We start from the raw sequence: 57,441 nt of genomic DNA, 5'->3' as shown, positions 1-57,441 counted from the left end.
TCGTCCGACGCGGCCTCGGCAGCGACGCCGTGCGCGTCGCCGGCATGCCACTCCTCGGCCGGCGCCTCCTCTTCATGCGAGGGATGCCAGTATGTTTCGGCAGGAGCGGGTGTCTCCGTCTCCAGGGGAGACGCAGCCTCGGCCGCAACCGCCGCCTCAGGAAGGCCCGGCGCGTCCTCGGAGAGATGCTCCTCGGCCGTAAGCTCTTTTTGAGCTTCCTGCGGCGCGGCAGCTTCTACATGATCGGGCTCGGCGGCAGCCTTCACCGCCTGCGGTTCCGGATCGGCTTCGTAGGCAGGCTCTTCGACAGCAGGCGCAGGCGTCGGTTCGCTTTCCGCGCGAACCGCCTGTTCCTCCGAAGATTCCGGTTCCGTGACGGCGGCAACCGGCTCGTCGAGCGGCAACGCCTCGGAATGTTCGCCTTCCACTTCGCGGATGGCGGCCTCGAGCTTTTCAAGCTGGCGTTGCAGCATGGCTTCCGGCGGACGCGGCTTCATGTTCTCGAGCTGCCGCTGCACTGCGCCGCGGGCACGATCGTACACTTTCACCCGCATCTCTGGGGTGTTTTCAGCCAGGCCGTCGACGGCCCGCCGAATAACTGCAATAAAATCCGCCATCAGTACTTTCTCAAGAAGTCCGGAACTCTCCCGAACTATCCCCTATAGTGACCCGTGAGCTTAATCCTCAAACGGATCGGTCACAAGTATCGTGTCATCCCGCTCCGGGCTGGTGGAAAGGAGTGCGACAGGCGCCCCGATCAGTTCTTCGACCTGGCGAACATACTTGATCGCCTGTGCCGGAAGATCCGCCCAGCTGCGGGCGCCCACGGTCGATTCCTTCCATCCCTCCAGCGTGATGTAGATCGGTTCGACCCTAGCTTGCGCTCCCTGGCTTGCGGGAAGATGATCAATCTGTTCGCCGTCGAGCATATAACCGACGCAAATCTTCAATTCTTCGAGGCCGTCGAGCACGTCGAGCTTCGTCAGCGCGATGCCGGTGATGCCGTTGGTGGCGATCGACTGGCGCACCAGTGCTGCGTCGAACCAGCCGCAGCGCCGCTTGCGACCCGTCACCACGCCGAATTCATGACCTTTTTCGCCGAGGAACTCACCGATCGCGTCCTTCAACTCGGTCGGGAACGGGCCTTCGCCGACGCGTGTCGTATAGGCCTTGGTGATGCCGAGGATATAGCCGAGCGAGCCCGGCCCCATGCCCGAACCGGCGGCAGCCTGACCGGCCACCGTGTTCGAGGAAGTCACGAAAGGATAGGTGCCGTGATCGATGTCGAGCAGGCTGCCCTGCGCTCCTTCGAACAGGATGCGGGCGCCCTTCCGGCGCTCCCTGTCGAGCAGCAGCCAAACGGTATCGCGGAAGGGCAGCACCCGATCGGCGATCGAGGTCAGCTCGTCCATGATCGTCTGGTGGCTGACTTCGGCGACGCCGAGGCCGCGGCGAAGTGCGTTGTGATGGGTCAGGATACGGTCGACCTTGCCGGAAAGGCTGTCGAGATCGGCAAGATCCATGACGCGGATGGCGCGGCGGCCGACCTTGTCTTCATAGGCCGGGCCGATGCCGCGGCGCGTCGTGCCTATCTTGGTGCCGCTGTTCGATGCCGCATCCTCACGCATCGCGTCGAGCTCGCGATGCAAGGAAAGGATGAGCGTCGCATTGTCTGCAATGCGCAGATTGTCAGGCGTAACCGTCACGCCTTGCGCCTCCAATCGGCCGATCTCGGCGATCAGGGCATGCGGATCAACGACGACGCCGTTGCCGATAACGGCCATCTTGCCCGGGCGTACCACGCCGGACGGCAGCAGCGAGAGCTTATAGCTCGTGCCGTCGATGACGAGCGTATGGCCGGCATTGTGTCCGCCCTGATAGCGCACAACGATATCCGCGCGTTCCGAAAGCCAGTCGACAATCTTGCCCTTGCCTTCGTCACCCCATTGCGAACCGACCACGACTACGTTCGTCATCTAACTCTTCCTGTTACCGGCGCGGAACCGCGCACCTGCTCAAACCCGCGCATCTATAAAGCTTTGTTTTTGGGAAAGCGACCCTGTTGTCACAGCCGATTGGGCTTTTTACGTGACAAATCAGCAGCCGGCAGGCTATTTCCCCTGAGAAAACGCCGCCTGGCGACCGCCGAAAGACGAGGAAGAAACGCTCTTGCAAGCCACGGCCTATATCTGCCTCGTCATCGCCACCCTCTGCTGGGGCGGCAACTCGGTCGCCGGCAAGCTCGCGGTCGGTCATGTCAGCCCGATGATGCTGACCTTCCTGCGCTGGTTCCTCGCCGTCTCGCTGATCGCCCTGATCTCGGTGCCGCAGCTGAAGAAGGACTGGCCGGTGGCGAGGAAGAACCTGCCGCTGCTCCTCTGCTACGGCGCCATTGGCTACACCCTCTTCAACGCCATGCTTTACTCGGCCGTGCAATATACGACGGCCATCAACGTCGCCATTGAGCAGGCCGGCATTCCCATGCTGATCTTCCTGCTGAATCTCTTCTTTTTCCGCACCGGCATCTCGCTGGCGCAATGTCTCGGCTTCGGCATGACGCTGGTGGGTGTCGCACTCACGGCGGCCCATGGCGACCTCGCCACGCTGCTACAGCTGCAGCTCAACCGTGGCGATGGGCTGATGCTGATCGCCATCGCCGCCTATTCGCTCTACACGATCTTTCTGCGCTGGAAACCGCCGGTCGACTGGCGCACGCTGATGGCATTCCCGGCCTTCGCCGCCATGCTGACCTCGGTGCCGTTGCTTCTCTGGGAGATCGACCGGGGCAGCGCGCTGTGGCCGGACCAGGCCGGCTGGAGCATCACCCTCTATACCGCGATTTTCCCGTCGCTGCTGGCGCAGATCCTTTATATCAAGGGCGTCGAGGCAATCGGCGCCAACCGGGCCGGCCTTTTCATCAATCTGGTCCCGGTATTCGGCACGCTGCTTTCCGTTGCCCTGATCGGCGAGCGGCTCCAGTCTTTCCACATGATCGCGCTGGTATTGACGCTCGGCGGCATCGCGATCGCCGAAAAGGGCCGGCCGAAAGCTTCCGCGCCGACCGTACCCGCCTCTCCGGTGGACTAGAGCCTAACCGAGCTCCAGCGTCGTCACGCCGAAGACATGCTTCAGCGGGATCGCCGGCGCCGGCCCGCGATACATGCGCATGGTCTCGAACACCGGTTGAAGGCCGAGGCCTTCGGCAAGCGCGACCGCCTCGCGGTTTTCCGTGGGAATGTCGATAAAGATCGCAGCCCCCTTCGCTTCGGGGATCAATTCGGCAAGCAGCGCAGCGGCGCTGTCGGTATCGTTGGCAAAAAGCGGACCGATCTTGTAGCCCTCGTAACAGCGGCGGATCGTGCCGTAACCACGGATCTTGTGGCTCTTGCGCACCACCGCCGAACGGCGTCCCTTGCGGCCCGTGCACCAGGCGGCGAGGAAGGCGTCCCGCGGCTGCGGAAAGATCGCCGAATCATAGCGTTGCAGTCCCTCCAGGCGGGAATCCAGCACCGGCTGCGCGGCGAGCGTCGAGGTGGGCGAGGAGGTGGCGACGCCGCCGTAGCGAATGGTGGTATAGGCGGGCTCGAAGCCGGCTTTGCGGTAGTTGTCCTGTTGCGCGGCGACGCCGTCGAGGCCGATCGTCCGGCCTTTCGCCGTGGCGATGCCCGCCTCCCAGATCGCCTTGCCGTAACCCTTGCCGCGAAAATCGGGATGGACGATGTAGAGGCCGAGAAAAGCGAAACTGTCGCCATATTTGACGACCGAGATAGAGCCGACAGGAACCTCACCGATGGAGCCGACGAAAAATCCGGACGGATCGGCTTCGATGAATGCGAGCGAATCATCGAGCCCCGGATTCCAATCCTCCTGACGCGCCCATTCGAGCACGAGCTCCAGTTCGCCGGGCCGCATTGAACGAACGGCAAATTCCGAATTCATGCGATCTTCCCAGATTGAATGCCCCGCAAGTCCATCCCGGCAACAGCAAAGCAGTTGTCAGGCCCCGACTCTCCGATTGCACCTGCGAATGATGGAGAAAACCCGCGCTCATGGTCTTGACGACGCGTATAATCATTTTTCGTTGCAATGCAGAAAGCTTCGTTTCCGCATTACCATGAAACAATGCCGTTGCAAGCTCAAGAAAATTACTTGCGCGCCAATTATCTTCCAGCCGATGTGAACAAAACGTCGCACCGAAAAGATGCCGTCTCATCCGGTTTGAACGGCGGGAAAAGCATTTCAGCCGCCCATCGCGGTCTTCTGCTTTTCGATCCCGCCCGTCATCGATGAATAGAGCCGGTCTATATCGGCCGCCGGTGCCGGATAACCGAAGGCATAACCCTGCAGACCATCGCAGCCGAGCTGTGCCAGCACGACAGCATGCGCCTCGGTCTCGACACCCTCGGCGATCACCTCGACATCAAGCGCCTTGGCGATTTCCACGATCGATCCCACTACGCGCCGCTGCTCGGCGGAGCTGACGACCTCGGTGACGAGCTGCCGGTCGATCTTCAGCCGCTTCGGCCGCAGCTTGACGAGGCCGATCAGCGAGGCATGGCCCGATCCGAAATCGTCGATCTCGATGTCGATGCCCATCTGCTTGATGTCGCCGATATGATCGAGCAGCTTCTCGTCGCTGTCGTCGAGAAAGATCGTCTCGACCAGTTCGAAGGCGACTGCGCCGGGCGGAATGTCAAGTTTCCTCAGCTTGCCGAGCAGCGCCGGGTCGGCAAGACGCGACGCCGAGATATTGACGGCGATGCGGGGAACCGTAACGCCGCGCAGCAGCCAGAACAGCCGGTCTTGGAGAACATTTTTCAGGATCGCCGCATCGATATCAGCCGAAAGCCCATGCTCATCGGCGATCTTCAGGAATATACCGGGGGCGAGCACGCCCTTCTCGGGATGTTTCCAGCGCGCCAGCGCTTCGAAACCGATGACCTCCCGTGTGCGGGCATCGAGCTGCACCTGATAATAGGGAACGATCTCGCCGCGCTCCAGCCCGTGCTTCAGCTCCTCGGCAAGGCGGCGCTTGGCGCGCAGGTTCTCCTGCAATTGTCGGGTGAAGAATTCGACGCGATTTCGTCCGAGCTTCTTGGCCTGGTAGAGCGCGAGATCGGATTCGGCAAGCAGGTTGCGCGCCCGCCGATCGCCGCTCCAGGAAACGCCGATCGAGGCGCCGGATTGCAGCATCTCCTCGCCGAAGCGGATCTTCTTCCGCAGCCGGCGCTGGAGGTCCTCCGTGATCAGCTTCAATTCGGCCAGATCGGTGAAATTGACCAGCACGATGACGAATTCGTCGCCGCCGACGCGGGCGACCAAGCCATTCGCGGGAATGGCGGCGGTGATGCGCAGAGCTGCCGCCTTCAGCACCGCGTCGCCCGCCGCATGGCCGTGGCTATCGTTGATCTGCTTGAACTGGTCGAGGTCGAGATGCAGCACGGCAAGCGTCGTGATGCCCCTGTCGGACGGCAGCTCCGCCAGCCGCTTGTCGAGAAGGCGCCTGTTCGGCAAGCCGGTGAGATAGTCGTGATCGGCGACATGCTCGATGCGCGCATTGCTTTCCTCGAGCGCCAGCGCCCGCGCCTCGGCCACCATCTTCTGCCGCGCAAGTTCGGCATTGAGCTGCACGTCGGCGGTCACATCCCATTCGGCGCCGATGAAGGAGGGCAGGCCCTCCGCATCCACGTAGAAATGCGCACGCGAGCGCAGATGACGGATTTCGCCGCTCGGCAGCACGATACGGAATTGCGAATTGTAAGCGCCGCGCGCCGCGATCGCCTGCTCGAAGTCGCGCTCGGCCCGCTCGCGATCATCGGGATGGATCGCTTTCGACCAGAACCATGCCGGCACATTCCGGCATGTCTCGCCGGTCTCGTAGAGCCGGTGCATCTGCGCATCCCACAAGATCCCGTCCCTGGCGATGCTGTGCTCCCAGACACCGATCCGGGATGCATCTAGGGCGAGTTCGAGCCGGCGCAGAAGATCCTGAAACTCTTGTTCGGATCGTGTGGACTTATTTTCTGGCAACGCGGTCTCAACCTTGGCAACTTGCATACTGGCAATATGGTCTCAAGCCGGCATTAAAGAAGCCTTGTCTCAAGGGCCGAACTAGTTACTAGGTGAACTGTTCGTTACGGCTTTCCCCTTTTGGATCAAGGGGGTTGCAGTCTGAGCCCTTGAAGCCGCCAACCTCCAGATCAGTGGTTGTGCCGCGGCGGAGTTTTGGCGATCTGTCGGAAATCCGCTGCTCCTTCCAGCACCGCGCCGTCCGACAGCTGCGTGACCGAGCGCCGGTACATTCGCTGCCAGGGTGTCGCATCTGCCGGCACCGGCGGAATGCCGTCGCCCTTGCGCCGCTCGATCTCGGCGTCGTCAACCAGCATGTCGCAGCGCCCTTCATTGAAGTCGATGCGGATCACGTCGCCGCTACGAAGCCAGGCGAGGCCTCCGCCGGCAGCACTCTCCGGCGAGGCGTTGAGGATCGAGGGGCTGTCGGCGGTGCCCGACTGGCGGCCGTCGCCGATAGTTGGCAGGCTGAGGATGCCCTTCCTGAGAAGGTGGTCCGGCGGCTGCATGTTGACGACCTCGGCCGAACCCGGCCAGCCGATCGGCCCCGCGCCGCGAATGACGAGGATGGTGTTCTCGTCGATGCCGAGTTCAGGATCGTTGATGCGTTTGTGATAGTCTTCCGAACCGTCGAAAACCACCGCCCTGCCCTCGAAGACGCCTTCTCGCCCCGGCTCCTGGAGATAGCGCCGGCGGAAATCCTCCGAGACGACGCTCATTTTCATGATGGCGAAATCGAAGAGATTGCCCTTGAGAACAAGGAAGCCCGCCCGCTCCTTCAGCGGCTCGCCGAACGGCCGGATGACCTCTCGGTCGCTGGCCTCGCGTCCTTCGAGGTTCTCGGCCATTGTCCTTCCCGTCACCGTGCGGCAGTTGCCGTCGAGCTTTCCGGCCTGCAGCAGCTCCCACATAATCGCCGGCGTGCCGCCGGCGCGATGATAGCGCTCGCCGAGATAGGCGCCCGCCGGCTGGACATTCGCAAGCAGCGGGATATCGAAGCCGTGGACCTGCCAGTCGTCGGGATGGAGTTCGACGCCGGCATGCTTCGCCAGGGCGGCGAGATGCGGTTGCGCATTGGTCGAGCCGCCGATCGCCGAATTGGTGCGGATCGCATTGAGGAAAGCCTCGCGCGTCAGGATATCCGACGGCTTCAGGTCCTCGAACACGATCTCGACGGCGCGCCGCCCGGTGCGATAGGCCATCTGGCCGCGCTCGCGATAAGCGGCCGGAATGGCGCCGCACCCGGTCAGCGAAAGGCCGAGCGCCTCGGCAAGCGCGTTCATCGTCGAGGCGGTTCCCATTGTGTTGCAGTGGCCGACCGAAGGTGCTGAATCAAGCGCTGCCTGCAGGAACTCTTCTCGATCGATCTCGCCTGCCGCATATTTGCGCCGCATCCGCCAGATCACCGTGCCGGAGCCCACAAGTTCTCCCTCGTGCCAGCCGTCGAGCATCGGTCCGCCGGAGAGCACGATCGCCGGGATATCGACCGTCGAAGCCGCCATGATCGCAGAAGGCGTGGTCTTGTCGCAGCCGGTCGTCAGCACGACGCCGTCGAGCGGATAGCCATAAAGGATTTCGACGAGGCCGAGATAGGCGAGATTGCGGTCGAGTGCCGCCGTCGGGCGCTTGCAGTTTTCGAACATCGGATGCGTCGGAAACTCGATCGGAATGCCGCCCGCATCGCGGATGCCGTCGCGCACGCGCTTGGCGAGCTCGACATGCACCCTGTTGCAGGGGGTAAGGTCGCTACCGCTCTGGGCGATGCCGATGATCGGCTTGCCGGAGCGCAGTTCTTCCGGCGTGATGCCGTAATTCATGAAACGCTCGAGATAGAGCGCCGCCAGGTCGATGTGATCGGGATTGTCGAACCAGTCCTGCGAACGAAGGCGCCGTTTCATCGATTGGCTGTCCGTCACTGCTTTCCTCCCGGCCGGCCGTTCTTCTCTTCGAGATGAAGAAGCAGGCCGCTATGATCCTTCTCGCCATGGCCATTGGCGACGAATGCACCGAATTCTGTGTGCACTGCCGCCGTCAATGGCAGCGTCAGCGACAAAGCTTTCGCCGTCTCCATGGCGGCGTTCAGATCCTTCAGCTGGTTGCTGGAGGAGCCGCCGGGCGCAAACTGCCGCTCGACCATGCGCTTGCCGTGGAGCTCAAGGATCCGGCTCTCAGCAAAGCCGCCGCGAATGGCGTCCCGGAAGGCCGCCGGCGAGCCGCCGCCCGCTTCGATCAGCACCATCGCTTCGGCCACGGCGCCGATCGTCACCGCAACGATCTGCTGGTTGGCAAGCTTGGCAAGCTGGCCTGCCCCGCTTGGGCCGACCCGGATCACGCGCCCCATCGGCGCAAAGATATCCTGAAGTCCGTCGATCACGTCCTTGTCGCCGCCCGCCATGATCGCGAGCGTACCGGCTTCCGCCCCGACGACGCCGCCGGAAACCGGCGCATCGACATGATGGATGCCGCGTTCGGCAAGCCTCGCCGCATGGTCGCGGGCAAAATGCGGGGCGATCGAACTCATGTCGATCACGGTGGCGCCGGACGCCATCGCATCGACCGTCCCCCGCTCGAACAGCACGTTCCCCACCGCCTCGGCATTGGTCAGCATGGTAATGACGACATCGGCGCCCGAAACGGCATCTCTGGGTGTTTCCGCGCAGACCGCACCGTCTGCCGCAAGTGGTGCGGCCTTGCCGGGGTCGCGGTTCCAGACGGTAACGGCAAAACCCGCACCGATCAGCCGGCGAGCCATCGGCGCGCCCATCAGACCGGTACCGAGAAAGGCGATCCGCCTGCGGTCCTGGCCCTTACCCGAAGCTGTCATTCAGTCCTCCAACTGTTGTCCGTCTTTGATAGCCCCCTCGCCTACCGTTGCAAACCGTTTTGACGGACGTGGCGCATTTTTGTCCAATGCTTTGAAAACGATACGGGCGAGAACCGAAGTTCCCGCCCGATTTACTCGACAAAGGAAGGTTGAATTCCGTTTACTCAGCCGCGAGCCGGATGACCTCCGCCTCTTCCTCCTTGTGTTCGTCCGGCTTGTGCTGAACGAGCGGACGGTTGCCCGCCAGCCGCCGCAGCAGCACGTAGAACACAGGCGTCATGAAGATGCCGAAGAAGGTCACGCCTATCATGCCCGAGAAGACCGCGACGCCCATGGCCGCGCGCATTTCCGCGCCGGCGCCTGTGGAGACGACAAGCGGTACGACGCCCATGATAAAGGCCATGGAGGTCATGAGGATCGGGCGAAGACGCAGGCGGCTGGCCTCGATCGCGGCCTCGCGTGGCGTCCTGCCCTCGAACTCCAGTTCGCGGGCAAATTCCACGATGAGGATCGCGTTCTTCGCCGATAGACCGACAAGCACCACGAGGCCGATCTGGGTGAAGATGTTGTTGTCTCCACCGGTGAGCCAGACGCCTGTCAGCGCAGCCAGCACACCCATCGGCACGATCATGATGATCGCAAGCGGCAGCGTCAGGCTTTCATACTGGGCGGCAAGCACCAGGAAGACCAGCAGCAGCGCGAGGGGGAAGACGACGATGCTCGAATTGCCGGCGAGGATCTGCTGATAGGTCAGATCCGTCCATTCGAAGTCGACGCCCGCAGGCAGGGTCTCGTGAAGGATCTTCTCGATGGCCGCCTGTGCCTGACCGGAGGAGAAGCCCGGCGCCGGACCGCCGTTGATATCGGCGGCGAGGAAGCCGTTATAGCGGTTCGCGCGCTCCGGACCGGTGCTCGGCTCCACCTTCAGGAGGGCCGAAAGCGGGATCATCTGGCCCGATGCCGAGCGGACCTTCAACTGGCCGATGTCTTCCGGCTGGGCGCGGAATTTCGCATCGGCCTGCACGCGGACGCTATAGGTGCGGCCGAAGGCGTTGAAGTCGTTCACATAGAGCGAACCGAGATAGATCTGCAGCGTCTGGAAGACGTCGGTGACCGAAACTCCGAGCTGCTCGGCCTTGGCGCGGTCGAGATCGGCATAGAGCTGCGGCACGTTGATCTGGAAGCTGGAGAATAGCCCGGCAAGCTCAGGCGTCTGGTAGGCCTTGGCAAGCACTGCCTTGGTCGCTTCGTCGAGGGCCTGGTTGCCCAAGCCGGCGCGATCCTCGATCTGCAGCTTGAAACCGCCCGTCGTGCCGAGACCGTTGACCGGCGGCGGCGGGAACATGGCGATGAAGGCATCCTGGATCACGCCGAACTTCTGGTTCAACGCCATGGCGATGGCGCCGCCCGAAAGATCAGGCGTCTTGCGCTCATCGAAGTCCTTCAGCGTCACGAAGACGATGCCGGCATTGGACGAGTTGGTGAAGCCGTTGATCGACAGGCCCGGAAAAGCGATCGCATTGGCGACACCCGGCTGGGCCAGCGCAATGTCGGTCATGCGCTTGATGACGTCTTCCGTGCGGTCGAGGCTTGCGGCATCCGGCAACTGGGCGAAGCCGATCAGATACTGCTTGTCCTGCGACGGCACGAAGCCGCCGGGGACCGTTGTGAACAGGCTGTAGGTCGCGCCAACCAGTGCCAGATAGATCACCATGACGATGCTCTTGCGCGACAACAAGCCACCCACGCCCTTGCCGTAGGCATTTGAGCCCGCGCCGAAGACGCGGTTGAAGCCACGGAAGAACCAGCCGAAGATGGCGTCCATGAACCGCGTCAGCCAGTCCTTCGGCTGATGATGGCCCTTCAGCAGAAGGGCCGCCAGCGCCGGAGAGAGCGTCAGCGAATTGAAGGCCGAAATCACGGTCGAGATTGCGATTGTCAGCGCGAACTGGCGATAGAACTGGCCCGACAAGCCGGAGATGAAGGCGAGCGGCACGAAGACCGCGACGAGCACCAGCGCGATCGCAACGATCGGACCGGAGACTTCCTTCATGGCCTTATAGGTGGCAGCCCGCGGCGACAGGCCTTGCTCGATATTGCGCTCGACGTTTTCGACCACCACGATCGCGTCGTCCACGACGATACCGATCGCAAGCACCAGGCCGAACAGGCTGAGTGCGTTGATCGAGAAGCCGAAGACATACATGACCGCGAAGGTGCCGATGATCGAGACCGGAACCGCGATCAGCGGGATGATCGAGGCGCGCCACGTCTGCAGGAACACGATGACGACGAGGACGACGAGCGCGATGGCTTCAAGCAGCGTATCGATGACCTTCTCGATCGAGGCGCGTACGAATTTCGTCGTATCGTAGACGATCTCGTATTTGACACCCTGGGGCATGGCGAGCTGCAGCTGATCCATGGTCGCGCGCACATTGTCGGCGATCTCGATGGCGTTCGAACCAGGCGCCTGGAGGACGGCAACGGCAACGGCCGGCTTGCCGTCGAGCAGCGAACGCAGCGTATAATCGGCAGCACCAAGCTCGATGCGGGCGACATCGCGCAGGCGGGTGATCTCGCCATTGGCGCCCGTCTTGACGATGATGCTGCCGAATTCCTCGGGCGTGCGCAGGCGACCCTGGGCATTCACGTTGAGCTGCAGATCGACGCCCGGCTGGCTCGGCGAGGCGCCGATGATACCGGCGGCGGCCTGGACGTTCTGGGAGCTGATCGCGTTGCTGATATCACTGGCGGCAAGATTATGCTCGGCAGCCTTCTGAGGGTCGATCCAGACACGCATGGAGTAATCGCCGGCGCCGAAGACCTGCACCTGACCGACGCCTGCGATGCGGGCGAGCCGATCCTTGATGTTCAGCGTCGCGTAGTTGCGAAGATAGGTGATGTCGTGACTGTCCCCGTCGGAGACGAGGTTGACGACCATGATAAAGTTGGGCGAGCTCTTGACCGTCGTAATGCCGAGGGCCCGAACTTCGGCCGGCAGGCGCGGTTCGGCCTGCGAAACGCGGTTCTGGACGAGCTGCTGCGCCTTATCAGGGTCGGTGCCGAGCGTGAAGGTGACGGTCACATTGAGCACGCCGTCCGATGTCGCCTGGCTGGACATGTAGAGCATGCCCTCGACGCCGTTGATCTGCTCTTCGAGCGGCGTCGCCACCGTTTCGGCGATGACGGACGGGTTGGCGCCGGGATAGGTGGCGCGCACGACGATCGACGGCGGCACGACTTCCGGATATTCGGAAATCGGCAGCGCGCGCAGGCCAATCAGGCCGGCAACCACGATGAGGACCGAAAGAACGCCGGCAAAAACCGGGCGGTCCACAAAGAATCTGGAGATGTTCATATCAAAGCCCTCTCCGGGGTGAACATGGATGCAACGTCCCTCTCCGGCGGTTTGTCAGCCGCCGGCGGGTCATGTCATTTCGGATATCGGCCCTCCCCGAGAGGGGGAAGGCGAAGTCTTTACTGCGCGGTCGCGACCTTCTCTTCCATCTGAGGTGCGACGACGGCACCGGGACGGATGCGCTGCAGGCCGTTGACGACGATCTTCTCGCCGGCGTTCAGGCCGCTTTCGACCACCCGCTGCCCGTCGGTCAGTGTGCCGAGCTGGACCTGCCGGTAGGCGACCTTGTTCTCGGCGTCGACGACGAAGACGAACCTCTTGTCCTGGTCGGTACCGACGGCACGGTCGCTGATGACGATCTTGTTCTCGGCCTTCGGCTGGCCCATGCGCACCCGCACGAACTGGCCGGGGATGAGACGCCCGCCGGGATTGTCGAAGACGGCGCGCACGCCGATCGTGCCGCTTGATGCATCGACCTCGTTGCCGATCAGTTGCAGCTTGCCCTTGATCGGCGTGCCGCTGTCGGTCAGCGTGCCGACCTCGACCGGGATCTGCTCGACGGGAGGCAAGGCGCTGTCCGTCTGCGGAAGCTGGGCAAGTGCACGCGTCACCATCTCTTCGCTGGCATTGAAGCTCGCATAGATCGGATCGACCGAAACGAGCGTCGTCAGCGCCGGTGAGGCAGAACCTGCTGCGACGAGGTTACCGGCAGTCACCTCGATCCTGCCGATGCGGCCGGAAACCGGGGCCCGCACCTGCGTATAATCGAGATCGAGCTGAGCGGACTGCAAAGCAGCCTGCGCCGAACGCAGCCCGGCCTGCGCCTCGGCCAGCGCGCTCTGGCGCTGATCGAGATCGCTCTGGGAGATGGTGCGGTTGTCGGAAAGCCTATGACCACGGTCGAGTTCGGTCTGCGCCAGGCTGACTTTGGCTTCGGCCGAACCGACCTGGCCTTGGGCCTGCGCGACGCTCGCCTGGTAGGGAGCGGGGTCGATGGTGAAGAGCAGGTCGCCCTGCTTCACCAGCGCGCCTTCACGGAAAGCCACCGACTGGATGGCGCCGGCAACGCGGGAACGCACCTGCACACGGTCGACCGCTTCGAGACGGCCGGAGAAACTCTCCCAGGCCGTCACGTCGCGCGCCGCAACGACAGCGACCGTCACCGGCACAGCGGGAGCCTGTGCGGGGGCGGAAGCGGCCGTAGCAGTCGCGCTCATCGGCAGTTCGAAAAACAATGCGGCGCCGGAAACGGACGCAACAAGTCCTAAGCCGGCGCCCACAAGGGCCCAGCGTTTACTTCTGGACGTCATCAGTACTCTCCTTGCGGCTCAAGGCCGCCGAAATATCAGGTCTTCTTCAATGCAATTGCGGTTGGACGCTTACGTCCTGAAGGAAGCTTCCGAAATGACGGCTAACGTGTTCCTGCCAGTCGGGCGCTTCCCCGGATTTCCCACCATAAATCGAGGGCCAGCCCGTCCCGGCGGGAAGGACATGCTGGCGCACACCGACGCCAGCCTTTTTCAGGCGGGCACCGTAACCGAGTGTTTCGTCGTGCAGAGGATCGTCCTCCGCTGTAAATATCAGCGCGGGGGCAACGCCTGAAATGCGCGAGCAGAGGCAGGGCGCCGCATAAGGGTGGCAGCCGCCACCGCTCAGATAATGGCTCCAGCCTTCCGTCCAGCGCTGGCGCATGCCGATCGCTTCGGCCTTGCGGATGGAAGAGGTGCCCATGAATGGATCGAGCAGCGGCGAAATCAGGATTTGACCATCAAGCGCATCCGGCATCTGGTCACGCGCCTTCAGTGCCACCCCGGCTGCAATGTTGCCGCCTGCCTCTTCGCCTGCAACGAAGAGCAGGGATTTGCGATCGCCGAGACCGGCGCGCTGCTTGTTGGCGAGATAGGTGAAAACCGAGAAGGAAACTTCCAGCGCCTTCGGAAACATATTGCCGGAGAGCGTGCTGTAATCGACGGCGGCGACGATGGCGCCGGCCTTGGCGAGACTCATCGCCACCGGCCGGTCGACGTTCTTCTCGCTGTCTAGAAATGCACCGCCGTGCAGGTAAAGCACGATCGGCGGACCCTTGCCGTAATCGGCGCCCTGGTAGATGCGTGCGGAAACGGGGCCGATGGCCACCTTGTCCAGCATCACGTCTTTCCATTCCACCGTCATGGTCCCGGTCTCTTTTGCGTGCAAGCCATATGCGGACAACGCCTGACACTTGCATTTTGTACAAAAAAGATATTGTTATTCAGATCAGGGAATAAGAAGCGATATCGCGATAACACTGTTCCAATTCTCGAATAATAGTGCAACGCAAACTGCGGATTTGAAAACCGATGGATCAGCTTTCGGCAATGCGCGTCTTCATCCGCGTCGTGGAGACGGGCAATTTCACCCGCGCCGCCGACATGCTCGCCATGCCCAAGGCGACGGTAACCAATCTTATCCAGGGCCTGGAGGCGCATCTGCGCACCAAGCTTTTGAACCGTACCACGCGCCGGGTCATGGTGACCACGGACGGCGCGCTTTATTACGAGCGCGCTGCTCAGATCATCTCGGAACTGGAGGAACTCGACGGCAGTCTCTCCAACTCGCAGAGCCTGCCGAGCGGGCGGCTACGCGTCGAAATGGCCGGCGCCTTTGCCGATTCGATCATTGTTCCGGCCCTTTGCGATTTCTATCAGCGCTATCCCGATATCCGCATCGACCTCGGTGTCAGTGACCGCACGGTCGATTACCTCGCGGAAAATGTCGATTGCGCGCTGCGCGCCGGCACACCGGCCGACCAGTCGCTGATCGCGCGCCGCGTCTCCGAGGTCGAACTGATCACCTGCGCCTCGCCGATCTACATCGAGCGCTTCGGCATGCCGGAGCGGCCGGAGGATCTGGAGGCCGATCACCATTCGGTCAATTATTTCCGCGCCCAGAACAACCGCACGGTGCCTTTGGAATTCCGCCGGCACAATGAGGTGATCGAGATCACCCCCCGCTACATCGCCGCGGTGAACGACAGCCGCACCTACCTTACCGCGACGCTGGCAGGGCTCGGCATTGCGCAGGTGCCGATCTTCATGGCGCGCGAGCCGATCGCCAGGGGTGAACTCGTCGAGGTCCTGCCGGACTGGCGCCGCGATCCATTGCCGCTCTACGTCGTCTACCCTCCGAACCGCCACCTCAGCAACAAGGTGCGCGTCTTCGTCGACTGGCTGGTCAAACTTCTGGCAGAGACCAGACTGAACGACCGTTAAGGGCAAAACAGAAACGGCCCGGAAGGCAGGGGAAACCTTCGACGGGCCGCGATGCATCGGGCCTGTCGCACCCGCAGAAGGGTACGGCAGGCTCTGGAGGTTCGAAAGAGAGCAGCAGGGATTCCACTCTCTCGCGATAATCTTTTATAAGCACTCTCCGAAAGATTGTAAAATGGAAACGCCGCAATCATCGTTCACATAATTGCGATGGCAGTTTGCGCTTCGTCTTCCCACGTTTGGCGGCGACCTGCCGTCCACCTTCGTCAGATCATGCCGCCATTGGCGCGCAGCGTCTGGCCGTTGATCCAACCGCCGTCCGGGCCGGCAAGGAAGGCGACCGTCGATGCGATATCCTCCGGCGTGCCCAGGCGCTCCATCGGGTTCATCTTCGCCATGCGGGCGACGAGTTCCTCCGACTTGCCGTTGAGGAAAAGCTCGGTCGCGACAGGGCCGGGCGCGACGGCGTTGACGGTGATGTTGCGCCCGCGCATCTCCTTGGCCATGATCGCCGTCAGCGTTTCGACGGCAGCCTTGGTAGCGGCGTAGACGCCATAGGTTTCGAGCTTCAGCCCAACGACCGAGGTCGAGAAGTTGATGATCCGGCCGCCGTCGCGCAGACGCTTGGCTGCTTCCCGCAGCGTATTGAAGGTGCCCTTGAGGTTGACGGCGACCTGGCGGTCGAAGTTGGCATCGTCAGCCTCGGCGAGCGGGGAGAGCATCATGATGCCGGCATTGTTGACCAGCACGTCGACACCACCGAAGGCGGTCTCCGCCGCATCGAACATGCGGCGGACCGCTTGCGCATCGCTGACATCGGCCTTCGCCGTCAGCGCCGTGCCGCCGGCCTGCTCGATCTCCTGCGCCAGTTCCTCGGCCTGAGCGGCACTCCCGGAATAATTGATGACGACGGTGAAGCCGTCCCGGGCAAGGCGCCGGGCGACCGCTGCGCCGATACCGCGTGAAGCGCCGGTCACCAATGCGACCTTGTTTTCGTTGCTGGCCATTTTCTTTCTCCTTCAGGGGTGCGCCGCAGCGCGTTTTCGATGAGGAGAAGATGCCGCTTTTCCTGGGGCGGATAATCTGGCATTCTTCGACATCACTATCCGGGAATGGCGAACAAAGAATATGGACAGATTCGATGCCATGCGGGTATTTTGCCGCATCGTGGAACGCCGCAGCTTTACCCTTGCCGCGGAAGACACCGGCTTGCCGCGCTCGACTGTTACCGACGCGGTCAAGCAGCTCGAAGCCCGCCTCGGCGTACGCCTGCTCCAGCGCACGACGCGCCACGTCAGCCCGACGCTCGACGGCGAGGCCTATTACCGGCGTTGCCTGTCGATCCTTGCCGATATCGAGGATGCCGAGGGCGCCTTTGCCGGCGCCAGGCCAAAGGGTCTGCTGCGCGTCGATGTACACGGTACGCTCGCACGCCATTTCGTGCTGCCGAGCCTGCCGTCCTTCCTCGAGGCCTATCCCGAGATCGAATTCTACATGAGCGAAGGCGACCGGCTGGTCGATCTGGTGCGCGAAGGCATCGACTGCGTGCTGCGCGCCGGCACGCCCGAGGATAGCGATATGATCATCAGGCGTGTCGCCATGCTGGACGAGATCACGCTCGCCTCCCCCGCCTATATCGCGGCCCATGGCCTGCCGCAGCATCCTGACGGGCTTGCCGGCCATCGCATGGTCGGCTTTCATTCCAGCAGCACCGGCAGCCTGCTGCCGCTCGAATTCATCGTCGACGGCACGCTGCGCAACGTCGCCATTCCCGTAACCGTCGCCGTCAACGCCGCCGAAAGCTATGTCACAGCCGCGAGGCTGGGCCTCGGTCTCATCCAGATCCCGCGCTATCATGCCGAAACGGACCTTGCCGAGGGCACCCTGGTCCATGTTCTGCCGGATTTTCCGCCGACGCAGACGCCGGTCTCCCTGCTCTATCCCCGCAACCGCCAGCTTTCGCCGCGTGTGCGCGTCTTCGTCGACTGGCTGGTGAAGGTCTTCGCTCGACAAAATTCCGAAAAGGCGCTTCACTAAAATGCGCCTTGCTAATATGAGCGCCCTCGGAGAACGGCCATGGCACTCAACGATATCACCGTCTACCAGACGGAAGACGGCTTCGTCGTCGAATTCGGCTGGGAAGGTGAAGACAGCATCGCCGTGAGGCTGCGAAGCACGCCTGAGCTGACCTCGGAGAACGCCATCTCGCGGGCCAAGGCCCTGCTTGCCGCGGCAATCGAACCCCTGCATGGCGACGGCGCGCGCAGTAAGGATCCCGCCCTGCTCGAAGAGGAACTGGAGGAGGGTCTGGAAGATTCCTTCCCGGCAAGCGACCCCGTCTCGGTCACCTCATCCTCGATCCCGATGCGCGATCCGCATGCCGGCCGCTAATCCCGCTGCCCAATGGCTTGAAACGGTTTTGGGATGACGACGGGCGCGGCGAATGTTATCTGCCTCGGCCATGACCGACGGTGGAACGACATCAGGTGCAATCGGCGTTGGCGCACTTGCCGGCGAAGGCCTCAGAGCGTTTTTCGAACGCGACGCGATCGCCGTCTCTCGCGACCTGCTCGGCTGCCACCTGACCGTCAATGGCGTCGGCGGTCGCATCACCGAGACCGAAGCCTATTACCCCGATGACGAGGCCTCGCACAGTTTCCGCGGCCCGACAAAACGCAACGGCGCGATGTACGGCAAGCCGGGCAACGTCTACATCTACCGAATCTATGGCATGTACTGGTGCCTGAACTTCGTCTGTCATCCGGGCTCGGCGGCACTCATTCGCGCGCTGGAGCCGGAAACAGGAATCCCCGCAATGATGGAGCGGCGCGGCACCGACATACTGACGGCGCTGTGCAGCGGTCCCGGCAAGCTCTGCCAGGCGCTCGGCATCGATATCGCCATCAACGACAGGCTGCTCGACCGTCCGCCCTATGCGATCACGCCGTCGGCGCCGGTGCCGATTGTCTCGGGAAAACGCGTCGGCATCACGAAAAATGCCGAGGCACCATGGCGCTTCGGCATTCAGGGATCGCGTTATCTCAGCAAACCATTTCGCTAGTAAAGCTTAGAGTTCATTCCATGACCGCGCTATGGTCAACGGCGGGCGCTGCCTTCGGCTTGCGCAGCAGCAGCACAAGCGGAATGACCGCAAGCGACATCAGCATCAGCAGCTTGAAATCGTCCATATAGGCGATGATCGTCGATTGCAGCGTGATGACCTCGTTGAGCGATGCGCGGCCGGCCGCCGTCAGCGGGCTGAGGCCCTGCGCCGCCACCGCGTTGAAGGCGTGGTTGAACGGCGTGACATAGGCGGCGATCGATTCATGATTGCTCTGCGTGTTCTCGACGATCAGTGCCGAGACGATCGAGATGCCGACCGCCGAACCGATGTTGCGCGACAGATTGTAGAGGCCGGTGCCGTCGCCGCGCATATGGGCCGGCAGCGTCGCGAAAGCGATCGTCGTCAGCGGCACGAAGAGAAAGCCGAGCCCGGCGCCCTGGATGAAACCGACCGAGACGATCGTCCATTGCGAAACATCGGGCGTCCAACCTGTCATGTCGTACATCGCCCAGGCGGTCAGGCCGAGGCCGAGCACTAGCAGCAAGCGCGTATCGACCTTGCCGATCAGCCGCCCGACAATGAACATGCAGAGCATGGTGCCGAGCCCGCGCGGTCCCATGACGATGCCGGCGGTGATGACGGGATAGCCCATCAGCGTCTGCAGATAGGGGGTCATCAGCGCCAGCGAGGCAAGGTAGGTGACGCCAACCACGAAGATGAAGATCATGCTGACCGTGAAGTTCTGGTCGAGAAACAGCTTCGGATTGACGAAGGATTTCTCCGCCGTCAGCGTATGGACGATCAGCAGGTAGAAGGCGGAAGCGCAGATCAGCGCCTCGAGCATGATTTCGCCTGAGGAAAACCAGTCGAGCTGCTCGCCGCGGTCGAGGAAGAGCTGCAGCGCGCCGATGCCGAGGCTCATCATCCCGAAGCCGAACCAGTCGAGCTTGGCGAGCAGATCCCTCTTGGTTTCGGTGACAAAGACGACAATGCCCATGAAGGCGAGCGCGCCGATCGGCACGTTGATGTAGAACACCCACCGCCAGCTGATATTGTCGGTCAGCCAGCCACCGATGACCGGCCCGAGGACCGGCCCGACCATGACCGAGACGCCGAAAAGGGCCATGGCCGAGCCGCGCTCCTCGACCGTATAGATGTCGAGGAGGATGCCCTGGGAAAGCGGCACCAGCGATGCGCCGAACAGGCCCTGCAACAGGCGGAAGGCGACGATCTGGTTCAGCGATTGCGCAAGGCCGCAGAGAACGGAGGCGGCCACGAAGCCGGCGATAGCGACGAGCAGCACCCGCTTGCGGCCGAACTTGGCGGCGAGAAAGCCGGAGGGCGGGGTCATGATTGCCGCCGCGACGATATAGGAGGTCAGCACCCAGTTGATCTGGTCGGCGGAGGCCGACACGCTGCCCTGGATATAGGGCAACGCCACGTTGGCGATCGTCGTATCCAGCGCCTGCATGATGACGGCGAGAATGACGCAGGCCGTGATCGCACCGCGATTGGCGACGGGGCTCGCCGGAGATGCGGGAGCGTTACTCATGATCCTTGCCGCCGGACTGGCCGAGAAGCTTGTTGACGAAATCGGGCAGGCCTCTGATATGGCCGGTATCGACATCGACCACGGTGCTCATGCCGACGCGAAGCGGCGGCTTGCCATCGGCATCCTCGATGCTGACACGCATCGGAATGCGCTGGACGACCTTCACCCAATTGCCCGTGGTGTTCTGCGCCGGCAGCAGCGAGAAGCTGGAGCCGGAGGCCGGGCTGATGCTCTCGACTTTGCCCTTCCAGACCACGCCCGGATAGGTGTCGACGTAGATCTCCACCGTCTGGCCGGGCTTGACATAGGTCAGCTCGGTTTCCTTCGGGCTGGCGGCGATCCACAGATGGTTGGTCGAAACCAGCGAAAAGGCCTGCTGCGAAGCCTGCAGGTAGGAGCCGACCTGCAGCGCGTTGACATTGGTGACGATGCCGTCGAACTGCGCCTTGACGACGCTGTGGTCGAGTTCACGCTGGGCATTGTCGACCTGCGACTTGGCCTGAAGGTAGAGCGGATTTTCCTCGACCGGCTGGTCGGCATTGCCGCCGAGCTGGGCGAGCGTCGTTGCGGCTTCCGCCTTGGCAACAGTAACCTTCTGCTGCGCGGCTTCGAGATTGTGCTTGGCTTCGTCATAGGCCGACTGCGTCGCGCTGCCGTTGTTGACGAGGTTTTGCTGCCGGTCGAACTGATCCTGATAATAGGGCAGATCGGCTTGCGCCTGCGTGATCTCGGCAAGCGACTGCTGATAGCTGGCCTTGAGGTTCATGATCTGGTTGCGCTGCGCGCCGAGCTGCGCCTTGGCGCCATCGAGCGCGATCTTGAAGGAATCGGCCCGCAGGCTGAAGAGCACCTGCCCCGCCTTCACCGCCTCGTTCTCATGCACGTCGATCTGTTCGACGATGCCCGAGACATCGGTGGTGAGCCCGACCATGTCGGCCTGGATATAGGCGTTATCGGTCGACATGACCTGGCCGCCATTGACATAGTAATAACCGCCGACGACGAGCGCCACCGGCAGCAGGGCAAACAGGATCGGCCGCGTGAGACTGCGCCGGCGGCGGACCTTGATGCCGCCAGGCGCAGCCACGGCGGCAGCCGGCGCTGAATTGGATGAAGGCGCTTCGGCTACCGTTTCCTGCTGTTTCGCTTCGTTTTTTTCGACAGGGGACTTGGCGTCGGCAACGACGCGGAAGGGGGGTTGATCAGCCATCGTTCAGCTCGTTCTCGTCAACCGGGGTCCGGCATGCCTGGACCAGGTTCGTCTTCATTGCGGATAGAATCTGGAAAAGCTGTTCGCGCTGCTCTGCCGAAACGCCTTCCAGCGCTTCTCCACGGGTAACATCGCCGAGCTTACGCATTTCGGCGAGCAGCGGATGCGCCTCCTCGCGCATATAGAGCAGCCAGACGCGCCGGTCGGTCGGATGCTGGCGGCGCTCGATCAGCCCGCGCTCTGCCAGCTTGTCGAGGATACGCACCAGCGTGATCGGCTCGACTTCGAGGATGTCGGCAAGGCCGCCCTGATGAATGCCTTCATTGTTCGAGAGATACGCAAGCGTCTGCCATTGCGACCGGGTCAGCCCAAGGCACTTCGCCCGTTGCTCGAACCGCTTGCGCAGCAGCCGTGCGACATCGTGGAGAAGGAAACCGAGGGTGGGTGTCGCGTTCATGAAAACCTGTGCTGGCTATTTATAAGCATACTTATGATATCGGTAGATATAGTGAGCATGTGCAGCGCACAAGAGCGCACATGACAGATTCAGCAGCCGCGGCCAAAATGCCGCAGCCGTGGTCGAGGTCGCCTTGCAGCCTTCCCGTCCCCGGATCGGAGGGCTTCAGGCGTTCTTCGAAAGCATGCAGAAGCTGCTAGCGCGATCGTCTGCTCGATAAGCATTGCCGCAACGCCGCCGACGCAAAACACCTCAGATTGGCGGCCATGCGCCACCCGATGAGATCGACGATCATGCCTTCCGCAGGCTGGAACGGGAGTTCGATTGGGCTGGGCCCGCGGTCCCGCCGCCGGCCGCGACGAGATCGTCGAGGGCTGACGCCGCCCGGTGACGTTTGCATGGATTCAAAAACGGCAGCCAATTGGCATTTGCTATTTTTCGCCGCTGCCGTTTATAACCAATTTGATAGCGTTACGATTTTTCCGATGTGCATTGCGTGCCGGCCTTCCTTTCCAAGGATTGGACGCCGGGGGAAATCACGGGGGCAAAGGCCTTCGTTCAAAGCAGCAAGATAAGAATAGCATCACTTCATCTTAGGTTCGGCGGCGTTCGATCGGCCGTCGAGATTGGAGGGACCGGTATGACTTACGCGCTTCGACGGATATTGGTGCTTGGCTGTGTTGCAACCTTCATGCCTCTCGCCGCAATGGCGCAGGGCGCACCGCCCGCCCCTCCTCCCGTCACTGTCGCCAAGCCGGTGGTGCGCGATGTCATCGACAGCGACGAGTTCATTGGCCGTTTCGAGCCGGTCGACGAGGTCTCCGTTCGCTCACGCGTCGGCGGTTACCTGCAGGAGATCCATTTTCAGGATGGCGCCTTGGTCAAGCAGGGCGACCTGCTCTTCGTTATCGATCAGCGGCCGTTCGTAACCGCGCTCAATCAGGCAAAGGCCGCGCTCGAATCGGCGCAATCCACCCTAGTCTATGCCGATGCGCAGTATAAGCGCACGCAATCGCTCGCTTCGAGCGGCAGCCAGTCGGCCCAGACGTTGGACGATCGCCGCCGCGAATTCGATTCAGCCGAGGCCAATGTCCGCGGTGCGCAGGCCGCAGCCGATCGCGCGTCTCTCGACATGGAATATACCGAGATCAAGGCCCCGCTCAGCGGCCGCATCGACCGCCGCCTGGTTTCGGCGGGCAACCTCGTACAGACCGACCAGACCGTGCTCACCACGATCGTTTCTCTCGACCCGATCGATTTCTATTTCGACGTTGATGAGCGCCGCCTGCTGAATTTCGCCGACACGGCGCGCAAGCTCGGCAAGGAGCTCCAGCAGGGCGGCGGCGGACTGGATGTATCCGTCACGATCTCGGATCCCAATGCCAAGCCGTTCAAGGGAAAGCTCGATTTCGCCGAGAACCGGGTCGACAATCAAAGCGGCACCATTCGTCTCCGTGCCCGCTTCCCCAACCCCGATCTCGTCCTTCAGCCCGGCCTCTTCGGCCGCATACAGGTCGAAGCCTCCAACACATACCAGGCCATTCTCGTCCCCGACGAGGCGATCGGCGCGGACCAGAATGAGCGCGTCGTCTATGTCGTTGACGCCGAGGGCAAGGTTTCGACCAAGCCTGTGAGACCGGGACCGCGTCTCTACGGCTACCGCGTCATCCGCGAAGGCCTCGACGGCACCGAGACGATCATCGTCAATGGCCTGATCCGCGCTCGGCCGGGTTCAAAGATCACACCTCAAATGACCGAACTGCCGAAAGAGCGGCAGGATACTGCGCCCGAAACTGCCGGCGCGGAGAGCGGACAATGAGATTTGCGCACTTCTTCGTCGACCGGCCGATCTTTGCGGCCGTCATTTCGATCCTGTTTCTGGTCGTCGGCGGCATCGCCTATACGCAATTGCCGGTCTCCCAATATCCGGAGATCGCACCGCCCACCATTGTCGTGCGCACCTCCTATCCGGGCGCCGATCCGCAGACCATCGCCGACACCGTTTCGACCCCGCTCGAACAGCAGATCAACGGCGTGGAAGACATGCTTTACATGTCCTCCTACTCCAGCGCCGACGGTGCCATGTCGCTGACGATCACCTTCAAGCTCGGCACCGATCTCGACAAGGTCCAGGTGCTCGTCCAGAACCGCGTTTCCATCGCGCTTCCGCGCCTTCCCGAGGAGGTCCAGCGGCTCGGCGTGACCACCGACAAGAGTTCGCCCGATCTGATGATGGTGGTGCACCTGCTGTCGCCGTCCCATCGTTATGACCAGCTTTACGTCTCCAACTACGCCCGCAACCGTATCCGCGACGTGCTCGTGCGCCTCGACGGCGTCGGCGACGTGCAGATCTTCGGCGAGCGCCAATATTCGATGCGCATCTGGCTGGATCCTGAAAAGCTCTCAGCCTACGGCATGACGTCAGACGACGTGGTCTCCTCCTTGAGGGACCAGAACGTCCAGGTATCGGGCGGCAAGATCGGCGCGCCGCCCGTAACGGGCAAGAACGCGTTCGAATATACGGTGCGAACGGAGGGACGCTTCTCCGACGCGCGCGAATTCCGATATGTCATCGTCAAATCGACGGCATCGGGCCGGCTCGTGCAGCTGCAGGATGTCGCCCGCATCGAACTCGGTGCGCAGGATTACGTCACCAACAGCTATCTCAACAACGACCCCGCCGTCGCCCTCGGCATTTTCGCCCGTCCGGGAACCAATGCGCTGGATACGGCGCACCAGGTCCAGACCCTCATGAAGGAGGTTTCGCAGGACTTCCCGGAGGGTCTGGAATACCGCATCGTCTACGATACGACCGAATTCATCTCGGATTCGATCAACGAGGTCTACAGAACCATTGCTGAAGCGGCGATCCTGGTGGCGATCGTCGTTCTCGTCTTCCTGCAATCCTGGCGGACGGCGATCATACCGATCGTCGCCATCCCTGTTTCGCTGATCGGGACCTTCGCCATCCTGCTGGCGTTCGGCTTTTCGCTCAACATGCTGACACTCTTCGGCCTCGTGCTCGCAATCGGCATCGTCGTCGACGATGCGATCGTCGTGGTGGAAAACGTCGAGCGCAATCTGGCGCACGGCATGACGCCGAAACAGGCGTCCCATGTCACCATGGACGAAGTCGGGACCGCCGTCGTCGCCATCTCCCTGGTGCTGATCGCAGTGTTCGTGCCGACGGCCTTCATTCCCGGCATTTCAGGCCAGTTCTACCGGCAGTTCGCCGTTACCATCTCGGTCACGACAGCGATATCGGCTTTGAACTCCCTGACGCTCTCGCCCGCGCTCGCAGGCATATTGCTGAAAGCCCATGATCACGAAACGCGGCGCAAGAGTATTGCGTCACGCTTGGGAACAGGTCTTGCAAACGGCTTCAATCGCGGCTTCGATCGGATGAGTTCCGGCTATTCGTGGATCGTCCGGCATCTGGTCAGCAGTTGGATAGGTTTGACCTGCTCGATGGTCGCTTTCGCCTGCCTGCTTGGAGCCACCTGGTACATGGGCACCAGAGTTCCCTCGGGCTTCATCCCGACCATGGACCAGGGTTACGCGATCATCGTCGTGCAGCTTCCCGACGGCGCCTCGCTTGCGCGCACCGATGCCGTCGTCAAGAAGGTGGGCGATATAGCCCGCACCGTGCCCGGCGTCGGCAATGCCGTGCAATTTGCCGGCTTCAGCGGGGCAACGTTCACCAATGCCTCGAATGCGGGCGTCGTTTTCGTGCCGTTCAAATCCTTTGCCGAACGAGAAGAAGGCGGCGAGAACGCCAACAAGATCATCGGCGAGCTCTTCGGCAAGCTGCAGAGCATCCAGGAAGCCTTCATCATCGCCATCCCGCCGCCATCGGTGCGCGGCGTCGGCAATTCCGGCGGCTTCAAGATGCAGATCTCCGACCTTGAAAATGCCGACATGACGCGCGTGCTCGGCCTCGCGCGCCAGATGATGGGGGCTGCGGCAACGACGGAGGGGCTGACTGGCGTCTTCACGACATTCTCGGATGCGAGCCCGCAATATTTCCTGTCGATCGACCGTGACAAGGCGCGCTTCCTGAATGTGCCGATCCCCAATATCTTCAATGCGCTTCCCATCAATCTCGGCGTTTCCTACGTCAACGATTTCAATGCGTTCGGTCGCGTCTACCAGGTTCGCGCCCAGGCCGACCGGCAGTATCGCATGGACAAGGAGGACATTCTCGCCTTGAAGGTTCGCTCGGCGACGGGCGCTCTGGTGCCTCTCGGGACCCTGATGGACATCCAGGATTCGAGCGGCCCGGCGCTCGTCCAGCGCTACAACATGTATGTCTCGGTGCCGCTTCAGGGCAATCCGACCCCCGGCACATCCACGGGCGACGCGATCAAGAAGATGGAAGCGCTCGCGGCCAAGATCCTGCCGCAAGGGACGACCTTCGAATGGACGGAACTTGCCTATCAGGAGACCCACACCGGCAACACGGCCATCTACATCTTCGCCCTGTCCGTCGTTTTCGTCTTCCTGGCGCTGGCGGCGCAGTATGAAAGCTGGGTTCTGCCGCTGGCGATCATTCTCATCGTGCCGCTTGCCGTGCTTGCTGCACTGATCGGCGTCTCGCTGAGGGGAATGGACAACAACGTCCTGACGCAGATCGGCCTCATCGTCCTGATCGGCCTTGCCGCCAAGAACGCCATTCTGATCGTCGAGTTCGCGAGACAGGCGGAAGAGGAAGGCAAGACGCCGGTGGAGGCCGCCATCGAGGCCAGCCACCTTCGCCTGCGACCGATCCTGATGACGGCATTCGCCTTCATCTTCGGCGTTCTGCCGCTTGCCATCGCCACCGGCCCCGGCGCGGAGATGCGCCAGTCGCTCGGCACCGCGGTCTTCTCGGGCATGCTCGGCGTGACGCTCTTCGGTCTGTTCCTGACACCGGTCTTCTACGTCGTGCTGCGCGGCTGGCGCCGCAGCCAGCCGGCTGAAAGGCCGGTCGAGGCCGTGCCGATCGAGAGGGAAACGGTTTAGAGCAATTCCAGCAAAAGTGCATAGCGGTTTTGCCAGGCAAAGCGTGAAACGCTTTTGCCGGGAATTGCGTGAAAACAAAGAGATAGAGCATTTCCGTGATTCGGAGAAAAACGGAAATGGTCTAGGTCGGCGACATCAGGTGGAAAAAAGATGCACCCGGCCCTGCCAGAAGCGGGCGACGGTGAGCTTGCCGCTGCGGAAGGCTCGGGTGTCGAGATTGAGCCGCCTCGAGCGTATGTCGGGCTCGTCGTTCGGCGTGTGACCGTGAACGACGAGTTTCGGCAAGGGCACCCTGCTTTCCAGAAAACGATGGCGGATGAAGACCAGATCTTCATCCGTCTGCGCGGCGAGCGGCTGTGCCGGATCTATGCCGGCATGCACGAACAGCACGTGGGGCGTGTCCAGCATGATCGGCATCGCCCGCATGAAATCGATATGCGTCCGCGGCAGCGAGTGGCGGATAAAGGAGTCGAGCTGCGCGCCGGAGGGAAAGACCAGCGGCAGATGCTCCGGATCGAGGCCATAGGATTTGAGCAGCTCCGCCGATCCCATGCGCATCCAGTCGTCATAGGAGACCCAGCCGTCGATATAGTCGAGCATGGTGTTTTCATGATTGCCGGCGAGGCAGATGCGATCGAAGCCCTCCGGCGGCGGCTCCATGAGATGGGAAATGACCTGCGCCGATTCCGGGCCGCGGTCGACATAATCGCCGAGCGTCACGATCAGCTTGCGCCCGGGCAGTTGCGCGCCGTCGCGCAGGATCGCCTCCTCGGCTTTCACGAGCAGGTCGTACCGGCCGTGAATATCGCCGATCGCATAGGTCGGGGTCTCGGCAATATCCAGCGTCAGACGCGGCCTCGGCTGGCGTGCCATTTTCCAAACCTCGCTTTTGCGAGCAAGAGTGTCGCTCATCATGTCTCTCGATCAAAGAACCCCAACTAACCGTAAGTAGAGCGTGGGACAAGGCAATCAAGCGGGTAAGAAAATTCAACATATGCGTGTTTTGGAGAAAAACCGACCTTATCATTCGAGGGCCGATCCCTCACTCCTGTATGCGTCGAGGAAAGAGTGACCGATGGGAACGGTATCGCAGTTTCATGACAGCCTGAGGCCTCCCGCGCACCGCATCGAAAGCGAAGAGGAGGCGATCTCGACGGCACGTGACCTTGCCGCGACATTCCGTCGGCAGGCGAGCGAACGCGATATCAACCGCATTCTGCCCCATGCCGAGCTCGACGCGCTATCGACATCCGGCCTGACGGCAATCACCGTTCCGCCCGACTATCAGGGGCTCGACGTGTCGAACGCCCTGCTTGCCGAAATCGTTGCGATCATCGCCGAGGGCGATGCCTCGATCGGCGAGGCGCTGGAAAACCATTTTTGCGTGCTCGAGACTCTCCGGACGCAAGCCGCCGAGGATCTCAAGGCATCGCTGTTTGCTCGTGTGCTGGAGGGTGACCGCTTCGCAGCCGCCACCTTCATCGACGGCACCGAACTGACGGCCGAAGGCCCGGGCTACCGGCTGAGCGGGCGCACGCGCCAGGCGCCCGGCATTCTCTTCGCCGACTGGATTGCCACTGCCGCCACTGCACCGCCCAGCCGCCCGGTGACGCTCTACCTCGCACGCGGCGACGAAAGCATCCAGGTGGTCGACGACTGGGACGGTTTCGGCCAGCGCACGAACGGATCGGCGACGGCGATCGTCGGCCCTTTCCATGTCAATGCCGATGCAATTGCACCTGCCCCCTCCTTAGAATATTCGACCTGCATCTCGCTCGGCCTGCTGCTCAAGGCTGGCGTGAGCCTCGGCATTGCGCGGGCGGCATGGACCGACCTGATGACCGCGATCGGCGACCGCACTGCCATCTTTGCCCGGCTCGGCGAACACGCCATCCGCATCGAAACGACGGCCGCAGCCTTGGAACGGGCCGGCCGCAAGCTCGACATCGCTCAGGTCAACTCTGTGGGAGCAGCGATGGCGGACGCGCATTTCTCCGCTTCGGCGGCGGCAATCCTTGCCGGGGAAACGGCGCTCGGCACCGCAAACGCTATGTTCGAACTTGCGGGGGAAACATCGGCCGGCATCGGGCTCAATCTCGACCGGCATTGGCGCAATGCTCGCATCCACGCGCTGTCGCTGCCGCGGGATGGGCTGATGCATGCTGCCGGAGAATATATGTCGAAGTCCGGCGCGGCCTGAAGCCTTCCGGCCAACGCGTGTCGCGATCTTTCAGCTTCGCCGCTTTAGCTGGCGGCGGAGATCGGGAATTCTTCCTTCTCGGGCTCGATACGGCCGCCGTCTGCGACGAATTGCTCGAGGGTCATATTGTCGAGAATGTCGGCGATCGCGTCCCGAACATCGGTCATCGAGCGCCGCACCTGACAGGTTTCGGGATCGGCGCAGTCGTCGCAGGCCTCGTAAGCCGTGCGGCTGGCGCAGCGGATCGGCGCCAAGGGCCCGTCCAGTGTGCGGATGACATGGCCGATGCGGATTTCGGAAGCCGGGCGCGACAGGGAATATCCGCCGCCCGGTCCCTTCTTCGAGCGCAGGATACCGACGTTGCGCAGTTCGAGCAGGATCGTATCGAGGAACTTCTTCGGGATATTGTTGCGGGCCGCGACGTCATTGATGAAGGCGGTTTCACCCGGCGCAAGTCGCGCCAGATCGACCAGTGCTTTCAGCCCGTATTTTCCCTTTTTCGTCAACATCGTCGTCGCCTTGTGGAATCGCAGTATTGATCCTGCCCAATAGCAGGCAAATAGCGTCAAAAGCGTGAACATACAACAAAATAGCTATTATTTATAGCTTATATTGGCAACCAGCTTTGATCAGATCGTTTTCAGCATGCCGCCGTCGACGAAATAGGTCGAGCCGATGCAATAACTTGCCCGCTCCGAGCTTAGAAAGACAAAGACGTTCGCCAGTTCCTCCGGCGTGCCGAAACGTTTGGAGGAGGCATGTTCGTTGGCGACGGCCTGTAGATAGCCTTCCCAATTGCCACCGGTCTCGGCCGTCAGCTGCTTGGCCGTCTTGATCCAGTCGGGCGTCAGGATCAGGCCGGCATTGACGCAGTTGACGCGGATATTGTCCTGGATGAGTTCGGTCGAGAGCGTCTTCGAAAACATCATCAGCGCCGACTTGCTGACATTGTAGATCGGCTCGTACCAGAGCGGCTGGACGGCGCAGATCGAGGCATTGTGCAAGATCACCCCGCCGCCGCGTCTCTTCATCTGCGGCGCAATGCCTCTCGCGAGCCGAACGGCGGCCATCACATGCAGGTCCCAATAGGCCTGCCACTTCTCGTCAGGCGCTTCCATGACAGTCTCGTTCGATCCGGTACCGGCATTGTTGATGAGGATATCGGCGCCGCCTTTTTCAGCCGCCGCCGCAATGATTGCTTCGGTTCCGCCAGCCGTCGCCACGTCGGCGACGACAGCGGTGGCGCTGACACCATATTTCTCGGCAATGCGAGCGGCTTCCGCCTCCAGCCGTTCGCCGCCGCGCGCCGCCAGCACCAGGTCGGCGCCCTCGGCCGCCAGTCCCTCGGCGATCGCAAGCCCGATGCCGACCGACGCACCAGTTATGACGGCAATCTTTCCCTTCAATCCCAGATCCATGTCTTCCTCCCGAAGCAGCCGGCGATCCGGCCCGATGCGCGGAGTGTTCCGCCAATGAATCCGGGCGTCAAGCATAAGAACGCCTCTTGCGGCAGGCTTCGATCTATCGCAGCCTGCGCCACACTTGGAGGAGTTTTCATGCGACGTTATTCCGCCTGCATAGAATGGCTGTTTGCCGAAGAGGGTGACAGCTTTGCCGATCGCATCCGTCGCGCCCATGCCGGCGGCCTGACGGCCGTCGAATTCTGGCGCTGGACCGACAAGGATCTGGACGCGATCGAGGCGGCGCTGAAGGAAACCGGCCTTGTCGTCACCAGCCTCGTCGCCGAACCGATGATCGCGCTGACCGATGCCGCCAACCGGCAAGCCTGGCTTGCGGGCCTTGCCGATTCCGTTGCCGTCGCCAGGCGCCTCGGCGCACCCGTGCTGATCGCCCAGGCAGGAGACGATCTTCCCGGTTTGAGCCGCAAAGAGCAGCGCCAGGCGCTCACCGAAACGCTGAAATCAGGCGCCGATGTCCTTGAAGGCAGCGGTGTGCGCCTCGGCGTCGAGCCGCTCAACATCCGCATCGATCATATCGGTTATTTCCTCGACTCGACCCGCGGAGGCCTCGACATCATTGACGATGTCGCCCGCCCCGAGATCGGCATCGTCTACGACATCTACCATTCCGCTGTGATGGACGAGCGGACCGAGGACGTGCTGGACGGCCGTCTCGACCGTGTCGTCCACGTCCATGTCGCCGATCATCCCGGCCGCAACGAGCCCGGCTCCGGCGGCATCGACCTTGCCCATCGCCTCGGCTGGATCTTCGCCAACGGCTATGACGGCGCCGTCGGCCTCGAATACCGGCCGAGCAAGCCCGGCGGGCACGCGGTCAGGGCCGCCATCGCCGCGCTCGGCAGAAATTCAGGAGGCGGATGATCCGGCGCCTTCGGCAAAGGCTTCAAGCTCCGGGTCGAAATCCACCTCGACGACATTGTTGAAGATGGCGGTCGCCAGCATGATGCCGGCAAAGGCAACGAGATTGACGAGCACCTTGGTCTCGTAGCGTTCCTTCAGTCTCGCCCAGAGCTCGGCCGGAACGGCGTTGGAATCGGCCACAACAGCCTTGCCGAAGGCGGCAAGCAGCGCTTCCTCCCGTGAAAGCTCCAGAGCATCAGGATTGAAACCCTTGTTGATCAATGCCCGGCGAAAGAAGGTGATGGCGATCTTCGAATTCGCCGCCTTCGAGATCGCATGCGAGAAGATCCAAATCTCCCGGTCGCTGATCGCGGGATCGAGTTCAGCCCGCAGTGTGAACCATTCGGCATAGATGCGATGGGCGACCGGCGAATGTAAAAGCGTCCGCTTCATGTTGGTCATGCGCCCGCGCAGCCTGATTTCCTCGTCATGCGCCGCGCGAACCTCTTCGGAAGCGCTGTCGTAGTCGATCTGCGGAAGGTGGCTCATCGGGTCTGCTCTTTCCTTTTGCTTGGCGGCTGCACAGCTCCCGCCTAGACTGACCAAATCCGAGACGGAGGCAAGGCATGAGCGACGACCACGAGCATCATCACGTCGACTGGCGCGAACATGGCGTCAAGGTCATTCCCGGCAATTCGCTCGATCCGAACACCGCGCAGACGCCGGGCATGAACCGCGCGACCGCGATCAACAATGCCCGCGCCGGCGCCGAAAAGATCTGGGCGGGCACGGTGACGATCCACGCCAATGCCAAGACCGGCGCCCACCATCATGGCGATCTCGAAAGCATCATCTATGTGGTCAAGGGCAAGGCCCGCATGCGCTGGGGCGAGCACCTGGAATATACCGCCGAGGCCGGCCCCGGCGATTTCATCTACGTCCCGCCCTTCGTGCCGCACCAGGAGATCAACGCCAGCCGCGACGAGACGCTGGAATGCGTGCTCGTCCGTTCGGGCCAGGAACCCGTCGTCGTCAATCTCGATATCGAGCCGGTCGAGAAACCGGAAGACGTCCCCTGGATCGACCCGATCCATCGCTGATATCAGGCCCTCACGCGGGAGCGGAAGCGGCTGCGGCGCTCAGGCGTGAACGGCGTCGGCGCCGATCACGGCGGGGTTCTCGATGATCCGGCCGGTATCGGCGGCATAGAGATGGATCGCGTTGTGATCGATCGCGATGCCGATCGGATCGCCCGATTTCACGGTCACGGCCTCGGTCAGCGCCACGGCAAAGGGCAGTCCGTCGAAATCGGCGTGGACGACGCGGCTCGCGCCAAGCTCTTCGATGAAGTCGGCCGTCGCCACCAATGCGCCCGGCGCATCCGGAGCCACCAGCCGGGCGGCCTCGGCGCGCATGCCGAGCACGACGCGTTTGCCCTTCAGAGGTGCGGCGCGTTCGCGCGGCAGCGCGATCTTGCGGCTCTGATCGTAGACGAAGACGCCGTCATCGTTGATCGTGCCTTCGAGCAGGTTCATTGCCGGCGTGCCGACAAAGCCGGCGACGAAGCGCGAGACCGGATGATGATAGACCTCTTCCGGCGTGCCGACCTGCTCGACCTTGCCGCCATTCATGACCACGAGCCGGTCGGCCAGCGTCATCGCCTCGGTCTGGTCGTGCGTGACGAAGATCGAGGTGGCGCCGAGGCGGCGGTGCAGACGGCGGATTTCGGCGCGCATGGCGATGCGCAGCTTGGCATCGAGGTTCGACAGCGGTTCGTCGAAGAGGAACACCTTCGGCTCGCGGATCATCGCGCGGCCCATGGCGACACGCTGGCGCTGACCGCCGGAAAGAGCGGCCGGCCGCCGTTCGAGGAACGGTTCGAGGCTGAGCGCCTTGGCGACCTCGTTGATGCGCCGGGCGCGCTCCGCCTTCGCGACGCCTGCCACCTTCAAGGCGTAGCCGATATTTTCGGCGACGGTCATGTGCGGATAAAGCGCATAGTTCTGGAACACCATGGCGCAGCCGCGTTCACGCGGCTCCAGCTGGTTGACGACGCGCCCGTCGATGGCGATTTCGCCGCCACTGATTTCCTCGAGGCCGGCGATCATGCGCAGCAGCGTGGACTTGCCGCAGCCGGACGGGCCGAGGATGACGATGAATTCGCCGGACTGGATTTCGAGATCGACGCCGTGAACGACGGGATTCTTGCCGTAGCTCTTCTTCACATCGCGGATTGAGATCGGTGCCAAAGGACTACTCCTTCACTTCTCGGTGGAGATAAGGCCGCGTACGAACCAGCGCTGCATCAGAATGACGAGCACCAGTGGCGGCAACATGATGATAAGGGTTCCGGCCATGGCGACGTTCCAGTCGGGCAGGCCGAATTCGGACGGGATGAGGGTCTTGAGCTGCGTCACCGCAATGCCGAAATTCGGATCGGTGGTGATCAGCAACGGCCAGAGATACTGGTTCCAGGCCCAGACGAACATGATCGTGAACAGCGCGATCATGTTCGGGCGCGAAAGCGGCAGCAGAATATCCCAGAAGAACCGGACCGCACCCGATCCGTCCATCTTCGAGGCCTCGGCAAGCTCGTCCGGAACCGTCAGGTAGAACTGCCGGTAAAGGAAAGTGCCGGTTGCGGTTGCGACGAGCGGCAGAACGAGGCCGGGATAGGAATTCAGCAGCCCCCATTCGAGCTTGATCTGAATGCCGGTAATCTCAGCGACGAGCCAGCTTATGCCGGTGATATCAAGGATCGCCTGGAAAGGCTGCAGCGCGTTGGCCGCAATCGAATAGGTCGGCACGATGCGAACCTCCAGCGGCAGCATCAGCGTGATGAAGATGATCCAGAAAATCACATACCGGCCGCGGAAGCGGAAATAGACGATCGAGAAGGCGGCCATCGAGGAAAGGATGACCTTGCCCGCGCCGACCGCCGTGGCGAAGATGATGCTGTGAAACAGCTTGTTGCCGAGATCGGCGCGAACCCAGGCGGTCTGGATGTTTTCCCAGAAATGCGAGCCTGGCGTCAGCGGTAGCGGCACGCGATTGACCGTCTCGAGATCGAGGGTCGATGCGATGATGACGATGACGAAAGGCAGAAGCGCGATCACCATGCCGAGCGCCAGAAGCGTATAGCAGATGAAGTTGAATATCGGCGTGCGTTCGATCATTTCCGCGACCTCACTTGTAATGCACACGCCGCTCGATGAAGCGGAACTGGAAGATGGTGAGCAGGATGACCAGCAGCATCAGGATGATGGACTGCGCTGCGGCGCCCGAATAGTCGAGCCCTCTGAAGCCGTCGAAATAGATCTTGTAGACCATGAGATCGGTGGCGCGGGCCGGGCCGCCCTGCGTCATGACGTCGACGATACCGAAGGAATCCTGGAAGCTTTCGGTGATGTTGATGACGAGCAGGAAAAACAGCGTCGGCGTCAACAGCGGCAGCTGAATATCCCAGATGCGGCGCATCGGCCCGGAACCGTCCATGGCGGCCGCTTCGATCAGCGAGCGCGGAATGCCCTGAAGGGCCGAGAGGAAGAAGATGAAGTTGTAGCCGATATATTTCCAGGAAAAGGCGATGATAACGGCGATCATCGCGTCCTTGCCGTCGAGCGCAGGATTCCAGAGGCCGGGCCAGACGTGATTGATGACCGAGAGAAGGCCGGCCTCCGGCGCCAGGATGAAGCGGAAAGCGAGGCCGAGAGCGGGAGCGGCAATCGCATACGGCCAGATGAAGACGGACCGATAGATTTTGTGGCCGCGCAGTTCACGATCCGTCAACAGCGCCAGGATGAGCGCCAGTCCCATGGCGATGGCGGTCGAACTGAAGCCGAAGATCATGCTGCGGGTGACGGAGTCCCAGTAGATCGGATCGCCGAGGAGCTGTTTGAAATTGTCGAAACCCACCCAGGCGTTGCCGCCACCCCATGGCTGCTCGAGCGTGAACGCCCAATAGAGCGCCTGCGCGCTTGGCCAATAGAAGAAGACGAAGATCAGCAGTAGCATCGGAAACGCGAAGAGCAATCCGATCGTCGTCGAGGAGAAAGTGACGCGCTTTTCCATGAGTGGTCGTTTTCGTCCAGGTTTGGTTTGGGCGCAGGCGGCGAGTTCGCCTCTGCGGCCGGCATGGAGTGTACAAAGACACACCCGGCTCGCGCAATGCGGGCCGGGTGCGGCTCATGTCAGTCGATCAGGGAAGCTGAACGTTCTTGTAGGTCTGCTGGAAGCGGCGCAGGAGCTGGTTGCCGCGTTCAGCAGCACCGTCGAGCGAAGCCTGGACGTCGGCGTTGTTGACGAAGATTGCCTGCAGGCTGTTGGCGATCTCGGTGCGTACCTGCAGCAGGCCGCCGAGGCGGATGCCGTGCGGAGCGGTGTCGTCAGCAGGCGAAGCGGTAAGGCTCTGAATGGCGAGTTCACGGCCGGCATAGGGGGCCTTGTCGTAGAAACCCTGCTTCTTCAGATATTCGAAGCCGGAGTTACGAACCGGGATATAGCCGGTAACGGTCGACCAGGTCAGAGCTTCTTCCGGCTTTGCGACGAAATTGAAGAAGGCAGCCGCAGCCTTGTATTCGGCGTCGGTGTGACCCTTCAGGACCCAGAGCGAAGCGCCGCCGACGAAGGAGCTGTGACGGGTTGCATTGCCGTAGGTCGGGAGCATGGAAACGCCCCAGTTCATGCCCTGCTTGGCGGTGCGGCCGATATTGCCGTGATCGCCGACCGAGGTCAGGATGACCTGGCAATCGCCGGCAGCAAAGGCTTCGACGAAGGTCTGGCCGACGGCCTTGTTCTTGATGACGGCGAGCTTGTTGTCGTACCAGGACTTGAGGTCCTTGACGTAGCTGACGAGAAGCGGGTTCTTGTTGAACACCAGCTCGGCGTCGAGGCCTTCGAAGCCGTTCTTCTTCGTCGCGATGGCTTCGCCGTTGACCGCTTCAAACTGCTCGATGTACTGCCAGACTTCGTTGCTGGAGATCTCGAAGCCGAGCGGGCAGGCATAACCTGCGTCCTTCAGGGCCTTGAAGTCTTCGCCGGCTTCCTGCCAGGTGGTCGGAGCATGGTCCTTGCCGATCTTGGCGAAGGCATCCTTGTTCCAGTAGAAGAGAGCGGTCGACGAGTTGAAGGGGAAGGAATACATCTCGCCCTTGGACGTCGCATAATAGTTTGCGATGCCGGAGAAGTAGTCCTTCCAGTCGACGGTGTAGCCGGTATCGGCCATCAGCTTGTTTGCCGGGTAGTAAGCGCCGGAGAGCATGATGTCGAGCGTGCCGGCGTCGGAAACCTGGGCGATGGTCGGCTGCTTGCCGGCGCGGAAGGCTGCAATCGTGTTCTGCAGGGAAGCGTCGTAGCTGCCCTGGCTGGTGCAGACGACTTCGTAATCCGACTGCGACTGGTTGAAGCGATCACACTGTTCCTGGACACGCTTTGCAATGTCACCGGAATTGCCGAACCAGAAGTCAATCTTGGTCTTATCGGCGGCGGCAGCGGGACCGGCAAGAAACGCTGTAGCGAGAAGGGCGCCAACGGCGCCGAGAAGCTTGGCCTGCATGAGAACCTCGAACGTAAAATGGACGCGCACTTTCAGCGCACGCCCTATTAGCTGGTTCAAATTACCACGGCCAATGAATATTACATGACATGAAACGCTCAAATTCTAGTTGTCACAAAACTGACATACAATCGTTATTCGGAGCGCATCAAGAAATATTCGGAGAAGCTTTGCGAGCTTCCCAAATATATTGGCAATTCTATATACCCCCATTCAAATAACCGCTATTTCAGAAGATATCGAATATTTGCTTATATTGCAACAAAGCCTCATTTGTTGGCGCAGCGGTCGCGAGAAAACTTGCGAAAACATTCGCATTTTTGCCGTTGCACTGCTGTGCAACGCCCAGTTTCAGCGCAAAATCAGAGGGAGTCCTTCAAAATTGCAGCAAAACGCGGATCGAATGCTCGGCTGATCGGTCCGGCGGCAGCTCCGAGCGCCACCGACCAGGGATCGGCCATGCCGGGCTGCAGGCGCGGCAGCGTCCGGCCGCGCCGTTCGGCGATCGAAGGCAGCAGCGGGCCGACCGCCGCAATCAAGCTATTGACAAGCGCCTCCGGCGCACTGCCGCAGAGGATCACCGTCTGTGGATCGAAGATCGTTTCGATAAGATGGATACTCCAGCGCAGATCCACTGCTGCCGCCTTGACCCAGGCCTGGATGCTTGGATCGCCCCTCAAGGCAAGGTCGTTGATGCGGGCATGAAGAGCGGGGTCGGCAGGATCGGCCGAGAGATGCTCGTAGAGCGAGGCGAGAGAGGCGCGATGTTCGAGCGGCGTCGATTTGCCGTCGGCAAACAGCAGCGCCATGCCGATCTCGCCGGCATTGCCGTTGGCGCCGCCGTAGAGTTCGCCGTTCAGAATGAGCCCCGCGCCGATGCCGTAGCCGACGAAGAGACAGACGGCATGGTCGAGACCATGGGCCGCTCCGACCATGCGCTCGGCGGTCGCGGCCGCTGCCGCATCGTTCTGCAGGCCGACGTCGAGCCCGGTGCCGGCGGCCAGCGTTTCCAATAGCGGAAACTGCTGCCAGGCCGCCATCATCCACGGATCGTCGCCGCTGCCGTCGACGCCGAAAGGCCCGGGCATGGCGACACCGAGACCGACGAGCCGTCTTTCCGATTGCCGAGCGATGATTTCAAGCTTCGAACGCACGCCGGCGACGAGATCGAGGATGACCTTCGTCCCTCTGGACGGCCCTCTGGGCGGCAGACCGGCCTCGGCACGCACGAGAACGCTGCCGACGAGATCGACGGCAACCGCCCGCGTCACATGCCGGTCGATCTGCAGGCCGATCGCAAAAGCGCCTTGGGGCACCAGCCCATAGGGCGTCGAGGGCTGGCCCCTACCCTTCTTCACAGCGTCCCTCGAGCCGACGAGACCGTCGCGCTCGAGCTCTTCGATGATATTGGACACCGTCTGCTTGGTCAGCCGCGTCGCCCGTGCCAGATCGGCGCGAGAGAGCGCACCGTTGATCCTCAGGGCATCGATCATCACCCGCCGGTTATGCGCGCTGGTGCCTTCGTGATTGGTGCCGCTCTTGGCCCGGATCGGGCGACTGTCATTCATGTGCGATTGCCTCTTGACTCCATTAGAATGTTGAAGAACTATTAAGTCAATACATTTGACTTAATAAGGGACCGGAGAGTCCCAGGGAACGCAGGAAGCCCGGTGAGGCCTCCGACGACGCTCCGAGATGATGGACCGGCACGTTTTCAACGCGTGTCTTCTCGAACACCGATGGCGGCCAAGTCCGCCCTCGGCCATGGGTGAATGTCAAAAACTGGAGGCTGCAATGCTGAAATCTTTTAACAAGACGCTTCTGGGCGCGGCCTTGATCGGCGCGTCCCTTGCACCGCATGCTTTCGCCGAAACGACGCTGAACGCGCTTTTCATGGCGCAGGCCGCTTACAGCGAGGCCGATGTGCGCGCCATGACCGACGCCTTCGCCAAGGCGAACCCTGATATCAAGGTCAATCTCGAGTTCGTTCCCTATGAAGGCCTGCACGACAAGACGGTGCTGGCGCAGGGTTCCGGCGGCGGCTACGACGTCGTCCTTTTCGACGTCATCTGGCCGGCCGAATACGCCACCAACAAGGTGCTGGTCGATGTCTCCTCGCGCGTCACCGACGATATGAAGAAGGGCGTGCTGCCGGGCGCCTGGACCACCGTCCAGTATGACGGCAAATATTACGGCATGCCTTGGATCCTCGACACCAAATACCTGTTCTACAACAAAGAAATCCTCGAAAAGGCCGGCATCAAGGCACCGCCGAAGACCTGGGACGAGTTGACCGAACAGGCAAAGGCGATCAAGGACAAGGGTCTGCTCGCCACGCCGATCGCCTGGAGCTGGTCGCAGGCCGAAGCTGCGATCTGCGACTACACCACCCTCGTCAGCGCCTATGGCGGCGATTTCCTGAAGAACGGCAAGCCGGCCTTCCAGAGCGGCGGCGGCCTCGATGCGCTGAAATACATGGTCTCCAGCTATACCTCCGGCCTGACCAACCCGAACTCCAAGGAATTCCTCGAGGAGGATGTCCGCAAGGTCTTCGAAAACGGCGATGCCGCCTTCGCTTTGAATTGGACCTACATGTACAACATGGCCAACGACCCGAAGGACAGTAAGGTAGCAGGCAAGGTCGGCGTCGTGCCCGCGCCTGGTGTTGCCGGCAAGAGCGAGGCCTCGGCCGTCAACGGTTCGATGGGTCTCGGCATCACCTCGGCCAGCAAGCATCCCGACGAAGCGTGGAAATACATCGCCTTCATGACCTCGCAGGCGACGCAGAACGCCTATGCCAAGCTCAGCCTGCCGATCTGGGCCTCCTCCTACGAGGACCCTGCCGTCACCAAGGGCCAGGAAGAACTGATCTCTGCTGCCAAGGTTGGCCTTGCCGCCATGTATCCGCGCCCGACGACGCCGAAATATCAGGAACTTTCGACCGCGCTGCAGCAGGCGATCCAGGAATCGCTGCTCGGCCAGTCCTCTCCCGAGGACGCGCTGAAGTCGGCGGCCGAAAACAGCGGCCTCTGAGCCCGGCGTGAACCCCGGGCGGCGCCTGCCGCCCGGTCTCCAAACCTATGAATGAAGAAGGGTCGCCTCGATGTCGGGCACTTGGCTGACAACCCGCGCGTGGCTTTTGATGCTGCCGCTTCTCGTGGTGATGATCTCAGTCATCGGCAGGCCCCTGATCGATACCGTCGGCCTCTCCTTCACCGATGCCAAGCTCGTCGGCACCGAGGGCAGTTTCGTCGGCATCGACAATTACGTGAAGATGATCTCCGGCTCGAATTTCCAGCGCACGCTCGCCACCACCACATGGTTCGCGGTCGTCTCGGTCGCCGCCGAAATGGTGATCGGCGTGCTTGCCGCCCTGCTGCTGAACCAGCAATTCCGTGGCCGCACCGCGCTTCGCGCCCTGATGATCCTGCCCTGGGCGCTGCCGACCGTCGTCAACGCCACACTCTGGCGGCTGATCTACAATCCGGAATACGGCGCGCTGAACGCCGCGTTGACTCAGCTCGGTCTGCTCGATGCCTATCGCTCCTGGCTCGGCGAACCGGGCACCGCACTGGCGGCCCTCATTGTCGCCGACTGCTGGAAGAATTTCCCGCTGGTGGCGCTGATCGCGCTTGCCGCCCTCCAGGCCGTGCCACGCGACATCACCGCCGCCTCGCTCGTCGACGGCGCCGGCGCGCTTGCCCGCTTCCGCTTCGTCATCCTGCCCTATCTCGCCGGCCCGCTGATGGTGGCGCTGGTGCTGCGCACCATCGAGGCCTTCAAGGTGTTCGACATCATCTGGGTCATGACCCGCGGCGGCCCGGCCAACAGCACCCGCACGCTGTCGATCCTCGTCTATCAGGAGGCCTTCTCCTTCCAGCGGGCAGGCTCCGGCGCGTCGCTGGCACTGATCGTCACGCTGCTGGTGACGTTGCTTGCCGCCGGCTATGCCGTACTCGTTCGCAAGACCGCCGGGAGTGCCGCCTGATGGAACGCAGAAGCCCACTCTTTTCCGTCTTTATATATTTCTGCGCCCTGCTGCTTGCCGCCGTCATCCTGGCGCCGATGCTGTGGCTCTTCATCATGAGCATCTCGCCGGCGGCCAACCTTGTGGCAAAACCGCTGCGCTGGTGGCCGCAGACGACCGATTTCTCTCGTTATGGCGTGCTGCTCTCGACGCTCGAAAACAGCGCCGGCGCCGCCTTCACATCGTCTCTGCGCAACAGCATCGAGGTGGCTGGCATGGCGACGATCGCCGCCATCGCGCTCGCCATTCCGGCCGGCTGGGCGGTGTCGCGCACGCCTTCCGTCGGCTGGTCGCTGTCGATGGTGATCGCCACCTACATGCTGCCGCCGGTGGCGCTCGCCGTGCCGCTCTACATGGGCCTTTCCCATCTCGGCATGCTGAACAACGTCTTCGGCCTCGCCCTCGTCTATCTCACCATTCTCGCACCCTTCACCACCTGGCTGATGAAATCGGGCTTCGATTCCATCCCGCGCGAGATCGAATCCGCCGCCATGATCGACGGCGCCGGCCTATTCCAGACGCTCAGGATCATCACGCTTCCGCTCGCCGCTCCCGTGGTTGCGACCTCGAGCCTCTTTGCCTTCCTGCTGGCCTGGGATGAATTCTTCTATGCGCTGCTCTTCACTTCGGACCAGCGCGCCAAGACGCTGACCGTCGCCATTGCCGATCTCGCCGGCGGCCGCGTTTCCGACTACGGACTGATCGCAACGGCAGGCGTGCTCGCCGCGCTGCCCCCGGTGCTGATCGGCCTCGTCATGCAACGCGCCCTGATTTCGGGGCTGACCAGCGGCGGCGTCAAGGGATGAAGATGACCGAGGAAAAAATCCGTCCGGCTGGACTTATCGCAATCGATCGGGAAATGGCGCGCCAGCACGCCGATGCGATCGCCTCCTATGAGACTGCCGGGCCGATGGCCGCCAAGGCCGCCGCATCGTTGAAGCGGACCGGCCGGCTGCTGCTGATCGGCATGGGCGGCTCGCATGCCGTCAACCGCGCCGTCGAACCGCTCTACCGCGCGCTCGGCATCGATGCCCTCGCTTTGCCGCTGTCCGAGCAGCTCGGCCAGCCGCTGCCGATCACCGGTAGGACGATCTTCGTCACCTCGCAATCCGGCGAAAGCGCCGAGGTCGTGCGCTGGTTCGACGAGGCCGGCGGCACGCAGGAGACCTTCGGCCTGACGCTCGAAGGCAGCTCCTTCCTCGCAAGAACCGCCCCGTCGCTGGTCGGCGCCGGTGGCACCGAGCTGGCTTTCGCCGCAACCCGCAGCCTGACGGTGACCTTCGCCCTGCATCTCGCAATTCTCGCCGCCCTCGGCGAAGACCCGGATGCAGCACTCGCCGTCCTCAAGGCGCCTGAAGACCACGACATCGCTGACGCCCTCACTGCTCTCGAAAAAGTCGGGACGGTCGTCACGTCGGGACGGCGTCTGCAAGGTGTTGCCGAGGCATTGGCGCTCGGATTGACGGAGTTGTCGCGCCGCCCCTGCTTTTCGCTCGAAGGCGGCCAGTTGCGCCATGGTCCGATGGAGATGCTGGGGCCGGAGATCGGCGTCGTGCTCTTCCGCGGCTCGGACGAAACCGCGAGCCTCGTGACGGCAATGGCGGTATCCGCCGTCGAAACCGGCGCGCCCGTCATTCTCTTCGACGCATCGGGCCAACCGCCGGTCGCCGGCGCGGTGACGATCCGCTTTGCCCCGGCAACCGGCCTTGCCGCGATCTTCGCCATGCTTCCGGTCGCCCAGCGGTTGATGATCGCCTTTGCCGATGCCCGCGTGGAGAATGCTGGAACACCTGTTCGATCCACCAAGATCACCCGGAGCGAATGAATGCGGCCACTTGCAGTCATCGGCAACGTCAATGTCGACCTGATCCTCGGACCGGTAGCCCCCTGGCCGAAGGCCGGGACGGAGATCATCGTCGACCATGACGAATTGCGGGTCGGCGGAGCTGCCGGCAACAGTGCGCTTGCCTGGGATGCGCTCGGCGTCGAATTCGAGATCGCCGCCAATATCGGCAGCGACAAATACGGCCGCTGGCTGAGCGAAGCCTTCGGCCACCGTTCCGAGAAATGGACGCTACATCAGCGGAAAACGACACTCTCCGTCGGCCTCACCCATCCGGACGGCGAGCGCACCTTCTTCACGACCAGAGGCCACCTGCCGCATTTCAGCCTGGCCGACGTCTTCGCGGTCCTCGACGGCCCGCGCCTCAGCGGCGGTTACGCGCTCCTCTGCGGCTCGTTCCTGACCGACGATCTGACAGCGGAATATGGCGCCTTCTTCAACTGGGCAGACAGCCATGGCGTCACCGTCGCGCTCGACACCGGCTGGCCGCTCGACGGCTGGACCGAAGAGAATTGCGCGGCGACGCGCGCCTGGCTCTCCCGCTGTGGCATCGCATTGCTCAACGAAGTCGAATCCACGACGCTTGCCGGCATCGCCGACCCGATCGAGGCCGCCCGTCAAATCCGCTCGCATATGCCGGAAGGCGCGATCGTCGTCGTCAAGCGCGGCCCTGACGGCGCCGTGGCGATCGGACCGGATGGTCAGCTGGTTTCGGTCGCAGCGCCGGTTGTCGAGGTCATCGATACGATCGGCGCGGGCGACGTCTTCAACGCCGCCTTCCTCGCCGCGCTCGCTGGAGGCGAACCGCTGGTTTCCTGCCTGACATTGGGAATCAAGGTCGCCTCGCGCGCCATCTCCACCCTTCCCCGCAACTATGGCGGCCCATTACCCATTGAGGAGCCCGTGCGATGAGCGCGCTCGAAATCCAGAACATCCGCAAGACCTATGGTGACATCCAGACGCTGAAGGGCATCGACATCTCGCTGGAAAGCGGCGAATTCCTGGTGCTGCTCGGCTCGTCCGGCTGCGGCAAGTCCACGCTGTTGAACATCATCGCCGGCCTTGCCGAGGCAACGAGCGGCGATGTCAGGATCGGCGACCGCTCGGTGCTCGGCGTGCATCCGAAAGACCGCGACATCGCCATGGTCTTCCAGTCCTACGCGCTCTATCCCAATCTGACGGTGCACCGGAACATCGGCTTCGGTCTGGAAATGCGCAAGGTGCCGGTGCCGCAACGCGACAAGGCCGTGCACGAGGCGGCAAAGCTCCTGCAGATCGAAAACCTTCTCGACCGCAAGCCCTCCCAGCTCTCCGGCGGCCAGCGCCAGCGCGTCGCGATCGGCCGCGCGCTGGTGCGCAAGCCAGAGGTGTTCCTGTTCGACGAGCCGCTCTCCAACCTCGACGCCAAGCTGCGCATGGAGATGCGCACCGAGATCAAACGCCTGCACCAGATGCTGAAGACCACGGTCGTCTACGTCACCCATGACCAGATCGAAGCGATGACGCTTGCCAGCCGCATCGCCGTCATGCGCGACGGCCGCATCGAGCAGCTGGGCACGCCGGAGGAAATCTACAATTATCCGGCAACGCTCTATGTCGCGACCTTCGTCGGCGCACCGCCGATGAACCTGCTGAAGACGAACATACGCGACGGCCGCCTGGCGCTTTCAGGTTCCGAGGCAACCTTGCCCCTGCCCACCCGTTTCCGCGAAGCGACCGGCAACGGCCGCGAGCTCATCCTCGGCATCCGCCCCGAGGCGCTGCGCACGGATGGTGCCGGCCTATCGATCGAGGTGGTCTCGGAAGTGGCGGAACTGACCGGCCCGGAACTCGTCGTCACCGCCCTTGCTGGCAACCAGGGCCTGATGGCCTGCCTGCCGCCGCGCACGCCGATCCACGACAACGAGAAACTCACCCTCTTCTTCGACGAGGAGGCCATGCATCTCTTCGACCCGAAAACCGGTCTTCGCTGCGGCTGATTTCAGGCGCATCGAGATCGGCGGTAGCCGATCCCCTCGGATGCCGCTTGTTCAATTATCCGCGGTGGTGGGCTTTCGCTTGTAGACGTGAATATAGTCGACCAGCAGAACGGAAGGATTGGGCGTTTCATCGATCGGCCAACCCGAGCCGAGCGCCAGGTTCACCAGCGGATAGAACGGCATGTGAAACTCCTTCGGCGTATCGAAACTCCAGATGAACTGACGGTCGAGATAAAAGCTCGTCTTGTCAGGTTGGATATCGACGCCGTAGGTATGGTATTCGCTGTTCAAAATTCCGTCCTCGACGGTTTTCCAGTTGCCGCCGGTGGTGTTCTGGCCGCCCTGGCTCTGACGCCAGATATGAAAGCCCATGCTGAATTCGTAAGGCGCGCGCCCATAATATTCGAGGACATCGATCTCCGAGGTGTATTTCGACCGGTCGAGCCCGATGAGCCAGAATGCCGGCCACACACCCTTGCCCGGCGGCAGCTTCATCCGTGCTTCGAAATAGCCGAACTGCTGAGAGAAACCTTCGCCTTTCGGGTTCACCGACGACAGCAGGCCCGAGCGCCAGGTTCCATCGGCCTCCTTGCGCGCCTCGATCTTCAGAATTCCCTGATCTGTCGTAAACGGAAAACCGGGGGCCGGATCGGTGAAACGGGCGTCACCGAAATCGCCATTCCAGGGCGTGTGGGCGATCCAGCGGGAGCTTTTCTCTCCCCAGGCCGAAACGTCGAGACTGTCGAAATTCTCTTCGAACGTCAGCTGATACGCATTCATGTTGATCGGTTCCTGGGCGACGCTGGGCCGGCCGGGCAATGCCCCCAGACCGAGAACGATGAGCAAACCCAATGCCTTGGAAGATATCCGGTAACGCATTCCACTCCTCCGAAAACGCCAAACCAATCGTTGGACTGCACCTGTCTCGATCATGAGGTGAGAACTCCATTTCGCCGCGGCATGAGCCTTTGGACGACGATGGTCTCGATACCGTCGGGCCTTCCGACAATCTGCCACACCAGCAGCGCGAAGCCCCAGAAGATCGCTGCCGCCGCTCCACCGCAAAGCGCCAGGCCGACGACAAGGTTCAGGCCGGCCGGCATGTCGGCGAGCGTCGGCTCAACCCAAAGCAGGAAAGCGATCATCGGCAGGCTCGCGATCAGCGGCCGGGAAAAGGAACTCAGCTGCGCGGCAAAACTCGCGCCGATCAGCCGCCGCGTGATGATGAGCGACGCGGCGTAAGCGACGAGAATCGCCACGATCCGCGCACCGAGCGCCCCGGCCACCTGGAAATAGGCGATGCCCAGGATGGTAACCGGCACCCTGACGGCGAACTCGATGAACATTCTGAGAGCGAGATAACGGGTATTGTTCAAGACCATGGCCAAGGGCGGCATCATGTTCGTCGGAAGACCGAGCAGGCTGACGAGGCACAGCCATTGCAGGATCGGCGCGGCCGATGCCCATTTCTCGCCGACGAGGAGACGCACGGTCGGCTCGGCGAGAAAGGCGAGCGCGATGAGAACGGGCGCGGCGACGAAGGTGATCGCATTCGTCGCCTTCAGATAGGCGGCCACCAGATTGCGGCGATCCTCGACGACCGAGAATGCCGCCATCAGCGGGCGCAGCAGCGGCCCCACGAAGGTCTGGTACGGAATGCCCGCGATATTGTCGGCGACACTGAAGGCGCCGAAGATCGACAGCCCGCTGAAACGCGGCAGAAGCAGCCGGTCCAGCTGCCAGTTGATCGAGCTCAGCACCTGCGACACCGTATTCCAGCTGATCATGTCCTGGAAATGCTTCCACTCGGAAAGGCTGAACGCCGGCCGCATCGGCGCAAAGACATAGGATGTGATCATAGCGGCGGTCGGTCCCGCAACCGCTCCGATCGCCAGTCCCCAATAGCTGCCTGTCGTCACCGCCACGCCCACACCGAACAGCAGCGTCGATCCCTTGGTGATGAGATCGAGCGCAAACTCGCGTTTGAAATCGAAACGCTGCATGAAGAGGACCATGCGCGGACTGATCATGCTGCGCATGGCGGGCGCGATCGAGAGAACGGCGACAAGGGCAAAAAGCCGGGTGTCGTGATAGATCAAGGCCATCGGCCAGGCGATGACGATCATCAGCAGGCCGATGGCCGCCCCCCGAAGCAGGCTGAGGGTAAAGGCCGTTGCAAACATCTCGTCCGAGGGCGACGGTTGGCGCATCAGCGCCTGCGTCAGCGGCAGGTCCAGGACCGCCTCGACGATGACAAGGACCGAGGTCGCAATGGCGACCAGGCCGAAATCCGCAGGGCTCAAAAGCCTTGCGAGGACAAGGAGACTGATAAAATCGAGCAGGCGCGCCAGGAATTTTCCGCTGATCGTCCAGATGCTCGCCGTCGCCGTCCTCTGAGATACGCTTGACATGATCTGCTATCATTCCTCGTCGGCGGTTTGAGACGGTTTCGGTCGCGGCAGCACAGCAGGCGGCTCCGTCCCTTCCCCTCAGCCCGGCCGTCTTCTGAAGACGTCGGCCGACCGCTCGCCATGATGGGACAATTGTTGCTCGATAAGGCCCGCCAGACTGTCGCGGAACACGGCGGAGGAAAATTTCAGCGAGTGCGCGCGGATTGCCTGCGGATCGATATCGTCCTCGACCTCCTCAAACGCTGCCATGGTTTCCAGCAGGGCTTCCGTGGTCTGCTGGGCGAAGCGGAAGCCGACCTGCGGCGAGGAAACGGTTTCTCTGGCGCCGCCGGCGTCGAAAGCGAGAACCGGACGTCCTGATGCCATGACTTCCACCGGCAGGATGCCGAAATCCTCGATGCCGGGAAACAGCAGCGCGCGGCACCGCGACAGGTGGTCGCGCAGAACGTTGAAGGGCTGGTGGCCGAGAAACTCAACGGTCGGCCCAGCGATCGACTTCAGATAGGGCAATTGTTCTCCCTCGCCGATCACGACCAGTTTCCGGCCGGCCTCGGTGCAGGCGCGAACGGCGATATCAGGCCGCTTGTAGGCGGTCAGCTGCCCCGCATAGAGATAGAATTCGCCTTTCCCCTTCCCCACCACAAAATCGTCGGTCGCAACGGGCGGATGGATGACGACGGATTCCCGGTCGTAAAAGCGGCGGATACGACTTGCGACATAGTCGGAATTGGCAACGAACATGTCGACCCGGGAGGCTGTCGTAACGTCCCAGGCGCGCAGCATCGGCGCCGTGATCGACATCAGGGCGCGCCCCACCCAGGGAAGGCCATGCCGGTAGACATGGAACTGATCCCAGATGTATCGCATCGGCGAATGGCAATAGCAGATATGAAGAGCGTCGGCGCGCGTGATGATGCCCTTGGCAGGGCCGGATTCGCTCGACAGCACTAGATCGTAATCCTGCAGATCGAACTGCTCGAGGGCGAAGGGCATCAGCGGCAGCATCTTGGTATAGTGGCGCTGCGCGCCGGGGATCTTCTGCAGGAAGGAGGTGCGGATATTGCGCGTCTTCAGGAAGTCGCTGATGCGATCCCGGTTGCAGACGAGGGTGAAGATGTCCGCCTGCGGAAACATGCGGCACAGTTCTTCGACGACCTTCTCGCCGCCGCGCATCGAAACGAGCCAATAGTGCACAATGGCGACGCGAAGCTGCTTGCTGTCGCTTTGGCTTCCGGCCCCGGCGGCACGTCTTTTCGCCAGGACAGGCGCATCGGCGAGGAAGGCTCTCGCATCGGGAAGAGAGGTTGTTGCTTTAAGGGTCAACTGAATACTCCTTGGATCGCCACACCGTCTGTCAGCTCAGGAACCGCATTCGTCGAAAGCAGGCTGTGATATTCGGCAAGAAGCGCGTCGCGCCATTCCTCGTGCGTCGAGGCGAGGCCCGGCGACCTCAGAAAGGCCCGTTCGCTCATGGCGCGGACCTCATGCCCCGGCATTCGGCTGAATCGCGTCAAAGTATCGGCAAAGGCTTTTTCATCGGCCGTATCGCAGGCAAGCGCCATGCCGGCTCTTTCCATTTCCTCGGCGAGAAAGGCGCTGCGCGACATGATGACGGGCAGGCCGCTCCTGGCCGCTTCGATCGCGACGAGACCGAACGGTTCGGGATAGCGCGACGGCATCAGCAGCGCGCGCGCCTTGCGGATGGTCGGGCCGATCTCGGCGTGCGATTGCCAGCCGAGAGCCCTGACGTGATCTCCCGAAGCCGCGACCAGCGGCATCAGCGGTCCGTCCCCGATCACGCAGAGCTTGACGCCTGCCCTGCGCGTGGCCGCCACGGCGTCCTCCACGCCTTTCTCCTCGTCCAGCCGTCCGATGAAGACAAACTCGTCGTTGGCCTCCGCCTGGATGCGCTCTATCGACAGGGGAGCAACGGGGTTGCGGATCGTCGTCAGCCGTTCGGGGCTATAGCCGGCGCCGACAAGAAAGCTCGCCATCTTCTCGTGCAACAGGATGATCCGGCCGAAATCGGCCCGATCCTTCAGAAGCCGGAGGATATTGGAGCCGCGCGCAGACCGCCACAATTTATGAGAATAGCTTCTCTTGTCGCAGGCCGTTGCAATGCAGCTTCCGCCGAGCGGGCGGCGAAGGCAGATCTGCTGCGCCTGATAATCGAAGAAAGCGCCATTCGGGCAGGCAGTGAAGAAATCATGCGCGTGGACCACGCATCGCCTAGCGACCGGCGCCAGCGCCCTGAAAATCGCGGGAGACAGGATCTGGTGCCAGCCATGCACGTGATAGGCGGTATTGGCCGTATCGTTTGCGGCGATCCAGTTCGCCATCATGCGGATGGCGGCGCCATTATGGATGCCTGTTACGAAAGCTTTCGCGCGCTCGGCGCTGAGCAGGTCGCGACTGTTCAGCCCGACCATCGAGACCCCGAGCGCGGCAAGCTCCGCATTGGCCGCGCCGTCCCCGCAAATATAGGTCACGGGGATGTCGAGGCCGCGAAACAGCTTGGCCGATAATACGGCCAGCGCCGTCGCGCCGCCTCTGGCGGTCGAGTAGTCGTCGATGATGACCACGCGATCGATCTTTGTCCTGCCGAGGCCGGGGAAAAGGCTGACATTTGCGGCGGATCGCAGAGCCTCAGGCGACGACGGGCGCATCACTTCACCGAGACGCCGTTGGCACAAGCCTCCAGCGCCTTGCGGTTGAGAATGCGGATCTTACCCTGCCCTCCGTCGATGATCTTGCATTCCCGCAGCCGCCGCAGGCACTGATTGACCTTCTCGCGGGACGCTGGCAGCGTCGCGGCCAGGTCGTTTTGCGAGATGATCAGTTCGTCCACGTTGTTGGCCGCATCTTTTGCGTAGACGGCGGAGAGCCGCAGCAGCGTGCTGGCCAGCCTCGCCTGCAGGGTCGAAGCGGCATTGGCAATGATCCGGAGCTCAAGCTCGGAAATACGCGCCAGCGCCCTGGAGAAGACCTTTTCCCGGAAAGAGGGATCGCTGGCATACATGTCGCGCAGCAGCCGGCCTTCGAAGAAATGCAACTCGCAATTGGAACTGGCCCGGTATTCGAGGTTCAACGTCTGCCTGCGCAAGACCTCGAGCTCGCCGATGAGGCCCGATTTCGGAATGATCTCGACGATGAATTCCCGGCCGTCGGGCAGCATCGTGCTTGCGCTGACCAATCCCGAATGCACGCGTGCGAAAGTATCGACGAGGACGCCGGCACCGGCGATGACCTCGCCGCGGCGAAACCGCCGGATGCTCGAGCGGCAGGAAAGGAATTCGTCATCGAGAACGATGCGGCTGTTGAGATGAATGCCCCCACCGGCCGGAATCCCCACCCTGTCGATGCCGGACCTACGATCCGATACGTGTGTCAACCCATCCATGCGCATGACTCCCAGTACTGGAATGACCATAGGTTATGCTGCACTGCATCATTTATATTGCATTAATATAGGAGTCAAATAACATCACCGAAAGAAAGCGTAAAGATGAAGTCTACATTTAGTGAAAAACAAAAAAATACATTGTTTTCATAGCTAAAAACCTCGATGAAGCCAAATAATGATCACTCATTGAAGAGTGCTGCTCATTAAAATGTCCTTGTGAGTTAAAAAGCAGCAATAATCAAAATGATGACATCAAAATAATAAATGAATTCGCGCGGATTAATCACCTCCGAGTAGGTTATAACGTTGATTGAAATGAAAAGAAGGCCAGTAGGAGTAATCAGATTTCTCTTATGCGGGTTAGTAGCATAAAGAAATTCTTAAGGATTATGACCTTGGTAACAGACAACCAGGTTGCGGCGCAGCAAACTTTACACGGTTCTTGACTAAACGTTTTGGAGACCACCGATGACATGGGAAGCACATAGTTTCGAGGGCTGGTCGCGCATCGGAAGGTCCGCGAAAGGCGGCGATCTCCATTCGTCGCGGCCGCGTGCGGCAGGCAGATCATTCAAGCGTGCGATGGACTTTTTTGTCGCGATCACCGCGCTGATCCTGCTTGCGCCCCTTCTGCTGCTCGTCGCCTTGATCGTGAAATTCTCCGATCGCGGCCCGGTCTTCTATTCCCATACCCGCATCGGCGTCGGCGGAGCGCCGTTCGGATGCCTCAAATTCCGTACGATGAAGACCGATGCGAGCGCTCAGCTTGCCGAATTGCTGCGAAACAACCCGGCTGCGCGCAGCGAATGGGAGGAAACGCGCAAGTTGAAGGACGATCCGAGGATCACGGCCGTCGGTGATATCCTGAGGCGATCGAGCATCGACGAGCTTCCTCAGCTGATCAATATCGTGCGCGGCGAAATGAGCCTTGTAGGCCCTCGGCCGGTCACCGTCGAGGAATTGCCCCGTTACGGCGAGCATATGTGGGCCTACATGGCCGTCCGCCCGGGCCTGACCGGTCACTGGCAGACCAGCGGACGCAACGACGTCAGCTACGAGTACCGGGTCTCCCTCGATGCTCACTATGTCAGCAACTGGTCGCTCGGTCGGGACTTCGTCATCCTTGCGAAGACCATTCCCGCTCTGTTTTCACAACGCGGCTCTTACTGAGCATCAAGGGGAGAGCTGTCGATCATGCCGGAAATCGGAAGATACGCTACTCCCCCGTCCCCTCCAAGCTGCCAATCCCTGGTCACTCGACACCGGGTTATCCCGTAATCTCGCCATTTGGATTAGGACGACATGACCACAAGCACCATCTTCAGCGGCGTCTCCCCGATATCCCTGTCTCCGGCAAACAACGGCGGGGGTAATTCGCCGCTGACCCTGCGGGATATGCTCTTCTTTGTCAGAATGCGCTGGCTGTGGATCGTGGTGACGACCATCGTCTTCCTCGCGATGGCAGCAGGCTACCTGCTGACCGCCGTGCCGAGTTTCGTCGCCAGCACGCAACTTGTGATCTTTCCCCAGGTGAACGGTTCCGAAGCGCAGAGGGCCTTCGCGGAAGACGCCTTCATAGAAGGACAGCTTGAGATCGCCAAATCCAGCGACGTCATCGGCGGAACGGTAAGGTTGCTCGATCTCGATAGCGATCCCGAGTTCGTCGATCAGGAGCCCTCGCTGCGGGACAGGGCGAAGAATTGGCTGATGGGGATTTCTTCGCAGGCGGATACGGCCCCGCAGGACGCAACAGGCAAGGGAACGCGCGGCGCGCAGCCGCAGACGGAGAAGGAACGGCTCCAGGACTGGGCGATCGCCACGCTGCTGAACATGGTCGAAATACGCCGGATCGGGAGTTCGACGATCATCGAGATATCGGCGGCGGCATCGACACCTCAGAAGGCCGTCGACATCGCCGATACACTCGCCAGGCAATATATCCAGAAGAATATTGCAATGAAGGCCGATGCCTCCCGGCAATACAGCGACTGGCTGGAAAAATTCATCCGGGAACAGCAGCGCGGGCTGGCCGATGCCGCCAGCGCCCTGAGCACCTTCACCAATGCTCCGCGCGATCAGTTCAAGCTTGCGGAGCTGCAGAGCGCGACGGACGCCCGCCGCACCCTTTATGAAAGCACCTTGACCCAGCTGACCGAAGCCAAGCAGCGCATAACCTATCCCGTGTCCGACGCCACGATCATCTCGCGGGCAACGCTGCCCCTCTCGAAGGCAAGGCCGCGCAGCACGCTCATCATCGCCTTTGCGGGCGCAGTTGGCCTCGGCGTCGGCCTGGCCCTTGCCATGATACGGCACGCCGGCGACCGCCGGATTATCCGCCCCCATCAAATCGCGGATGCGAATGGACTGCCCTTCGTCACTTTGCTGTCGAGGTCGACAAAGACCCGCAATGGGCACCCCACGCGTTTCCTCGCCGCCGGCACGGGCAGCGGCAGCACGGCCGCCTATCCCGTCATTCCCGGCATGGCGGAACTCAGCGCGACGGTCGTCGGCCTTCGGCGCAAACGCCGGGTCGTCATCGGTGTGGTCGCCGTCGATCCCGGCAACGGAGCATCGACCATCGCTCGCGAACTCGCAGTCCTGTCGTCGATATCAGGGGCGCACACGCTGCTGATCGATGCGGCCGCGCAGAAATCCTCGCTCAGCAAATCGATCGCCCCTCATAGTTCCATCGGCCTTGTCGATGTTCTCGACAATGGCGAGCTGATCCAGACGGCCGCATTGCCGCTCACCTCGACGCTGAAGTTCCTTCCCCTCGGCAAGGTCGAAGCCGTGACGCCGGCCATTCGCCTGAGTTCTCGTCGCACGCAGTTGAGCTTCGCCGACCTCAAGAAGGAATTCGACGCGATATTCGTCGACATTTCCGCATTCTCCACGTCGCCTGATGCCAATGCCATTGCGCCGGAGCTGGATGGCGTCCTCGTGGTCACCTCGCATGGACGCACCTCGATCGACGATACCACGCGCGTCATCGAAACCATGCGCAATGTCGGCGCCGAAATCCTCGGCGCGATCATCAACCATGCACCGAAGAGAATGCAGTCATGACCTTAGCCTCGGCAGGAGCAACCAGCCAGGGCGGCCCAAGCGGGCCGGCGCCGGTTCCTTGCGGCCCCGAAGCCATGGCGGGGCGTGCGGGCCGTCGGTTGAGAATTGCCGTCGGGATCGCCTCGGCGGGCCGCGCTTCGATACTGCGGGAGACGGTCGAATACCTCTCCGGCCTGTCGGACCAGGCGGAACGGCTTATCGTCTGCGTGCCCGTGAGCGACGATGCCGCCGGGCTCACCGATCGCCCCGGCCTGGACATCATCGTCGGCAGCCGTGGCCTGACCTCGCAGCGCAACAGGATCATCCAGGCCGCCGCCGCCGACACGGATATCCTGATCTTCCTGGACGACGACTTCATTCCGGCCGCTACTTTCCTGTCGCGGATGGCAAGCGTCTTCGCGACGAATCCCGAGGTCGTGATCGCCACCGGCGAAGTCCTCGCCGACGGCATCCTCGACGGCGGCCTCGACATGTCGGAAGCGCTGCAGGTTCTCGAAACCGCCGGCGAAACGGCCGAACTGGTGACGGATGTGTATAACGCCTATGGATGCAACATGGCGGTCCGCCTTTCGCCCGTTATCGAGCATGCGGTGAGCTTTGACGAACAGTTGCCGCTCTACGGCTGGCTCGAGGATGTCGATTTCAGCAGGTCCCTCGCCCGCTACGGCAGGTCCGTGCATGTTGAAGGCGCCCGCGGAGTGCATCTCGGCGTCCGATCCGGGCGCCAGCCGGGCCGAAGGCTCGGCTACTCCCAGGTTGCCAATCCCGCCTACCTGATCCGCAAGGGCACGATGTCGAAGGGCCGCGCGATCACGCAGATCGGCCGCAACATTCTGGCCAACGTTTCGGGCGCTCTGTCTAACGACCGCCTGATCGACCGGTGGGGACGTTTGAACGGCAATCTGCTGGCGCTGTCCGATCTTCTCATCGGCCGTGCCTCTCCGTCCCGCATTCTCGAATTCGCCACCCCCCTCCCGCGCGAAATGCCTTCGCCGTCGATCGCAACGAAACGGAGATAGACCAATGCAGCGCACCTCCTTGTCCGATCGTCTCATCTCAGCGGCACTTGCCTTGCTGGCATTCTCCTGCATGGCCGGCTGGAGCGTCGCCCGCGCGCAGACATTCTCCCTCGTGCCGGAAGACAAGGTAAGGCTGCGCGTCGTGGAATGGCGGTCCTCGGATTCCCGCTATGCCAGCTGGGAAGCTCTCGACGGTGTCTATACCATCGATGATGCCGGCAATCTCTCGATCCCGATTGCCGGTCACGTGCAGGCGAATGGAAAAACGACCGAAGAACTCGCCGATGCCATTGCCAGCGAACTGGCCGAGAAGGCTCAACTTCCGGTCAAGCCGTATATCGCCCTGGAGATTGCCGAGCATGCGCCGATCTTCCTGACCGGAACCGTCCAGACCCCCGGGCGCTATCCTTTTGAACCCGGCATGACCGTCATGAAGGCAGTCAGCATCGCCGGTGGCTTCCTGCGGGAACGCGAGGACAACACCTACTTCGAGCGCGACCGGATCCAGGCTGCCGGCGCCTACCGAACGGCCGTTCTCAACCGGCGCGATCTCCTGATGCGCCAAGCGCGCCTGCGCGCCGAGATCGCCGGCGAGCAGAGTTTCGAGATCCCTGCCGAACTCGTCGGCACACCCGATGTGGACAAGCTGAAGGCGCAGGAGTTGAACCTGATGCGGCTGCGGCGCGTCGACATCGACAGCCAAGTCGAAGCGGCCAACGACCTCACGCGTCTCTATGGGCAGCAGGTCGAGTCGCTTACGGCCAAGATCAGCTCGCAAAAGCGGCAAATCGATCTTGCCCAGAAGGAGCTGGACAACGTCAACAGCCTGGTGAGCAAGGGCCTGGTCAGCAACTCGCGTCAGGTCTCGGTCGACCGCGGGGTCGCGGACGCTCAAGGCACTCTGATCGATCTCGAAGTTGCCCTGACCACGGCTCGCCAAGGCCTCAGCGAGGCCGATCGCTCCAAGATCAACATCGTCAACAGGCAGAACAGCGAAAACCAGGAACTGCTGAACCAGGTCAACCTCGCAATCGGCAGGGCGGCGATCGATATCCAGGTGGCCCAGCTTCTGGGCGAGCAGGCAGGCTACGACGCTCAACTCGCCCAGATCAACACGGACGCGCCGGGTCTCGGCAAGGCGCAGAAGAACTACAGGATCGTCCGTCGCAATGACGACGGAACCTATCGCAACATCGTAGCAGACGAGCAGACCGCCTTGCTGCCGCATGATCTCGTCGAGGTCGGCCTGGACTCTGCTCTTCAGACACCGTCCCAGCCGCAGTTGCAGAGCCCGCCGCAAAAACAGAGCTCGGCAGCCCCTTTGTCTGATGTGGCGCGAGACAACCGGCCGGCTCCCGGCTGGATATCCCAGACGGGATCGAATTAGGAGGCTGTTGTGATCATCGTTGACAGCTGGCGGCTTTCGCTCCGGGCAATAGGCCGAAAGATGGATGCCGGTCTTCGGCAAAAGCGCTGCTTCGGCGGTTCACCTCTAGGATCGGGACCGGAAGCATGTCGATAGAACCGATCGGTTTCATTACCTTGCTCCTCGGCATGCTTTGCATGGTCAACGGCGCGCGCTTCGCCATGGTGATCCTTTGCCTGTTGACGCTGCTGGGCGCCGCAGCGGCCCTCCAGTTGCCCGCACTTGGCGGCAGCAGTATTCAGCCGAGCCATCTTCTGGTACTTTTTCTCGTCGGGGCCGTCCTCCTGCGCCCGGTTCAGACGCAGGCCGCACTCGCCAGCCTCGCCTATCCGGGTCCCGGTTTCTGGTTTGCCGCCTACATCCTGTTTTCGGTGGTGTCGTCCTTCTTCCTGCCCCGCATCTTTGCCGGCGCGACCCTCGTCTATTCCTCCGCACGAGACCCATCCGGCATGATGTCGACGGTGGCCGCTCCGCTTGCTCCCGGCTCGTCCAATCTCAGCCAGTCCGTCTATCTGCTCGGCGACCTCGCCTGCTTTGCCGTCGTAGCCGGGCTTGCAAGGCTCGGATACGCCCGTTTCATCGCGCTGCAGCTGATCATAGCCTCGATCGTATGCTTTGCCTTCGCACTCATCGATTGGGGAACCTTCCTCACCGGCCAGTCGCACCTGCTCGATATCATCAGGAACGCGAACTATACGATGCATACGGCCGAGGCGATCCACGGCTTCAAGCGCATCGTCGGCCCCTTTCCCGAGGCGAGCATCTACGGCGCGATCGCATTGGCTTATTTCTCCTTCACGCTCATGCTTTGGCTGGAGCGCGTTCAAAGCCGCATGGCGGGGCTTGCAACTCTCCTTATCTGCCCGACGATCGTCCTGTGCACGTCGACCACCGCCTATATCGCCGGTATCTTCGCCGTCTGCATGTTTGTGCTGTTCTGCCTGAAACGACTGATCCGCGGCCCGACCGCCGCCTCGCATGTGACGTTCCTGGTGATCACGCTGTTCCTGATCCCCTGCGCCATCGTCGCGCTCAGCCTTGTCCCCGATGCGTGGGATTCCATTGCCGGTCTCGTAAATACCACCGTATCGGACAAGCTTCAGTCGCAATCCGGCGAAGAACGCACCGCCTGGAACACGCTGGCATTGATCGCTTTCGTCGATACTGCCACCTTCGGCGCCGGGCTCGGCACGGTTCGGGCCTCAAGTTTCATCGCCGCATTGCTGTCTAATGTCGGATTATCAGGCACCCTTCTCTTCGCCACCTTCCTGTATAGTCTTGTGAGGTCGTCCGGCCGGCGCATATCCGGCGATCGGGAGACGCATGCGATCGGAAACGCCGCCATCATGGCGTCCATCGCGCAGATCGGCTCGGCTGCGATCTCAGGAAGCGGCACCGATCTCGGC

At 62.0% G+C, this 57,441-nt stretch carries 48 protein-coding genes (2 of these 48 cut by a window edge); 21 read left to right on the top strand and 27 right to left on the bottom strand.

The window, feature by feature from the left end; all coding sequences use genetic code 11:
• Positions 1 to 617: the 5' portion of a hypothetical protein gene (locus tag EFD55_RS11580; protein WP_125845193.1), read on the bottom strand. It extends 1,918 nt beyond the left edge of the window; 617 of the gene's 2,535 nt are visible here — the first part of the coding sequence; the start codon lies at positions 615 to 617; the stop codon falls past the left edge of the window.
• Between the two features lie 60 nt (positions 618 to 677).
• Positions 678 to 1,976 (bottom strand): adenylosuccinate synthase, encoded by a 1,299-nt coding sequence (locus EFD55_RS11575; RefSeq protein WP_125845192.1) that lies wholly within the window; start codon positions 1,974 to 1,976, stop codon positions 678 to 680.
• Positions 1,977 to 2,169: 193 nt separating this feature from the next.
• On the opposite strand from EFD55_RS11575, the gene EFD55_RS11570 reads away from it, so the two are divergent.
• A complete protein-coding gene (locus EFD55_RS11570) occupies positions 2,170 to 3,087 on the top strand; it encodes a DMT family transporter (RefSeq protein WP_125845191.1) in 918 nt (305 codons plus the stop codon).
• Positions 3,088 to 3,090: 3 nt separating this feature from the next.
• On the opposite strand, the gene EFD55_RS11565 is transcribed toward EFD55_RS11570, so the two are convergent.
• From EFD55_RS11565 to EFD55_RS11535, 7 genes are all read right to left on the bottom strand, one after another.
• The gene (locus EFD55_RS11565) at positions 3,091 to 3,939 is read right to left on the bottom strand and encodes a GNAT family N-acetyltransferase (protein ID WP_125845190.1); all 849 of its coding nucleotides are present in this window, start codon (positions 3,937 to 3,939) and stop codon (positions 3,091 to 3,093) included.
• Between the two features lie 300 nt (positions 3,940 to 4,239).
• Positions 4,240 to 6,057 (bottom strand): putative bifunctional diguanylate cyclase/phosphodiesterase, encoded by a 1,818-nt coding sequence (locus tag EFD55_RS11560; protein WP_125845189.1) that lies wholly within the window; start codon positions 6,055 to 6,057, stop codon positions 4,240 to 4,242.
• A gap of 143 nt (positions 6,058 to 6,200) precedes the next feature.
• Complete coding sequence (locus EFD55_RS11555; protein ID WP_125845358.1) at positions 6,201 to 7,967, bottom strand: IlvD/Edd family dehydratase; 1,767 nt, start codon at positions 7,965 to 7,967, stop codon at positions 6,201 to 6,203.
• Positions 7,968 to 7,981: 14 nt separating this feature from the next.
• Positions 7,982 to 8,893, bottom strand: a complete 912-nt coding sequence (locus EFD55_RS11550) for an NAD(P)-dependent oxidoreductase (protein WP_125845188.1) — start codon at positions 8,891 to 8,893, stop codon at positions 7,982 to 7,984.
• Between the two features lie 160 nt (positions 8,894 to 9,053).
• Positions 9,054 to 12,254: an efflux RND transporter permease subunit gene (locus tag EFD55_RS11545; protein ID WP_125845187.1), complete on the bottom strand. Its 3,201-nt coding sequence runs from the start codon at positions 12,252 to 12,254 to the stop codon at positions 9,054 to 9,056.
• A 119-nt stretch (positions 12,255 to 12,373) separates the two neighbouring features.
• The gene (locus EFD55_RS11540) at positions 12,374 to 13,564 is read right to left on the bottom strand and encodes an efflux RND transporter periplasmic adaptor subunit (protein WP_125845186.1); all 1,191 of its coding nucleotides are present in this window, start codon (positions 13,562 to 13,564) and stop codon (positions 12,374 to 12,376) included.
• A 46-nt stretch (positions 13,565 to 13,610) separates the two neighbouring features.
• Positions 13,611 to 14,426: an alpha/beta hydrolase fold domain-containing protein gene (locus tag EFD55_RS11535; RefSeq protein WP_125845185.1), complete on the bottom strand. Its 816-nt coding sequence runs from the start codon at positions 14,424 to 14,426 to the stop codon at positions 13,611 to 13,613.
• Between the two features lie 167 nt (positions 14,427 to 14,593).
• On the opposite strand from EFD55_RS11535, the gene EFD55_RS11530 reads away from it, so the two are divergent.
• Positions 14,594 to 15,505, top strand: coding sequence for a LysR family transcriptional regulator (locus EFD55_RS11530; RefSeq protein ID WP_125845184.1), 912 nt, complete (start codon positions 14,594 to 14,596; stop codon positions 15,503 to 15,505).
• A 263-nt stretch (positions 15,506 to 15,768) separates the two neighbouring features.
• Here the strand turns inward: EFD55_RS11530 and EFD55_RS11525 are convergent, their stop codons facing one another.
• On the bottom strand, positions 15,769 to 16,509 hold the full coding sequence (locus tag EFD55_RS11525) for an SDR family oxidoreductase (protein ID WP_125845183.1): 741 nt from the start codon (positions 16,507 to 16,509) through the stop codon (positions 15,769 to 15,771).
• 121 nt (positions 16,510 to 16,630) lie between these two features.
• Between EFD55_RS11525 and EFD55_RS11520 the strand changes: the two genes are divergently transcribed.
• From EFD55_RS11520 to EFD55_RS11510, 3 genes are read left to right on the top strand one after another with little or no spacing between them, the layout of a single operon-like run.
• Positions 16,631 to 17,539 carry a LysR family transcriptional regulator gene (locus EFD55_RS11520; protein WP_125845182.1) on the top strand — a complete coding sequence of 303 codons (909 nt, stop codon included), beginning with the start codon at positions 16,631 to 16,633 and terminating at the stop codon, positions 17,537 to 17,539.
• Between the two features lie 39 nt (positions 17,540 to 17,578).
• Complete coding sequence (locus EFD55_RS11515; RefSeq protein ID WP_125845181.1) at positions 17,579 to 17,893, top strand: hypothetical protein; 315 nt, start codon at positions 17,579 to 17,581, stop codon at positions 17,891 to 17,893.
• A 52-nt stretch (positions 17,894 to 17,945) separates the two neighbouring features.
• Positions 17,946 to 18,563 (top strand): DNA-3-methyladenine glycosylase, encoded by a 618-nt coding sequence (locus EFD55_RS11510; protein WP_125845180.1) that lies wholly within the window; start codon positions 17,946 to 17,948, stop codon positions 18,561 to 18,563.
• Positions 18,564 to 18,576: 13 nt separating this feature from the next.
• On the opposite strand, the gene EFD55_RS11505 is transcribed toward EFD55_RS11510, so the two are convergent.
• The 3 genes from EFD55_RS11505 to EFD55_RS11495 are packed head-to-tail and all read right to left on the bottom strand — an operon-like array spanning position 18,577 to position 21,785.
• Positions 18,577 to 20,118: a DHA2 family efflux MFS transporter permease subunit gene (locus tag EFD55_RS11505; RefSeq protein WP_125845179.1), complete on the bottom strand. Its 1,542-nt coding sequence runs from the start codon at positions 20,116 to 20,118 to the stop codon at positions 18,577 to 18,579.
• Positions 20,111 to 21,328, bottom strand: coding sequence for an HlyD family secretion protein (locus EFD55_RS11500; protein WP_125845178.1), 1,218 nt, complete (start codon positions 21,326 to 21,328; stop codon positions 20,111 to 20,113). Before EFD55_RS11500 ends, EFD55_RS11505 begins: the two co-directional genes overlap by 8 nt.
• Entirely contained in the window at positions 21,321 to 21,785 is a 465-nt protein-coding gene (locus EFD55_RS11495) for a MarR family winged helix-turn-helix transcriptional regulator (RefSeq protein WP_125845177.1), read from the bottom strand. The genes EFD55_RS11500 and EFD55_RS11495 overlap by 8 nt, the downstream gene beginning before the upstream one ends.
• 640 nt (positions 21,786 to 22,425) lie before the next feature.
• Here EFD55_RS11495 and EFD55_RS11490 point away from each other — a divergent pair.
• A complete protein-coding gene (locus tag EFD55_RS11490; protein ID WP_125845176.1) occupies positions 22,426 to 23,604 on the top strand; it encodes an efflux RND transporter periplasmic adaptor subunit in 1,179 nt (392 codons plus the stop codon).
• Positions 23,601 to 26,786, top strand: coding sequence for an efflux RND transporter permease subunit (locus EFD55_RS11485; protein ID WP_125845175.1), 3,186 nt, complete (start codon positions 23,601 to 23,603; stop codon positions 26,784 to 26,786). The genes EFD55_RS11490 and EFD55_RS11485 overlap by 4 nt, the downstream gene beginning before the upstream one ends.
• 135 nt (positions 26,787 to 26,921) lie before the next feature.
• Here the strand turns inward: EFD55_RS11485 and EFD55_RS11480 are convergent, their stop codons facing one another.
• Positions 26,922 to 27,698 (bottom strand): metallophosphoesterase family protein, encoded by a 777-nt coding sequence (locus EFD55_RS11480; protein WP_183736697.1) that lies wholly within the window; start codon positions 27,696 to 27,698, stop codon positions 26,922 to 26,924.
• 163 nt (positions 27,699 to 27,861) lie between these two features.
• Between EFD55_RS11480 and EFD55_RS11475 the strand changes: the two genes are divergently transcribed.
• The gene (locus EFD55_RS11475) at positions 27,862 to 28,986 is read left to right on the top strand and encodes an acyl-CoA dehydrogenase family protein (protein WP_125845173.1); all 1,125 of its coding nucleotides are present in this window, start codon (positions 27,862 to 27,864) and stop codon (positions 28,984 to 28,986) included.
• 44 nt (positions 28,987 to 29,030) lie between these two features.
• Here the strand turns inward: EFD55_RS11475 and EFD55_RS11470 are convergent, their stop codons facing one another.
• Both EFD55_RS11470 and EFD55_RS11465 read right to left on the bottom strand, forming a co-directional pair.
• Positions 29,031 to 29,495 carry an RrF2 family transcriptional regulator gene (locus EFD55_RS11470; protein ID WP_125845172.1) on the bottom strand — a complete coding sequence of 155 codons (465 nt, stop codon included), beginning with the start codon at positions 29,493 to 29,495 and terminating at the stop codon, positions 29,031 to 29,033.
• A 120-nt stretch (positions 29,496 to 29,615) separates the two neighbouring features.
• A complete protein-coding gene (locus EFD55_RS11465; RefSeq protein ID WP_125845171.1) occupies positions 29,616 to 30,404 on the bottom strand; it encodes an SDR family NAD(P)-dependent oxidoreductase in 789 nt (262 codons plus the stop codon).
• Positions 30,405 to 30,542: 138 nt separating this feature from the next.
• Between EFD55_RS11465 and EFD55_RS11460 the strand changes: the two genes are divergently transcribed.
• Positions 30,543 to 31,328 carry a TIM barrel protein gene (locus EFD55_RS11460; protein ID WP_125845170.1) on the top strand — a complete coding sequence of 262 codons (786 nt, stop codon included), beginning with the start codon at positions 30,543 to 30,545 and terminating at the stop codon, positions 31,326 to 31,328.
• On the opposite strand, the gene EFD55_RS11455 is transcribed toward EFD55_RS11460, so the two are convergent.
• The gene (locus EFD55_RS11455) at positions 31,314 to 31,856 is read right to left on the bottom strand and encodes a carboxymuconolactone decarboxylase family protein (RefSeq protein WP_125845169.1); all 543 of its coding nucleotides are present in this window, start codon (positions 31,854 to 31,856) and stop codon (positions 31,314 to 31,316) included. The two genes, EFD55_RS11460 and EFD55_RS11455, sit on opposite strands and share 15 nt — an antisense overlap.
• 77 nt (positions 31,857 to 31,933) lie before the next feature.
• Between EFD55_RS11455 and EFD55_RS11450 the strand changes: the two genes are divergently transcribed.
• A complete protein-coding gene (locus EFD55_RS11450) occupies positions 31,934 to 32,407 on the top strand; it encodes a cupin domain-containing protein (protein ID WP_125845168.1) in 474 nt (157 codons plus the stop codon).
• Positions 32,408 to 32,446: 39 nt separating this feature from the next.
• On the opposite strand, the gene EFD55_RS11445 is transcribed toward EFD55_RS11450, so the two are convergent.
• From EFD55_RS11445 to EFD55_RS11425, 5 genes are all read right to left on the bottom strand, one after another.
• A complete protein-coding gene (locus EFD55_RS11445; RefSeq protein ID WP_125845167.1) occupies positions 32,447 to 33,556 on the bottom strand; it encodes a sn-glycerol-3-phosphate import ATP-binding protein UgpC in 1,110 nt (369 codons plus the stop codon).
• Between the two features lie 12 nt (positions 33,557 to 33,568).
• Positions 33,569 to 34,483, bottom strand: a complete 915-nt coding sequence (locus EFD55_RS11440; protein WP_125845166.1) for an ABC transporter permease subunit — start codon at positions 34,481 to 34,483, stop codon at positions 33,569 to 33,571.
• 10 nt (positions 34,484 to 34,493) lie between these two features.
• A complete protein-coding gene (locus EFD55_RS11435) occupies positions 34,494 to 35,378 on the bottom strand; it encodes a carbohydrate ABC transporter permease (protein WP_125845165.1) in 885 nt (294 codons plus the stop codon).
• A gap of 127 nt (positions 35,379 to 35,505) precedes the next feature.
• Positions 35,506 to 36,861, bottom strand: coding sequence for an extracellular solute-binding protein (locus EFD55_RS11430; RefSeq protein WP_125845164.1), 1,356 nt, complete (start codon positions 36,859 to 36,861; stop codon positions 35,506 to 35,508).
• A 362-nt stretch (positions 36,862 to 37,223) separates the two neighbouring features.
• Positions 37,224 to 38,429, bottom strand: a complete 1,206-nt coding sequence (locus EFD55_RS11425) for an ROK family transcriptional regulator (RefSeq protein WP_125845163.1) — start codon at positions 38,427 to 38,429, stop codon at positions 37,224 to 37,226.
• A 226-nt stretch (positions 38,430 to 38,655) separates the two neighbouring features.
• Between EFD55_RS11425 and EFD55_RS11420 the strand changes: the two genes are divergently transcribed.
• The 6 genes from EFD55_RS11420 to EFD55_RS11395 all read left to right on the top strand — a co-directional run bounded on the left by EFD55_RS11420 (position 38,656) and on the right by EFD55_RS11395 (position 44,710).
• Complete coding sequence (locus EFD55_RS11420) at positions 38,656 to 39,894, top strand: extracellular solute-binding protein (protein WP_125845162.1); 1,239 nt, start codon at positions 38,656 to 38,658, stop codon at positions 39,892 to 39,894.
• A gap of 70 nt (positions 39,895 to 39,964) precedes the next feature.
• Complete coding sequence (locus EFD55_RS11415; protein ID WP_125845161.1) at positions 39,965 to 40,849, top strand: carbohydrate ABC transporter permease; 885 nt, start codon at positions 39,965 to 39,967, stop codon at positions 40,847 to 40,849.
• Entirely contained in the window at positions 40,849 to 41,694 is an 846-nt protein-coding gene (locus EFD55_RS11410) for a carbohydrate ABC transporter permease (RefSeq protein WP_125845160.1), read from the top strand. Before EFD55_RS11415 ends, EFD55_RS11410 begins: the two co-directional genes overlap by 1 nt.
• Positions 41,691 to 42,713, top strand: coding sequence for an SIS domain-containing protein (locus tag EFD55_RS11405; RefSeq protein ID WP_125845159.1), 1,023 nt, complete (start codon positions 41,691 to 41,693; stop codon positions 42,711 to 42,713). The genes EFD55_RS11410 and EFD55_RS11405 overlap by 4 nt, the downstream gene beginning before the upstream one ends.
• The gene (locus EFD55_RS11400; protein WP_125845158.1) at positions 42,714 to 43,643 is read left to right on the top strand and encodes a PfkB family carbohydrate kinase; all 930 of its coding nucleotides are present in this window, start codon (positions 42,714 to 42,716) and stop codon (positions 43,641 to 43,643) included.
• Positions 43,640 to 44,710, top strand: coding sequence for an ABC transporter ATP-binding protein (locus EFD55_RS11395; RefSeq protein WP_125845157.1), 1,071 nt, complete (start codon positions 43,640 to 43,642; stop codon positions 44,708 to 44,710). Before EFD55_RS11400 ends, EFD55_RS11395 begins: the two co-directional genes overlap by 4 nt.
• 51 nt (positions 44,711 to 44,761) lie before the next feature.
• Here EFD55_RS11395 and EFD55_RS11390 read toward each other — a convergent pair whose 3' ends face one another.
• The 5 genes from EFD55_RS11390 to EFD55_RS11370 all read right to left on the bottom strand — a co-directional run bounded on the left by EFD55_RS11390 (position 44,762) and on the right by EFD55_RS11370 (position 50,521).
• Positions 44,762 to 45,589: a glycoside hydrolase family 16 protein gene (locus EFD55_RS11390; protein WP_125845156.1), complete on the bottom strand. Its 828-nt coding sequence runs from the start codon at positions 45,587 to 45,589 to the stop codon at positions 44,762 to 44,764.
• A 50-nt stretch (positions 45,590 to 45,639) separates the two neighbouring features.
• A complete protein-coding gene (locus tag EFD55_RS11385; protein ID WP_125845155.1) occupies positions 45,640 to 47,121 on the bottom strand; it encodes a lipopolysaccharide biosynthesis protein in 1,482 nt (493 codons plus the stop codon).
• 78 nt (positions 47,122 to 47,199) lie between these two features.
• Positions 47,200 to 48,444, bottom strand: a complete 1,245-nt coding sequence (locus EFD55_RS11380; protein WP_125845154.1) for a glycosyltransferase family 4 protein — start codon at positions 48,442 to 48,444, stop codon at positions 47,200 to 47,202.
• Positions 48,441 to 49,787, bottom strand: coding sequence for a glycosyltransferase family 4 protein (locus EFD55_RS11375; protein WP_125845153.1), 1,347 nt, complete (start codon positions 49,785 to 49,787; stop codon positions 48,441 to 48,443). The genes EFD55_RS11380 and EFD55_RS11375 overlap by 4 nt, the downstream gene beginning before the upstream one ends.
• Positions 49,787 to 50,521: a Crp/Fnr family transcriptional regulator gene (locus tag EFD55_RS11370; protein ID WP_125845152.1), complete on the bottom strand. Its 735-nt coding sequence runs from the start codon at positions 50,519 to 50,521 to the stop codon at positions 49,787 to 49,789. The genes EFD55_RS11375 and EFD55_RS11370 overlap by 1 nt, the downstream gene beginning before the upstream one ends.
• 471 nt (positions 50,522 to 50,992) lie before the next feature.
• Here EFD55_RS11370 and EFD55_RS11365 point away from each other — a divergent pair, with 471 nt between their 5' ends.
• The 5 genes from EFD55_RS11365 to EFD55_RS11345 form a co-directional block, all read left to right on the top strand.
• Entirely contained in the window at positions 50,993 to 51,694 is a 702-nt protein-coding gene (locus EFD55_RS11365; RefSeq protein ID WP_125845151.1) for a sugar transferase, read from the top strand.
• Positions 51,695 to 51,826: 132 nt separating this feature from the next.
• Positions 51,827 to 53,590 carry a GumC family protein gene (locus EFD55_RS11360; RefSeq protein WP_125845150.1) on the top strand — a complete coding sequence of 588 codons (1,764 nt, stop codon included), beginning with the start codon at positions 51,827 to 51,829 and terminating at the stop codon, positions 53,588 to 53,590.
• Complete coding sequence (locus EFD55_RS11355; RefSeq protein ID WP_183736699.1) at positions 53,587 to 54,609, top strand: glycosyltransferase family 2 protein; 1,023 nt, start codon at positions 53,587 to 53,589, stop codon at positions 54,607 to 54,609. Before EFD55_RS11360 ends, EFD55_RS11355 begins: the two co-directional genes overlap by 4 nt.
• Before the next feature lie 4 nt (positions 54,610 to 54,613).
• The gene (locus tag EFD55_RS11350) at positions 54,614 to 55,996 is read left to right on the top strand and encodes a polysaccharide biosynthesis/export family protein (RefSeq protein ID WP_125845149.1); all 1,383 of its coding nucleotides are present in this window, start codon (positions 54,614 to 54,616) and stop codon (positions 55,994 to 55,996) included.
• A 125-nt stretch (positions 55,997 to 56,121) separates the two neighbouring features.
• Positions 56,122 to 57,441 carry the 5' portion of a hypothetical protein gene (locus EFD55_RS11345; protein WP_125845148.1) on the top strand. It continues 150 nt past the right edge of the window, so only the first 1,320 of its 1,470 coding nucleotides appear in the window; its start codon is at positions 56,122 to 56,124; its stop codon lies beyond the right edge, outside the window.

The sequence above is a fragment of the Rhizobium pisi genome, assembly GCF_003938655.1.
In the GTDB taxonomy this organism is placed as follows: Bacteria; Pseudomonadota; Alphaproteobacteria; order Rhizobiales; family Rhizobiaceae; genus Rhizobium; species Rhizobium pisi.
The sequence above is the reverse complement of the archived record's forward strand: the minus strand, read 5'-3'. Positions and strand labels throughout refer to the sequence as shown.

What these genes read in the sequence shown, in the direction of transcription:
- EFD55_RS11370 (WP_125845152.1), bottom strand. Translation starts at nt 50,521, where the DNA reads ATGGATGGGTTGACACACGTATCGGATCGTAGGTCCGGCATCGACAGG.
- EFD55_RS11480 (WP_183736697.1), bottom strand. Translation starts at nt 27,698, where the DNA reads ATGAGCGACACTCTTGCTCGCAAAAGCGAGGTTTGGAAAATGGCACGC.
- EFD55_RS11415 (WP_125845161.1), top strand. Translation starts at nt 39,965, where the DNA reads ATGTCGGGCACTTGGCTGACAACCCGCGCGTGGCTTTTGATGCTGCCG.
- EFD55_RS11395 (WP_125845157.1), top strand. Translation starts at nt 43,640, where the DNA reads ATGAGCGCGCTCGAAATCCAGAACATCCGCAAGACCTATGGTGACATC.
- EFD55_RS11385 (WP_125845155.1), bottom strand. Translation starts at nt 47,121, where the DNA reads ATGTCAAGCGTATCTCAGAGGACGGCGACGGCGAGCATCTGGACGATC.
- EFD55_RS11495 (WP_125845177.1), bottom strand. Translation starts at nt 21,785, where the DNA reads ATGAACGCGACACCCACCCTCGGTTTCCTTCTCCACGATGTCGCACGG.
- EFD55_RS11400 (WP_125845158.1), top strand. Translation starts at nt 42,714, where the DNA reads ATGCGGCCACTTGCAGTCATCGGCAACGTCAATGTCGACCTGATCCTC.
- EFD55_RS11460 (WP_125845170.1), top strand. Translation starts at nt 30,543, where the DNA reads ATGCGACGTTATTCCGCCTGCATAGAATGGCTGTTTGCCGAAGAGGGT.
- EFD55_RS11530 (WP_125845184.1), top strand. Translation starts at nt 14,594, where the DNA reads ATGGATCAGCTTTCGGCAATGCGCGTCTTCATCCGCGTCGTGGAGACG.
- EFD55_RS11425 (WP_125845163.1), bottom strand. Translation starts at nt 38,429, where the DNA reads ATGAATGACAGTCGCCCGATCCGGGCCAAGAGCGGCACCAATCACGAA.
- EFD55_RS11430 (WP_125845164.1), bottom strand. Translation starts at nt 36,861, where the DNA reads ATGCAGGCCAAGCTTCTCGGCGCCGTTGGCGCCCTTCTCGCTACAGCG.
- EFD55_RS11405 (WP_125845159.1), top strand. Translation starts at nt 41,691, where the DNA reads ATGAAGATGACCGAGGAAAAAATCCGTCCGGCTGGACTTATCGCAATC.
- EFD55_RS11565 (WP_125845190.1), bottom strand. Translation starts at nt 3,939, where the DNA reads ATGAATTCGGAATTTGCCGTTCGTTCAATGCGGCCCGGCGAACTGGAG.
- EFD55_RS11355 (WP_183736699.1), top strand. Translation starts at nt 53,587, where the DNA reads ATGACCTTAGCCTCGGCAGGAGCAACCAGCCAGGGCGGCCCAAGCGGG.
- EFD55_RS11365 (WP_125845151.1), top strand. Translation starts at nt 50,993, where the DNA reads ATGACATGGGAAGCACATAGTTTCGAGGGCTGGTCGCGCATCGGAAGG.
- EFD55_RS11535 (WP_125845185.1), bottom strand. Translation starts at nt 14,426, where the DNA reads ATGACGGTGGAATGGAAAGACGTGATGCTGGACAAGGTGGCCATCGGC.
- EFD55_RS11455 (WP_125845169.1), bottom strand. Translation starts at nt 31,856, where the DNA reads ATGAGCCACCTTCCGCAGATCGACTACGACAGCGCTTCCGAAGAGGTT.
- EFD55_RS11465 (WP_125845171.1), bottom strand. Translation starts at nt 30,404, where the DNA reads ATGGATCTGGGATTGAAGGGAAAGATTGCCGTCATAACTGGTGCGTCG.
- EFD55_RS11560 (WP_125845189.1), bottom strand. Translation starts at nt 6,057, where the DNA reads ATGCAAGTTGCCAAGGTTGAGACCGCGTTGCCAGAAAATAAGTCCACA.
- EFD55_RS11470 (WP_125845172.1), bottom strand. Translation starts at nt 29,495, where the DNA reads ATGTTGACGAAAAAGGGAAAATACGGGCTGAAAGCACTGGTCGATCTG.
- EFD55_RS11490 (WP_125845176.1), top strand. Translation starts at nt 22,426, where the DNA reads ATGACTTACGCGCTTCGACGGATATTGGTGCTTGGCTGTGTTGCAACC.
- EFD55_RS11450 (WP_125845168.1), top strand. Translation starts at nt 31,934, where the DNA reads ATGAGCGACGACCACGAGCATCATCACGTCGACTGGCGCGAACATGGC.
- EFD55_RS11375 (WP_125845153.1), bottom strand. Translation starts at nt 49,787, where the DNA reads ATGCGCCCGTCGTCGCCTGAGGCTCTGCGATCCGCCGCAAATGTCAGC.
- EFD55_RS11540 (WP_125845186.1), bottom strand. Translation starts at nt 13,564, where the DNA reads ATGACGTCCAGAAGTAAACGCTGGGCCCTTGTGGGCGCCGGCTTAGGA.
- EFD55_RS11555 (WP_125845358.1), bottom strand. Translation starts at nt 7,967, where the DNA reads ATGAAACGGCGCCTTCGTTCGCAGGACTGGTTCGACAATCCCGATCAC.
- EFD55_RS11520 (WP_125845182.1), top strand. Translation starts at nt 16,631, where the DNA reads ATGGACAGATTCGATGCCATGCGGGTATTTTGCCGCATCGTGGAACGC.
- EFD55_RS11440 (WP_125845166.1), bottom strand. Translation starts at nt 34,483, where the DNA reads ATGATCGAACGCACGCCGATATTCAACTTCATCTGCTATACGCTTCTG.
- EFD55_RS11410 (WP_125845160.1), top strand. Translation starts at nt 40,849, where the DNA reads ATGGAACGCAGAAGCCCACTCTTTTCCGTCTTTATATATTTCTGCGCC.
- EFD55_RS11510 (WP_125845180.1), top strand. Translation starts at nt 17,946, where the DNA reads ATGTTATCTGCCTCGGCCATGACCGACGGTGGAACGACATCAGGTGCA.
- EFD55_RS11545 (WP_125845187.1), bottom strand. Translation starts at nt 12,254, where the DNA reads ATGAACATCTCCAGATTCTTTGTGGACCGCCCGGTTTTTGCCGGCGTT.
- EFD55_RS11550 (WP_125845188.1), bottom strand. Translation starts at nt 8,893, where the DNA reads ATGACAGCTTCGGGTAAGGGCCAGGACCGCAGGCGGATCGCCTTTCTC.
- EFD55_RS11435 (WP_125845165.1), bottom strand. Translation starts at nt 35,378, where the DNA reads ATGGAAAAGCGCGTCACTTTCTCCTCGACGACGATCGGATTGCTCTTC.
- EFD55_RS11350 (WP_125845149.1), top strand. Translation starts at nt 54,614, where the DNA reads ATGCAGCGCACCTCCTTGTCCGATCGTCTCATCTCAGCGGCACTTGCC.
- EFD55_RS11515 (WP_125845181.1), top strand. Translation starts at nt 17,579, where the DNA reads ATGGCACTCAACGATATCACCGTCTACCAGACGGAAGACGGCTTCGTC.
- EFD55_RS11575 (WP_125845192.1), bottom strand. Translation starts at nt 1,976, where the DNA reads ATGACGAACGTAGTCGTGGTCGGTTCGCAATGGGGTGACGAAGGCAAG.
- EFD55_RS11525 (WP_125845183.1), bottom strand. Translation starts at nt 16,509, where the DNA reads ATGGCCAGCAACGAAAACAAGGTCGCATTGGTGACCGGCGCTTCACGC.
- EFD55_RS11420 (WP_125845162.1), top strand. Translation starts at nt 38,656, where the DNA reads ATGCTGAAATCTTTTAACAAGACGCTTCTGGGCGCGGCCTTGATCGGC.
- EFD55_RS11390 (WP_125845156.1), bottom strand. Translation starts at nt 45,589, where the DNA reads ATGCGTTACCGGATATCTTCCAAGGCATTGGGTTTGCTCATCGTTCTC.
- EFD55_RS11500 (WP_125845178.1), bottom strand. Translation starts at nt 21,328, where the DNA reads ATGGCTGATCAACCCCCCTTCCGCGTCGTTGCCGACGCCAAGTCCCCT.
- EFD55_RS11360 (WP_125845150.1), top strand. Translation starts at nt 51,827, where the DNA reads ATGACCACAAGCACCATCTTCAGCGGCGTCTCCCCGATATCCCTGTCT.
- EFD55_RS11485 (WP_125845175.1), top strand. Translation starts at nt 23,601, where the DNA reads ATGAGATTTGCGCACTTCTTCGTCGACCGGCCGATCTTTGCGGCCGTC.
- EFD55_RS11505 (WP_125845179.1), bottom strand. Translation starts at nt 20,118, where the DNA reads ATGAGTAACGCTCCCGCATCTCCGGCGAGCCCCGTCGCCAATCGCGGT.
- EFD55_RS11475 (WP_125845173.1), top strand. Translation starts at nt 27,862, where the DNA reads ATGGGAACGGTATCGCAGTTTCATGACAGCCTGAGGCCTCCCGCGCAC.